The organism is Stenotrophomonas sp. NPDC078853 (genome assembly GCF_044901215.1).
GTDB lineage: Bacteria > Pseudomonadota > Gammaproteobacteria > Xanthomonadales > Xanthomonadaceae > Stenotrophomonas > Stenotrophomonas lacuserhaii.
Genome location: NZ_JBJDOQ010000001.1, coordinates 353434 through 409990, shown reverse-complemented (window position 1 = coordinate 409990; position 56557 = coordinate 353434). Strand labels below are relative to the sequence as shown.

The window sequence follows — 56557 nt, the reverse complement described above, 5'->3', positions numbered from 1 at the left end:
GTGATCAATTGAGATCACTCAGCGCAATGGCAATTCGGAAAAGAACAAGCGTCAATGAGTTGGTGCGACTAGCCGTCGATGGACTGTTGAACGATCAGCTGTTCAAGGAATTCACCGAAAAAGCGATGTGTGAGCTGAAAGAATTTGCTGATAGGGAAGAGCGGCGATTGGTTGAGGCGCGGAGAGAGCTGATGCTCGATTTTAAAGCAGGCGTCAGTGCATTCAACCAACAGTCAGAGCGACACATCGAAAGGTCTACTGATCTCACGAAAACATTTGTCTTAAATCTATCGGCAGTGTTGGGTGGGGATGAAGTTGCGCTCAACCCGAAAACGAATACGAGCCTTAGCGAGACCGACGACATCATCGGTCAGGCTTTGAAAAATCGCTAACCCATTTCATTCATCAACTAAGGAGAAATCTATGAAAAAAACTAAATTAATTATGACTGCCTCATTGATCACCATGCTCTCAGGCTGCGCAACGCTTGACCAGCTTTCAGGTGGAGGTTCAGACATCAACAAGGGCACAGTCGCTAAAGGGGCGGGCATCGGCTGCGTAGCTGGTGGGGCACTAGGCGCGATCTTCGCTGGCAAGGACGGCGCGATGAAAGGTTGCGCTGCGGGTGGACTGATCGGCGGGGGCATGGCTTACAAGCAAGAGATCGCAAGAGCGCAGGAGGCAGCTAATGCGGCTCGCTTGGCAGGCATGCGAGCAACGGTGGACACAAAGACCGAGACCTCAGCAGAAGGCAAGGCTGTTGAAAAGTTTCAGGGCCTGGTGGTCGAATATGACCCTGCATCTGTGATCAATCCTGACCAGAAAACTAAGGCTTTCTTTGACAAGCTCAGCACGATCTTGAAGTCATCCAAGAACGAACTGACCGTTCGAACGGAAGGTGGAGCAGGGTGCTTGGCTGTTGTCGGCGAGTTGAACGGCAGAGGTGCTTTGACAAATCACAAGCTCAACAATCAGTGCGGGAAGGTTCCATCTCACCGAATTTTGATTTCGCCTTTGCCTGATTTGAAATGACGGAGGAAGTTCAATGAGCATGAGCGAATTTGAACGACGACGCCGGCGAGCAGCGTTGGAGCAATCCAATGCTGCTCAAACTCAGTTGGAGCAGAAGAACGAACAGGATGAGACAAAGTTAGTTTCAGATCATCAAAAGGCGGCGCTTCAACACGCAGCCAAGCTCACTGGTCGGTTCGCCAAAACGGTTGCAGCAGCAGCGATTGCCGGCATCGATCAAGCACAGCACAAGGCTGAGGCAATCAAAGCGGGTCGAGCACAAGAGCGAGCCGAGCAGGAAGTGTCGAAGCGGCCTGAGGTCAAAGCACGGGAACCTCACCAGGGAGGGCTAGAGATCAACCAAACGCGGTGTCCCGTCATCCATGCTTCTGAGAGAAGAATTATCAAAGAGACCAAAGCTATGGTCGAAGGCCGTTCCAGGTTGAAGCCAGTGATCTTGGCATCTATCGTTTTAGTCTTGATGCTCTCAGTGGGCGGGGTGTGGTTCCTGATGCATCAGGAGCGTGCGGCGGAACCAGATCCACCTCGCGAATACGACTTAGGGCCAGAGAGATCTGCGCCGCCTTCTGTCATTCGTGAGGATCCAAAGTCGCCTGACTCTGTCCAGGTCACTGAGTCAATTCAGCAAGTGGTAGAGACGTCAGCGCTGCCAGCGGTGGAAGAGCAGAACCGGGTGGAAGACTCACGGCCTAAACCTTTGAACGCACCTCCGTCCAATTCGGTAGTTCCTAAAAAACGATCAGAGCCAAAAGTAAAACCAGATGCACCTGGGAAAAGACAAAGTGACTGGGTGGACAAAGCAAGCGATGACTTAGACCAATTTGCTAAGCAACTTGAGTGAAGAAAAAGTCGCGAGTTGGACTTGCGGTTTTTTTGTTTTGGCTTATTGGTAAGGAACTCAAACAACTAAGGAGATTTGCATGTTGTCACTACTCACGCAGTTCAGTCGAAAGGCCGGGCTTTCATTTGCATCCAAGTGGAATCACTTCCATGGGCGACTTTTCATTGGCACATTCGATGAGCTTGGTCCTCTACACCCGGATGTTATAAAAACGTATTACTACTCTCATCTAGATCGCATCCCATCAATTCCGCGCGATGTCATGAAGCTTCAATGGCGCGAAGACTGCAAACTCGCAGATATCTATCGACGTAATCAAAGGCGCTATGTTGCGCTGGTCAGCACGTTGGCGAGTGGCCTTGTTTGCTTTGGTCTTTTGATGCTGCTCAGTAGCGCTGTTCTGGTGGGAAAGGGCACAAGCGCGGTTAAGAGAGCTCTGAGCAGTGATCAAGAAATCGAAAATCCTTGCGTAGATCCTGAGTCCAAAGCGTGTCGTCAGGCATTGAAAGATGCATATGGAGACCGATTATGATGACTCTCTTTGATCCTATGCAGTTTGCGGGAAAACTTCCCGGTCTTAAAAGATTCGTGGATGTCAAATCTCGCATCATGGAAGAGACTGTCTATGAAGCAAACGAAGTTGTTGGATCGTTCGACAACATGGAGCGATTGCCAGGACGGCTGCTTGAGGATGTCTTACCAGAAGAAGAGCGGGAAGTTCAGTCCTTGGGTGCAGTTAAAACCTGGCATCTTCCGTATGCGAAGTTCGAAACCATCCACGCTGATGGAATAGGCATGCCGTCAAGCGATGATGAGTGGCTCGAAATGGGTGCTGTTAAGAACTGGCGAGTTCCCGACAGCATCCAGGTGTTAGAGCCATTTAAGCCGTGGTTTCCCAAAGTTCCACGTGATTTGGCCTACAAACAAATCGAAACAAGCACAACAAAGAGCGGTGAGCAAATTTATGGATATGTCCTAAGCCAAGACAGTCTGTCGGGCTCAGAAAGTTCTGTTATGCCCATGTTCCTCGGGATGCTAACGGTGATTTCATGCGTTGCCTTGATGGCTTGGTTCGTGCTCCCGGGCATGCTCGGAACTTTGGCAAGCCTTGCGATCCTGGCGTGCGCCTATCCTTACCTCATATCGATCAAGCAAGAGGACGGTGGCAAAAAGGCTCTCGGCGCAGCGGTATTCGCATTGTTCTTGCCGTTCGTGCTAAGTGTCGCAAGGCTTAAAGCTAGTGGAATACCAGGCGGGGCAGCGGTTGCTGGTAACGCTCTTGCAGCTAACGCACTGAGTGACCCAAGCACCGCCCTTATTGGTGCAGGCATAGCACTAGGTGGATTTGTGTCGATCTCAATTTTTATTGCAGCGTTCTACGCAATCATCTGGGGAGGTGCTGGATGGAATGGGAAGATCTTAGCTTTCAAGCGTGCTTTAAAGCTTGAAATCTATCTCGTAGTCTTTCTCGCTGTCTTTCTTTATATGCCTTTCCCCGTCAACATCATCTTCGTCTATGCAGTTGCGTGCCTTTGTCCATTGGTCTACATCAAGCGGCTTGACTTAAATCGCGATGTGATTCTGACCCAAAATGGCAACGACAACAGCATGGGTGACTATGATCTGGCGGATAAGAATCGACGTCGCGACCTTCGTGAGCAACAGGCTAAAGACGCGATGAAGGACAAAACGCCTTTCATTGCATTGGGTAGGCCAACTGGTTACCTACATCTAAAAGACTATCGGCACGCTGCGACGGGTGACGTCATGGGCCTTACAGTGCTCGATAATTCCAAGCATAAGTTGACAACGGGACAGGTGGGGTCGGGCAAAACTTACATTGCTCGCAAAGAAATGGCAGACGTCAAGTGTGCCCGTGTGCGCGTGCCTCTTAATAGACCCACGATCTTGCATGTCACAGAAGACGTGTGTCTTGAATCACAGCAGTTCATCGAAACGCGCATTGGCGGCTTGGTTGCAGACGCAAAGAATGTGCTTGTTGCAGAGATGGGTAGGATCATCGACAAGGCAATTCGTCCAGGCATTGACTTTGCTCTCTGCGAAGACCTAAATCCGTCTGAGTTTGTGCAATCGATTAAAGAAGCGTTAGACAAAAACACGAGCACGAACAAAGATGGGGCCAATGGCATCTGGGATAAGGCCGCTAATATGGTCTATGACCATGCATTGACCATCGTCTATGCGCTTTACAAGAGTGAGCTCTTCACCCGTGAGAACTCTGCCAAGCAGTTGAGCGAGTTGCAGCAGGGTCTCATTCGTCTCGAAGTTGATCGAGCGTTGTATCCACAAGAGCGTGATGCGTTTGACCAAACGATTGCAAGAGTTGAGAAGAACATTGGGCTGTTGGAGGCTCATCTACGGACTGAGCGCGATTGCCACTGGATCGTAGACAATCATCAGCGATTCATTGAAAAATTGAATGCGATTCGAGTTGTAGGGGGTGTGCCAAAGCTCGATGCGTATGTCCGTGGAGCTTTCGTAGCAATCATCAAATCAGGCTACCTGGACGTTGCAACAAACAGCGCTCAGATTACCGGATCCATCGCTTACTTTGAAAACGAGTGGGCACCAATGGCCCCGGAGACGCGCACCAGCATCACCTTCAATTTGGCGGTGATGATCCAAGCTCTTTTCCGTGGTGAGCACTTGAAGAACGAACATGGAGTGCCCTGGACGGCTATTGAAAAAGGTGTTGATCTTCGTGGTGTGTTGTATGGGGATTGGGTAGGTGTTGATCTTCCCACCGACACCCATGGATTTGCCGGTGAAATGGTTGCCGAGTTGGTGAAGCAGCGTGTTTTCCGATACGTAAAGATGCGTCCCAACAATTGGCTCGAAATCGGTCAGTCCTTCATTTACTACTTTCTTGATGAAGCCCACCTGATGGTTGGTCAATCAGATCGCAAGTTGATCTCTACGTCTAGAAGCAAAGGATTTAGCTTCAATCTATACACTCAGAACATTTATAGCTTCTTTAACGCGCTGGGTGAGAGTCAAGCAAAAGAATTCTTGGCGAACTTCTCTAACAACGTTTGTTTCTTCAACGCTGCGAGTCCTGAGACCTACGGTTATTATCGGAATCTGCTGGGCAAGGAACGACTGACAAACTTCAAGACGGCACCTGTTGGCATCAACTATCTGGCTCAATCTAGAAGCTATGCAGCGTCACCGATCCATGACCGGCACCATCCACGCTACAAAGAAATGCAAGAGCTCCGCCTTATGGGCGTCGGAAAAATTCAGAATGCTGGCGCGAGCGGTGAGAAGAGCACCTTCCACAACAACAGCATGGATAGCGATGTTAGCTTCACAAGCTATGAAGAGATCAAGCAAATTCAGGGCTTCCGCTTGCAAAAAACGTCAGGCAAGCAGTTGGAGGATGTGCTGAGTGAAGATGACTTCTCTAAAAATCTATTCCGGGGTCGAGCTCTGATCATCCTCAATCGGGCGGGATCTCTCAAGGCAGACTTCTGTGAGGTGTCTGGCCTGGACTTTGATGAGGTGGATGATTACCTAGAGAAGAGAGGATATGGCAAGGCTGCGTAAAAGAATTGGGGGCTTGCCCCCTTTTCTTTTTCTTGAATTGCCTTACAACTTGTCTATTCACCAATAAAGGAGATGATATGAATTTAAAAGAGCAGTTGGATAAGCGAAATGCGTTCTACGCCAACAATCCCCAGCCCCAGGTCTTCAATATACATCGTAAGGCATATGAAGCTGATTTGATCGAGATGGAGCAGGGTGTTAAAGCCTCGATAGAACAGACGCGACATTTGATCAGAAACGAGAGTGATCCGTCCAAGCTTAAAGGGATGCAAGGCGCTTACGTCAAACCCGATCTTGAAAAGGTAGAGGCCAAAATGGCAGATTCCTTTGAGTCGCGTATCGCAATGCGTCGTCTAAGTCAGGAGCAAAGTCAAACCCAAGGTGAGAGCGCTTATCAACGGCAATTCATTACGAGAGAGCGAATCGACGAGTCCAGGCAACATGAGGAACAGTTCAACGCATTCATTCGTGAAAAGGGATGCGTTCCTGTCGAGGGCGAGATGGAGAACTTCACTGCCAAGCCGACGATCACTAAGTCTGAAAAGCCATGGGAGCAAAAGTCCAAAGCACAGTCCATGTAAAAATAGGCCCTTCGGGGCCTTTTTCTTATACCTCCATCTCTTGACTTTAGTTGCATCTGCCTTTGACTGATTTTACTCAAACAAAGAACGGAGATGCACAAATGATCAATGCTATCGAACGCTTGCCAATCATGCAGCGTGACCTTGTCAGGATCATTGCCTGTTCTAATCCTTGGCAAAAAAAGCTCTTTGAAGTGGCAAACACAGTGTGCTTGGGTAGGTCGGATGGTCCCCATGCCGTTGATGACATCACATGCGTTTTCCTCCATAACCTTTCGATGCTTGATCATCCGAGCGAGTGGATGGGTGATCACCGCTACGAAGCTTCCAGCTACGTCGATCTACTACATAGCCTTTTGATGTTCGGCGCTGATCCGAACGCACAGCTAAGCAATGGGCGCAATCTCTTGGATGTGCTCACCGCCGAAGGCCGATATTGGCGCTGGAAAGACGTAAACGAGAACATCCCAAGCCTTGTGCTTGGTGCTTTCTCCCTTGGCGCTGTCGCATCGGCAGATGCAGCTAAGGCAATGATCCTTCCTGTGTATCCGCACATCCACGCGAATCACGTTGATATGGAGTCAGCTCTAGTCTGCTCCCGTATTGACTTGCTACATCTTGATCGCTGCACCTCTAGTCCATCTGGACAAGCATCTGCGAAACGTCTATGAAAGTGGCGGTCTACAACGCATTCGGCAAAGTCCCGAACTTCATCCCGCCTAGCCAACCCGTTCGCCGGGTTGACCATGGTGTAGCGTTGTTCCTGATCCTGCTTCTAACGGTCTATCCAAGCCTCACCTGGCTCGCCTGGCAGCTGCCTGATAGCCCACTGACCCCGAGCCTGTCCTTTGACCTGGTGGGGGCTCCTGCTGCCATCCTCAACAAGCTCACTTTTGGGACTGTCTATCCAGCTAGAGCACATGAATACGTCAGCCTCATGTGGGAGCCCTGGAAGGTCTGGATTCGTGTTGGCCCATCACTGGCCGTCAGTTTGGCCGTGGCGTCTTGGGTAGGTGCAAAGGCCCTGCAACCCCGATCAAACACGTGGCATGTATCGGGCCCAAGGCTCCTGGAAGGGAGGGATGCGATCAGGGCGGCGCATCGCCGGTCGATGACGCCGAAGCAGATCAGGGAGGATGGATGGCTAGGATGAGCTTGAAGCTCCACCCAGAGTTGCACCTACCCAAGTCCCATTGGTCGAGGCACACGCTTTTACAGGGCTCGGTGGGAAGCGGTAAGACCCAGATCCTGTTGCCGATCATTGAGCAGATCATCCGGGCCGATCACAAGCTGTTTTTGTTCGACACGAAGGGCGACTTCACGAGCTACTTCAAGAAGCCGATCATTGTTTGTCCCTTCGACGAAAGGAGCTATGTATGGGATATCGCAGCGGACTGTCGCTATCCACTTCAAGCAGCAATCTTGGCGGAGATCCTTATCCCAGGTAGTGCAGACCAGAAGAATGGAGACTTCTGGACAACGGCAGCAAGGCAACTACTTGTTGGCGCAATTCGATCTCTACAAGCCGAGAAGCCTCTCCAATGGACCTTTGCTGATCTTGCAGAGCGCAAGAACAGAAACGCTGAGGACATGCTTCCAACAATCCAAGAACATTTCGCCACAGCGGCAAGCTTGGTGGAGAACACTGAGAGCCAGACCACCGCTTCATTGCTTGCCACGCTCGTGGCTCAAACGAAGCTGATCGACGACCTGGCGATGGCCTGGCCCGTGCGCAAAGAGAATCGCCGCTTTGCCATCACGGAGTGGGCTCAGGACGGCTATAGAGGGCGCAAGCAAGTCATAGTCCAAAGCGGCCCGGAAGAAGCTATGACCAAGGCTTACATCAGTGCCTTGGTGAACCTTGCTGTCCCTGAGATCATCTCGCCCAAGCTTCCAGACGCCGAAAAACACCGCTTCATTGGGTTTGTCTTCGACGAGCTGGCGACGGCCGGCAGGCTCAACATTGGTCCGCTGATCGACAAAGGCCGAAGCAAGGGAGTGGTCTTTATTGGAGCCTTCCAGGACATTTCTCAGGTTAAAGCGACTTATGGGGACGACTTCCAAAGAGCTCTGACATCCATGGTCGGCACGCACGTGATCTGCCAGTTGCAGATGGGCGACACGAGAGACAAGGCTGCTCAGCAGCTAGGGAAGCATCGTGTTGCGTATCGAACGCATGATGAGAAGGCCACAGTGCATGAAGAGAGCAGGGCACTGATCAGCCCGGGTGAGCTTACAGACCGCCTTGGCCCGCGCAAAGGCAGGCAGTATGGCCCGCATGGGTTTGGGGTGAGGGCAATTGTCCAGATGGGGGGTGACCCACTCCTTCTCGACTTCCCAGGTGTCGTCATGAAAACCAAACGCCCAGGTCAAATTCCAGCTCGATGGATGACTCAGCCTCACCAGCGCAACACTTTGGCAATTCCCGGACCTACCCATGTCGCCGCAGCTTCCAGTGCCCTGCCAAAGCGTGTCGGGATGACGAAGGCTGAAATCGATGAATTCTTTGGCTGATCGTTGCTCTAACAGGTGCTAAATTGACCTTCTTGACTCCATAGGGTGAAAGGTATGAGTTCAGTAGCTCCTAAGATCTTCATTTCCTACTCGCATGACAGCGAAGACCATAAGCTATGGGTCCGCGCCCTTGCTGATCGGTTAGTTAAAAATGGCGTAGATGTGGTTCTTGATCAATGGGATGTCCGCCTAGGTAGTGATTTGCCGAAGTTCATGGAGGATGGTCTTACCGAAGCTGTAAGGGTTCTTGCAATATGCTCCAGGCAGTATGTTGAGAAAGCAAATGCGTCTAAGAAGGGTGGAGTTAGATACGAGAAGTCAATTCTGACCGCTCAGCTCATGCAGGATATGGACAGCAATCGCGTCATTCCTGTTATTCGTTCGAACGATGGCGAAGCACTCGTTCCGACGTTTCTGTCATCCAGGGTCTATCTGGACTTCAGAGATGACGCGGACTATGAGGCTAAGTATTCTGAGCTGATATATGAGCTCTATGGGCAGCGGATTAAGCCTCGCCCTGCACTCGGCAAAAGCCCATTTGAAGCCCAACCCGAAATCTACCCTGTCGCGTCGTTTGGCCCTGAAAAATACACTTCAATTGCACCTTCGGGAACTGTTGAGTTTGATTACTCAAACAACAACGGACATTACATATTTGGTGAGGGGGAGGCGCTTTTTGAAACCAAGTGGGGAACCTCGGGCGCAAATTCCATTTACGCACTGGACGATAGAAGTAGCATACGGGCACTGGCCCTGGTCGACGATACAAAGGATATTGCGGAAATCATGGATTCGAGGAGATATGATTTTACGTCGAGGCATCGATCTCCTCAACTAGGTGAAATTGTTCTATGGCAAAACACGGCGGGCTATTTCTTAGCTACAAAAGTATTGGAAATTCTGGCGCGGGGCTATAATTCGGAGAGGCATCTTGTTAAGTTGGAATATAAGATCGCAATGGATAGGGGGGTGGCGTTCAAATAGAAGTGCTGTCGCTTTGTGGGACTTGCTTGACTAATGCCCGTCATGCCTTTTACTGATCCCATTAAACTATGGGAGATCGGGCTTGATTGGAATTACAGGAATCACTGCTCAGGGCAGGAACAAAGACGGCAAGGCAGTCGTTGAATACCTGCTCGCTACCGAAGGCTTGATTCGCTACTACAACGGAGAAATGCAGGAGCTTTCCGGCTCTTACTGGGGCGGCAAGCTCGCGCATGAAATCAAGCTCGCTGGCATTGCTGTGGACGGTAAGCATATGCTTTCGCTGTGCGACGGATTTCATCCCTTCACTCATGAGCCGCTTTGCCAGAACGCTGGCGAAAAGCCGGTCCTAAAGCCAAAGTTCGATGCGAAGGGTGCTCCGCTCTTGGACGAAGATGGCAACCAGGTCATGATTGAACAGGGCGGTCACCGTGTTGGTTACGAGCTCACGTTTAGTGCTCCCAAGTCGCTCTCAACTGTCTACGCCTTGGGTGATCAAGAAGAGCGAGAGCAGATCTTGGAGGTTCAAAGGTTGGCCGTTGAAAAGGCATTTGCTTTTATCGAGAGCAAGGTTGAAACACGAAGGGATCACGCCGGCAAGACTGTTATCGAAGTTGAGGGCTTGATTGGCTCCTTTCACCAGCATCTCAGTTCGAGAAATTTGGACCCTCAAGTCCACACGCACGTCCTGATCTATGCCGTTGCGAAGGGGGTCGATGGGAAGTGGGGCACATACGATAGCCACGAGATCTTCGCTCATCGCAAAGCTGCTGATGAAATCTACAAGAACGAGCTCGCTACGGGCTTGAAAGCCCTGGGCTACAACATTGAACAGCACGTTGAGCTCAATGCGCTCGGAGAAAAGACCGGGGTTCGCACATGGGAGATTCCTGGCACTGAGAAATTATCGAAGCTCTGGTCAAGTCGTCGCGAAGACATCTTGAAGCATCAGCAAGAAAACGGCGGGACGATGCAGCAAGCGTCTCTTGCCACACGCAAGCACAAAGATGAGCCTACTTTTCTTGAGCTGGTTGAAGCCTGGAAACAGGATGCTATTGAGTTGAAGAAGCAGCACCCCGAGCTTCTGACAACCGTTGCTGAGATTAAACAGCAGGAGATCACGACTGAATTCGTCCCTGTTACTGACGAAGAGATCTTGGAGCTTCTCCACCAGAACGAAGCAATCTTTGATGAAAAGGAACTTCGCTTTCGGTTGGGCCAAGCCAATTCTGGGATGATCGACTCTATCCAGCTGGACGTCATGGTCTCGGACTTCATCCAGCGCAACAACCTTGTGCGTGTCTGCCCTGCGCGGATTCACGTTGACGATATGGGCTCAACGCTGGCACGCCGGCATACAGAGGAGCGCTTCGCAGCACCCTGGATGGTGTCCATGGAGCAGGAGATCCTGCACAAGACATTGGGCCGTGAAGGCGAGGTTTCCCAACATGTGCCGCTCTCCAAGCTCAACGATGCCATTCAGGCCTTCGAAGCCGCAAAAGGCTTCCAGATCAGTGCAGAGCAGCGGGAAGCTGTGGAGCACCTCACCATCAACACGGGGGGCGTGGGCGTGCTTTCAGGGCTTGCTGGAACTGGCAAGACAACAGTGAGCCAGATCTATGCAGAGGCCTTCAAAGCCGATGGCCGCACAGTGCTTGGAGCTTGTGTTTCGAACGAAGCAGCCGAAAAGCTTCACCAGGAATCGGCACTTCCATGCACCAGTGTTGCCAAACTGATCAGTGATTTGGGCAAGTCCAAGCTCAAACTGACGGATAAGCATGTCGTCGTCTTAGACGAAGCTGGGATGGTGGACAGCCGCCAGACTCGGGACCTGATGGCCTATTGCCAAAAAGCAGGAGCAAAGCTCATCTTGCAGGGTGACCAGGAACAGATCCAACCTGTCGGTGCGGGCTCTGGCATGTCCATTGCAAAAGAGGCCATTGGCGACGCAAAGCTCACCGATATCCGCCGTCAGAAGAACGCACAGGACCGTCATACAGCAGGGCTTTTCTACAACTATGACGCTGATGGCAAGGTGCGGAACGCCGACAAGGTGCAGTCACGCGGTGACATCATTGAGAAGAGCAAAAAGATCTTCCAAGCGCTTGCAGACAACGGCCAGGTAGACGAGTGGGCAACTGCTGAGCAAGCCAAGAAGGCTTGTATCAAAGCCTATTTCAACAGTCTTGCACCTACCCAAGAGCGGCTGATTTTGGCTCACTCGAACGAGGATATGCAGGATCTCAATCGACGGGTCCGTCAGGAATTGAAAGCAAGGGGACGGGTAGGCAGAGAGGACTTCACATTCCGATCTATTGGCAAAAATAAGGTGTTTCGTGATCTCACATTGAGCCGAGGTGATCAGGTCATCTTCAACGTCAAAGATGAAGGCCTGGATGTCATCAACGGAACGAAAGGGATAGTGAAAAGCATCAAGCAAGGCAGTGCGGGCGGGGTGAGCCTTGGCGTTGAGATCGAGCGCAACGGGGTCACGAAGACGATCCGCTTTGACTCGCATGAATACAGTGCTCTTGATCTGTCCTATTGCTCAACAATCCATAAGGCCCAGGGGCAGGGCAAGACTGACATCTTCCATCTCGGACATGCTGGAATGACCGACAACCAGAGCGCTTTGGTGGCCTTTACCCGGCTGACCAAAGGCAGCTACACGCTGTTCGCCGACTCTATGAGCTTAGAACAGATCAAAGGGAAGCTTGGGCAGCAACGGCTCAAAGAGAACGCCATTGAGGTGAAGAAGCCCATGCGGGTGAAGCAGCCCGACCTGAAAGGCGAGTTTGAGCAGCTGGGTCAGCAGCTGGGGCAAAAATTGAAGGTCAATTCCGATTTCGTGGCACGTTTGACCGCTCGTCGGAAAAGACAAGCCCGGGTGGCACTAACACGTTGATTCTGCTCTAGATATGGTGCAGCATGGCCTTGCCGGGGTTGGCCTGGTCAAAGGAATCGACATGAGCCTTCTTACCAAGTTCTCCAACATCTTGAGCCAGCAAAACAAACAAGCTGTGGATCAGGGACTCAATAGCATTCATGGTGACCAGGTCGCCCACCAAGCCGACCGAGCACGAGAGTATCGAGGACAGGCACGCACTGCACAGTTCGAGAACGTGCAGCTTGGGATCAATCTGGGCAACGCAACGAGCGAGCTTGAAGTCACGAAGAAGGCGCTCTTGAAGTCCAAGTGCGAGACTGCTCGGATGCAGGGGTTCGTTGAGAACTACGCAGCGACGATGAGTGTCATGAAGGACGTCATTGAAGACCTTCGTCGCGATGAGTCCCAATTCCGTGGGCTTGATGACAAGGCTTTTGCCGAAATGCTCAACGACGCGGTCGAAAAAGTGCGAACTTCGCCTGACGGAAAACAACTCGGGAAGCATCGTGTCAGTCATTTTGTGGAAGGCTGTGAGTTCACAAATCCTGATGGTGGCTTTATTTTTGAGTATCCTCATTTCATCTAATAGATCCGTGTTTCATTTCAGCCGCCTTCGGGCGGTTTTTTTTGCCCAATGATTGACAAACGAATGATCTGGCTTTTGATGAAAAGACCCATCAGAGGAGATCGTCATGAAAAAAATTCCAAATCCACTTTTGCTCGCAGCCGTTGTGGCGAGCTTCGTTTCAATGCTGATCCTTTGGCCGAGCTATGGAGCTTCGCCCTTCCAACTCTCTACATACATGGCATCAGCTGCCCTTGCACTGGCTCTGTGCTTGACGCGCTTGAAGAAGATCTTGGTGGCAGAGCGAGTAAAGGCCAAGCGATGAGGTCTCGAGGCTTTGCACTCGTCGAGCTCAGCCTTGTAGTGGGGCTAGCTGCGATAGCCGGTGTAGGCGCCTGGATGGCGTTTGGTCCAACATCCGCTGGCACCAGGATCCAACAAGAAGCGGCGAACCTCGCGCATCTGGCTGACACCATCGCTGCTGACTTCGCTGTCGCAGATGGGCGCTATCAGAGTGTTAGTTCAGCAAACGCCGTTGAGCGCAAGTTGGCCCCGTCTGCCTGGGTAGTCGGCAAGGAACTGAACTCTCGTAGTTTAGGCAGCATCGAGCTCTCACCCCTCAATGCAGGGCAGGGCTTCCGAATCACCGCGACTGCAGTCCAGGCGAACCTGTGCCTAGGGCTGGTGCAGAGCTCTGCCAGGGCGTTTTCGGAAGTCCACGTCAATGGCGTGCTGGTCTACTCTCGCCGTTCTCTCAATCACGGTGCGTTGGCCGAGAGCTGTGCTGAGGGTGGCGAAGTAGCATTTGACCGCAGCTAGAACACAAAAGCAGCAATCCTATTTGCGGCCTGTGGTGAAATAGTTGTCAGGACTGTTTGCCCCTCTGCACGTCCGTGAGACATCAATAGATCGCTGTGAGTTAGCAAACCCGTGCCTGAGCTTGGCTAGCCTATCAGCGGCCCCCTCGAAATATGCACTAGCCAGGAAGTAGTCAGCAGCTGCCTCTCTCGCCAGACGTTTGCTATCGAGCGACGCACTGGCACACAATAAATTCTCGGGGTGCTTTTCGGCGTAATCGCTGACAATCAAGCTCTCTTCAAAAGCTTGCTTCGTTTGTAGTCTGAGTCTCGGCAGCTCGCGCTTCATCTGTTCAAGAAACTTGGGTGATGGTCCGCTTTGAACTTCAATCTGATTGGTGTCCGTTACGGTTTCAGCCATGAAAAAAATGGTTAGCGACAGCGGTAGGAACATTAGATACAGCTTCATCATGATCTCCTTTTTTGGTTGAGTAACACTCAGTCAAAGGTGATCTGGTCTGTTGTCAATGCTTCTGCGGGCAAAAAGATGGGGGCTCCCCCACTCAAAAGAGGAGCCCCCGCCTGGGAAGAAGGAGATCGGATCTCCCCAGGTTTGAACAATAATTAGTGGCCGAGGTTGACTGAGATCCCGATGCCGCCTTGGATCGATCCGCCGCCCATACCTTTTGAGAAGCCTGCTGAGAGGTTGACCCTCTCACTCACGCGGGCCTTCCAACCCACCGCCACAGCAGCCTTGTTGCCATAGAATCCAACGCCAGCAGTGGCATGGACTTCACCGATGACGCCAGAAGTCTGTGCACCCATCATTGAAGCGAATGCTGCGGACTGAGCTCCCTGGATCTTGACCTCACGTTCCAGGTTGCCAATGCGTCGAGTGGTGTCTTCCCAACGATCCGACCACTGTTGCTGCATGTCATAGAGCTGACCGCCATTGACCGCGTCTGTTGATCCCTGAGAGATCGAGCCGTTGCCCACCCCGGTTACCCGGTTGCCACCGGCATTGATTCCCTCGGAATTGATGATGGTCTTGGCTACCTTGATCGATCCTTGATCGCTCAGCTCGATTTGATCTGAGAGGCTCACAGAAGTGCTTCCATCTGCCTTGGTCTGAACTTCGATGTTCTTGCCAGCTGCAACCTTCGCAGAACCGTCTTTGCCGTCCTGGCCGGGTTCGCCTTTATCTCCCTGCGCTCCTGCCTCACCTTTCTCACCTTGAGGGCCTTGTGGACCTGGTGTGCTGGATCCACCACCGCCTGGCGCGTTCTCCAAGCCTGTCACCCGGCCATCCAGGTCTGCTAACGCATCGCCGACTGTGTTGTAGCTCGCACCGCTCAGGAATTCGTAGCTCGGGGCGACAATGGTGTTCGTGACCGCGTTGTAATTGGCACCGCCACCCAAATAGCTGGTGGTCGAAGAGAGAGCGTTTTGGGTGTTGGTGACTTGAATGGAAACGCTGTTGAGCTGACCCATGTTGACCGCGTCAGTCTCATCCTGGCCGCTCGCGATGTTCGTCAAGCGAACGGGCTGACCAGCCGCACTGCCAAAGCTCGCGGTCATTGACTCAGTGCACGATGCACCGTAGCCAATGGCAATACAGTCCTGGCCGGCCGTTGCGTAAGCACCCAAAGCCACCGACGAGTCGCCAGCAACGGTTTGATGTCCACCTGCGAAGGCGGAATCACCCGCTGAACTGAGGCTTCCGATGACCGTCGATCCATAGAGCGAAGCCGCGCTATCAGCGCCGATTACAGTGTTGTAGGTGCCAGCTGCCTTGGCCCCGGGACCTGCTGCTACGACCGACTGACCGCTCGCTTGGGTGGCATCCGTGCCATCTGATACGGGAGAGGTCGCTTTGAAATACGGAGAAGCTGACCCACTACTTGGCTTGTTGTCCAGGGCAGTTAGAGCAGCTCCCACGGTCGTGTAGGTGCCAGTAGAGAGGGCGTAGCTAGGGCCGGTGAAAGCACCGTTCGTGAAGCTCGCTCCACCACCCAATGATGCAGCAAGTGGGGCAATCTGACTCACGATCACCGCGTCATTTGCGGCCTGACCAGCTGCAACATTGACGATTCGGCGACGCAAGTTGCTGTCACCGACAGATACGGTATTCGCACCCCCATCTGTTGAGCCATGGCCTAAAGAAACAGCGTTTTGGGAGGATGCTTCGCCACCAATAGCGATTGTGCGAGCACCAGTAGCTTGCCCGCCGATGGCAATCGCTGAGCCAAACATGCTGCCATTGGCCACTGCGCCTGAGCCAATGGCAATGCTGCCGATGGTGCCGGCGTAAGCTCGGTATCCCAGGGCTACCGCTTGCTGACTAGCGACAGAGAAATTGCCGATTGCCGAACCGCCCCAGGCAGATGAGGCCGTATCGCCAAAGGCAACGCCGCCGTCTGTATTGGTAGCCCGATTCCCAACGACAGTGGCCGTTCCGATTGGGTTGGCATCGATGGAGTTGTCTGTGACTCCTCCGGTAGTCAGCCACGCCGAAGCGCCGTTGCCGAGCACGAGACAGCCGACTACACCATTGTCCCGGCATGTGGCGTTCTGAGACCCCTTGATGATCATTTGGTCGCCGACTGTGTCAGCCATGGCCGGATTGGCGAAGGCAGCAAGTGCGAACGACAGCGCAAGTGAGAGTTTGCGGAAGGCATTCATTGCTTCACCCCTCCGCATACGAAGCTGGGTCCAGGCACTGCGCTGATTTTTCCGTCTTTGCTTGGCTTGGAGATCACGACCTCTTGGAAGCTCGCTCCTTTCTTTGATGCAAAGGTCGCGGTGTAGCGCCCGTCTCTGCCTGTGCGTGCTTCCGCTACGGGAGACGTTCCCTGATTTGCTCGAATGACGATATGCGCATCAGAGACCAGTTCATTGGCAACAATCAGTGCGCCTTCGACTGTGCAAATGCCGTTTTGAAAGGTGACTGTTGGCTTGACGGCCGCATTGAATGCTTGAGGATCAACTGTTGTGATCACTGTTGCAAAGGCTGGTGCCGATAAAAGGGCAAGTAGTGGGATAAATAATCTAAACACTGGATCTCCGTTTCGTTGAGTTGCCTTCAACAAAACAGAAAAAATCTAAAGCGCAAGACGTTGATCACAAAAAAACCGCCCGAAGGCGGCTTTCTTTTCTGGCGAGATGATCTCAGTAAGAAATCGTGATTTGACGTTCTGCTGTGTAAGTGCCAACAGCTGCATAGGTTGCGTCCGTGTTGACAGTGATGCGAGTGCTAAACACTTGTTCTGCGCCAGTCCCAACGGAGCTCAATGCCGCGTTGTTTGCGGTAGTGCTAAAAGGTTGCCAGTTCGACGGGCCCGTCAAGCCAAAGCTTGCGCGTGCCTTGATCTCTTTTGAAGTCGCAGCGTCAGTCATCGCGAAGTTGCCAGATGCATCCGCTGTATCCATTTCAACGGTGTAGGGGAGATCTTTGTTGCAGGTGACAGTCAAATCCTGGACCGCAGAGAGCGCGACCAGGACGCTTCCCTCGTCTTTATCGCCGAGCTGCATGAAAACATCCTGCGGGATAGCCATGGTGCAGATCGCTGCTTGAACGGCAGTGACGTTCATTGTCTGTGTGTCAGTCGCAGCAAAAGCCGGATTTGCAGCTGCCATCGCTAATCCAAACGCTAAGCCGGTCGCGACAGTGATTTTACTTTTTAACATCGATTGATCTCCTTCATTGATAAGCGGAATTGCTTAGGATCCAGTCGAAGTTAAGGCGAATTTAAATTTGCGCAAGTCATTCGCACTCAATTTCTTCAAGATCTTTATCGTCCTTATCGATGGGAAGGACACCGCTGCAAGTGACGCTATCTGTTTTGATCGTGATGCTTCTGCCAGGTTTGTAGGTGGGAAGGAATATTCGGCCGTCATCAGCGATTGGAACTTCCAAGTCGTCTGCGACCGCGACCCCTGAACCACGCACGATTTTCCCTTGGAACATCGCTCGCAGTTCTAGCGGTTTGGTGTAAGAGACTGCGAAGGTCACTTTGCTTCCAAACAAGCGCGTTGGCGTCGTTGTCTGGGTCCGTTGATTGATCTGTGCATCGAGAGGCAAAGAGCTTACGTCTAGGCCGACCTTCGACGTCCGGTAAGCAGACAACGGGAAGAGGGTGTAACCCCGCTTATTCGTGACCTGGCTTGATCCGTTGGCGTTGAGCTTCGCGTCTGATGTATCAGCAACTTCGACGAGAGCAAAGGAGCGATTGAGAGTGCGACCGATAAGTGCGCCACCTTCGCCCAGCCAGACTGAGCCTTCATACCGGCCTGACAGGCTCGTTTGACCTTCGCGCATAGTGGACTGTGCTTGTAAGCGTCCTGCGCGGGTGTCGAGCCCGGCATTGGCGTAAGAGCCCGTGTCAGACGTCCCCAATCCATAATTGATCTTTCCAGCTCGGCCATTGAACGCCACGCTTCTGTGGTCATCGCTGAACGACATGCTCGCTCGCTGTCGGTTGCCAAATGGCCGGGTGTAGAACACATAGAAGCCGCTCTCATCGCGGTCTCGATAGAGCTGGACGCTCAACGTGCTCTTGGCACCTGAGTAGCGTCCGGTGAGGCTCAGGCGCTCGTTCTGAGCCCCTGTGGAATAGGTGTTCGAAGACCAGGACAATCCAACCTGGAATGGGCGATGGGTGTATGAGAGGCTCGCCAAGTTGCTTCTGGTGATGACAGATCCGCCGCGCCATTGATCACTGAGCTGCCAGCTGTCCGTTGAGCGTTTCTGGGTCTGAGCGTTGATGGACCAGTTGCGAGTCTGATAGCTGTAACCAGCAGAATATGACAGTGAGCTTTGCCCATCTGATTGGCTTGCCAAGCTGCTTAGATTGAGAGCGCCGGCCGTGCCCAGGACGATGGTTGCATCCAAGCCTAGGTTCGCGTTCCTCCCCATCAGCTGCGCAGACGATCCAAGCGTAAGGAATGAGCTGACGCCTCTGCGGTAGAAGCCCGCGAGCGCAAGATCTCGGTAGTCGTTACCAATGGATCCGAAGCGGCTCAGGCCGCCAGTCACAGCCCATTCTGATGCCCCGGGGCGCAGGGCACGGTTGGTAAAATAGAAGTCACTCTGGATGATCTGTTCGCGTCCAAACTGGTCTCTCAGGACGACAGACGACGAGTTCAAGCCATTGAGCATCGATCCCTGCTGGATCGAGTAAGGGCCTTGATCAAGGTTGAGCTGGCGTTGCCTCTCATTGCTGAGATATATCTCGGCAGTAGTTCTGCTATCGGCAATGCCAGCGATCACAGGAACAGGGTAGAGATCGCCGGTGAGTTCGCGTTCTGTCCCAATTTTGAACCCGAGCAAATTGGACGTAGATGTGATGCCAAGCGAGGGCGTAAAGACATCCCCGATCTCCACCGAGAGCCCCTTCTTAAGGAGGTCCCTAGTCCAGATGGTCAGACCCCGTGTGTTGGAAGAACCACCAGGTTGAACGTTCAATTGCCCCGTGTTGATCAGCACACCACCTGCGAGACCTGTTCGCATGTCATAGCCCCATGACGCTGCCCATGTGCCTCTGTATGAGCGGATGACGGCGAGATCTTGGTTGATCAAGATGCCCTTCGGTGCGGGGTCTGCTTCTACAAGCGCGTCCGCTGATCCCACGACCTGAGGCTTGAAATATTTGCCAGGCACTGTGAGAGCGACGAGCTGCCTCTCACCGTTCACTTCCACCCCGACACCGAGGGCTTTCATGCTCTGGATAGAGGCGAAGTGGCCGACCAAGCCGTAGCTTTTGAGCTTTGCGGATGGGACGAGCAAATCGCCGTCATCCGTTGTTGTTGCTAGAAGTGCCTCATCTACTGTTTTCCCATTGATCGAGATGGCATAGATGCTCTCGGCACCATATGAACTTGAACACCAAAGAAGAGGGGCTAGCGCAAAGGCGCGCCAAGCCATTACTCAATCACGATCTCAGCGGCAACGCCATTGATCAAAGCCTTGACCGATGTCGCCTTGCCTTTAGAAATCACCATCTCCTCCCCAGGGAGCAGATAGCCGACGAGGCCGTCCTTACGATACGTCCCGTAATCGATGTTGGCGATTTGCGCAGTAATCGCGCTTGAATTGCGAAGAACAATGGTTGAGCCGGAAGCCTTCGCGGTGATCGTGGCTCGATCAGATGCACGCCAAAAAATGGGGAAGTTCATGTTTAAAACGGGTTCGACGCCTGTGATCTCCAGCTTTTTGACGTTCTTCTCTTTCACGACGACGCGATAAGCAAGCTCAGCACTTGACGTCTCGCCGTTGATGAAGCGGACCACTTGAGATTTGCCGCCATCGAGATAGAACGAGCTCGGAGCGAAACGGATCGCATCAATAGGTGTGCGGGCCTGCTTTCCATCAACTAAGGTCCATTTAAACGCTTGGAGCTGGTATTCCTTCTTTTCATTCGACGTGTTGACGACAGTCAATGAGCCATTGTTCTTGCTCGGGGTGATGGTTTGAGCCAGGGGCGAGACTTGCATTGCATTTGATGCAAATGGGCATAGCGCTAATGCCGCGCTTAATAATAGACATTTCATCGGATCTCCGGGTTTTTTTGAGTGTCCTTCACAAATAACGGAGGTCTACGCAATGTCAAGGATTGCGCAATAAAAAAAGCCGCAACGATGTGCGGCTGTGTGATCTGAATTATCATTAAGAAAAAGAGTAACGATAGACGTCAGGCGCTGCCATGCATGCTCTGCTTTGGCGCTGAACGGTCCAGCCCCACAAAGCAAATCGTTCCTTTCCCATTGCGATACAAGTTGCCTCCAAGCCCATTGGGCACCAGGTCGAAACCAGAGCTCGTTCAAGAACCAAAGAAGATGGTTCGCCAGCGCTCGCGATGAACTTGGGTAGGATTTGCCCGTGGCGTTTCGCCCATTTGGACTGACCGCACTCAGCTCTCATCTCGACATGCGGGTAGTCTTTAGGAGACGTCCACCGGCCGCCCCAATTTAAGCCAAGAATTTCAGCCAGCTCGCCGAACCGCTCATAGCCTGCGATGACGTGCGGATCGCCCAAATTCCAGCTCGGCTTTCCATTGACATAGATGGCGGCATCCAGGGCTAAGCCATAGTTGTGGCAGCTTGACCAGGCTCCAACACTGGTGACGCCCGATGCAGAGGCGAGTAGGGCGGTTTGACGTTCAGGGCTTCGATATCCTTCAACTGGTCTTAGATCAAAGCCTTCATCTGTCATGACCTCTTGAATGGCTTCGATCTTTTCTCTGAGATCAGGATGGACGCCTTTCCAGACCCGTTCTTGAGCTGGGTGGAAAAAGCGATAGATACGTCCGCGTGGCTTCTTGGTAGGCTTCAGTTTTTCGGCTTGGTTCGAGTTGCTATCGGATACGATTTCTCCGTAGAACAGTGGAGACGAGGATCCGAAGATGATGCCACTTGAACCCTGATCAAAAATTCGAACCTGGGCAGTGCTCGGGCTCATTAGGAATTTAGATGACGTGAGCTGTTCCAGATAGCTTTGTTGGGTAGCAAGAACGGTAGATGGTGCGAGGAGTATGAGTAAGCTTAAAAGCAGTTTGCGCATTGGATCTCCGGTTTTATTTGAGTGTTAATCACAAATAAGCCGAGGCCGCGCGATGTCAAGGATTCAGGCGTAAAAAGGCCGCCATTGGCTGGCGGCTTTAAGAGCTGGTGTAACTTCGAACTTATTTGCTTTTCATGCGTGCATTGAAGGCGAGAGAGATAGCGGCAGTCATATCTTCACTGCTCAAAAGAAGCAGGGATCGAACCACTTCCTGGATGCTGGTCTCAACATCTCCCCGGCTTTCGAGCTCATCGATCTTCTTCCCGAGTTCTACGGGATCGGGATTGAAGTAGCGCATGAACATTTTCAAGTCTTTGTGCCCAGAGATCTTCGCCGCTTCTGCTGGGTTGAGATAGTGGCCAAGTTCGGTGATGCGGGTATGACGAAGATCGTGAATTCGCGCGGTCAAGATGTCGGGGTTGTCTTGGCTAGTTGCGACGTCCGAACGTGCCCGGTCCCAAGCCTGGGTTATCGTGTCTGGCCGAGACCTTTTGCCGCGACGTGATACGAAGACCGGACCTCTTTTTTCTGATGACGACTTATGCCGCTCTTCCAAAAGGCTCAGTGCATCTTTGTTGAGCGGAATTGTCCGTTCAACATATTTGCCATCATTGGCCTTTGTTCCGCGCAGTCGTGCGGTCTTGTTTTTAAAGTTGATGTCTGACCAATCAAGCTTAATGCACTCAGAGCGTCGAGCCGCAGTAAAGCGGGCGAAACGGATGACATCAATGGTTGCCGGATCTGTTCGTCCTTTTTCCAAGCGATCAATGATCGAGTTCCACTCGTCTTCTGTGAGGGTCCTGGATCGTGAATCGTCTTGATTCAGGGATTTGAGTGTGGCAATGGGTGAGCGGATATCGATCTTCCAGGCGTCATAGGCATGCTTAAAGATCGTTTGGATTGTGGTCAAGGCGCGCTTCTTGCTTCCCGGCACAATTTCGCGAACGGACCCGTCTTTCAGGACTTTGACGTAGAGATTGACGAAAGAGGTTGGGTGCTTGCCCAGGAAATCGTCACTCGTGAGGTCCTTGGCGAGCTTGCTGGTAAGGAGCGGCATGCCTGTTTTATGCAGCCCCAAGCCCTTGCCGGTGCCCAAAAACAACATGATGTTCGACCGGTCAGTCTTCACAGAAGAGTGTTTGATCACACCCGAATCGATCTCATCCACATAGCGCCGCAGGAGGTCTCCAAACGTCCAGGCGTCGGCCGTGTTGGCGAAAGGGGTCTGCCGGAGCTCGAGGGAGGCGTGTTCACGGCTCACGTAGGCTTCGGCCATGAGCCTTGCCGTATCGATATGGTGCTCGGTCCCGACCTTGGCCTTGGGATCGACTGGGTAGCGTTTGAGTGGGAATTTGAGGGCCTGGCCGTCCAGGGACCGCCTGATCCGGGCCTCCCACCGCAGTTGGCCATCGGTCCGCAACGTCACGCCAGCCGCAAGGCTCACGGCCTGGGAGGGCTTGATCCCTGAGGGCAGGGCACCGGAAAACGACTTGATTCTGCCCTTCTTGACGACCTTCTTCTCTTTGCTCACGAGTCCAACCCCTGTATCCTTAACGGGCAACTGCTGCAAGGCCCCGTGGCACAATTGGATAGCGCGCGTCTCTCCTAAAGACGAGGTTGCTGGTTCGAACCCAGCCGGGGTCACCAATTTAGGGCACTCGCCACAAGAGTGCCACAGCGTTGCCACCTTTCACGCCTAAAGCCTTGCAGGGCTTAGGTTTGAGGATAACGTGGTTTTCCCTCCTAAGGGGAAGGTCGCCCGTTCGAATCGGGCCGGGGTCACCAGAATCAAAGCATTACGCCGAGTGGCGTGGTCGTAAATGCAATGTTTCGCTACGTCTTGGATCGCCTCTGGCACAGTTGACGCAGAGGCTCACGGTCGCCGGCGGCACGCATTCTGATGTTGTCGCATCTCGCATGCTTTTGCTGCGCATCTCCGCCTCTGCACTTACCCTTTCCGATATCGATTCCGATACCGAAGGGGCGGATTCCGTTGGCCTGATCAACCTCGGCCGTAGTTGCCTGGCTTTCATGAGCAGCCAGAATGCGGCATCCCCGCCTACGTAAGGGGCGCGATGGCCGACGTTGCCGTCATTCCCACCTCCCAACAGCCGACATCAGGTGTGGGAACTGTCGGGGTTGGCGGAATGACGGGAACGGCGCCAGGCCAGATGCGGGCGTATCGCAGTGATACGGTCAGGGCATGAGCATCTTCGGCGGCATCCTGTCCTTCGGCATCGCGCTGGCTGTCTTCAGTTTGTTGTTCGCCGTCTCGATGACTTTCACGGCCCCCATCATTGGAACGGTGAGAGCAGCGATGCTGGCTGTTGCCGCCCTGTTCCGAGGGGTGGGCGAAGAACCCTACATGGACAACGTTTGCCCGGATTGCAGGGGAGTGGAAGGGTGTACGCCGCATTGCCCCGCAAGCGCGGCCGATGATGCCGCTGCGCCTACAAGGACGACTGAGCACACTGGACAAGGCTTCAAGGCCCTTCCGCGGTTTGACCGCAGGAAGTAGCCGACTGCAGGTGACCGACTGACGGGGCGCAGGGTAGCGCCCGGCCGCCCGCGGTTCCAGCGGCATCCGGCGCCAACGAACGTTTTACACAGCAGGAAGAAGCACTGGATACAGTGCGCGATCACTCAGGGGATTGGCCATGCAGCACCGACGTAACCGGCAATGGATCAGCTGCGGCATCACCCTTGCGACGCTGCTGCTGGCACCGCTCGCCGTCGCCGCGCAGGCCATGACGGCAGAAGGACCGGTGGTCGACATGGCGGCCGTGCAGGTCACTGGCGAGCAGCCCGGTCCGGGGCTGTGGAGGGTGAGCAACACGCAGGGCCACGTGCTGTGGCTGCTGGGTACGGTGGCGCCGTTGCCGGCCGGCGTGACCTGGCGTTCGGACCAGGTGCAGCAGGTCATCGCCACCTCCGACCACGTGCTCGGTCCGCCTGGCTGGACACCGGACGTCAAGCTCGGCCTGCTGCGCGGCCTTACCCTGCTGCCGCTTGCGATGAAGACCGCCAGGGATCCACAGGGGCGCACCCTGCAGCAGATCGTGGCGCCGGAAACCTACGCGCGCTGGCTGGGCTTGAAGGCCACCTATCTTGGCCGCGATGGCGGGGTGGAGAAGAAGCGCCCGATGATTGCTTCGGGCGAGCTGTACATGGCCTTCCTCAAGCGCCAGGGCCTGCGCGACAGCGGGCAGGTCAACGAAGCCCTGGAGCGGGCCTACAAGGCCAACAAGCTGGAGCCGGAAGAGGCGCGGGTGAAGCTTCCCATTGCCGATGCGCGGGGCGCCCTGAAGGAATTGCAGGGTACCGAGGTGGACGACCGTGCCTGCTTTGAACGCACCTTGGATACGGTCGAATTCCAGGCCCCGGTCCTGCGCGAGCGTGCCAACGCGTGGGCATCGGGGGATATCGGGGCCCTGCGCCGGCTGGCCGTGATGTCCATGGCGCGCACCTGCCGGGACGTGGTGCAGGATTCGGCATTCGCGCGCAGCCGCGGTTGGAACGACTTGCCGCAGCAGGCGCGCACGCAGTGGGTGGGCCTGGCCGAAAAGGCGCTGACCCAGCATGCGAGCACTTTCTCCACGGTACCGGTCAGCCTGCTGCTGGGCCCGGAGGATTACCTCGGTGCGTTGCGCGCACGCGGCTATGAGATCGAGCCGCCGCCGGAATGAACTGCTGACGCTGACGCTGACGCGCGTAGCGCTCAGCGCAGCGGCATGCGCAGGGTGAAGGTGGTCCCGATAGCCTCGCCGGACTGCACGGTCAGTGCGCCGCCATGCGAAACGGCGATCTGCGAAGCGATGTACAGGCCCAGGCCCAGGCCGGAATCCAGCCGCTGGTCGCCGGTGCGGTGGAAGGGCTCGAACAGGGTCTTCATCGACGCCTCGGCAATCGCCCCTTCGTTGCGCACTTCCAGCACCAGCACGGTGTCGTCGGCGTGCCCGCGCAGTGTGATTGGATCGCCCTTGCGGCCGTGGATGGCCGCGTTGATCAGCAGGTTGCTGACCAGTTGCGAAAGGCGGTCCGCATCACAGGTCACCACCTCGGGCAGTGCCAGTTCAACGATCAACGGACAACCGGGGTAGGGGGCCAGTGCCTGCTCGGCGGTGTTGGCCAGCAGCGCAGACAGGTCACGCCAGGGCCGCACGCGCAGGGCGATGCCCGAGCCCAGTCGGCCGCGTGCGAAATCCAGCGTCACATCGATCAGTTCCGCCATCCGGTCCGCGCTGTCGTCCAGGTGCCGCAGCAGGCTCTGCTGCGCCTCGCTGGTGGCCGACAAGGACAGCAGGTCGGAGGTCACCCGGATCGCCTGCAGCGGGTTGCGCAGGTCATGGGCCAGCACGGCGATGAACTCCTCGCGCTCCTTGCCTTCCTGGCGCAGCGCGCTGTTGAGCACTTCGGAGGCCTGCAGGCGGCTTTCGGGGGACGCGTTCGGATCCCGCTTGTCGCCGTCGTGCTGGTCACCGGTGTCGTGCGCTTCCGCCGCGCCGATCTGCTCGGCCACCACCGCACCCAGCGCACGCATGGCGTGCACGATTTCATCGGTGATCACGCGCGGCTCGGGATCCAGCGTGCACAGCGTGCCGAACACCCGCCCATCGGCCAGTACCACCGGCACCGAGATGTAGCTGCGGAAGCCATGCAGGGCCGGGATTGGACTGTCGCAGCGCTTCTGGTCCTGGCGACAATCGCCGAACCAGATCGCTTCCCCGGTCGCGGTCACGTCGCGGCAGAAGGTGTTGATCAGATCCAGCCGAAGGCCGGCGGAGATGCCGAGCCCAGCGCGGTCCAGTGCGTGCACGGCGCGCCATTGCTGCTCACCGACCTCGCCGATCAGCGCCACACGCATGCCGCTTACCGCACAGGCAAGTTCCAGGCAGGAGTGGAACGAGGGCAGGGGACCTTCCTTGGTGGATCTGTCATGCATAGGGCGGGGCATGTCGTTTCAGGAACACTGGGCCGAATGTCAGCCGCGATGGGTCGATTGTGACATTGCCATTCGGATCCCGTTCCCTGGCGCCGCGACGCATCCTTAACCGTTCATCCGTTTGGCCCGGCTTGCTTGGCGCTCGGGTGTCGACGCTATCTCAGCCCCGTGCCGGAGCGGGTAGTAAAGGCACGTTCCGCCGCCTGGAAACTCAGTCGCGTCTGATGGGCTGGGTGCGTCGAAGGCTGCACGCTGGCACCGCGACATCTGACACCCCGTTGGCATGGAGTTTCGCCATGGAATACATGATCGCGCTGTTGAAAGAAATGGCGCTTGTCCCGGTAACCCTTCTGCCGATCATCAATCCGCTGAGCATCGCCTCGATATTCGTCTCCACCGTTGGCAACAAGCACACCCTGGCGCGCGTGCTGGCGCGCCAGATCGGGATGAATGTGGCGTGGGTGATCATTGCCTCGATGCTGGTCGGCACCTACGTGCTGACCATCTTCGGCATTTCGCTGGCAGTGGTGCGTTTCGGTGGCGGCCTGCTGGTGGCCGCCAGTGCCTGGCGCATGCTAGCCCCGCGCCCGGATACCTCACCGACGGTGCAGGAGACCGAGGCGGCGGGTATTGCCGACAATCAGTTGATGCAGCGCAGTTTCTATCCGCTGACGTTCCCGCTGACCACTGGCCCGGGTGTGATTTCCGCCTGCATCACCTTGGGCGCGCACGGGGAATCGATGAATCCGCTGCATTTTCTTTCCGGCGCGATCGTCGCGGTTGGCGGCGCACTGATGGTGGCAGTGGTGATCTACCTGATCCTGCGCAATTCGATCGTGGTGGTCACCCGCCTGGGGCCCTCAGGCGCGGTGGTGATGCAGCAACTGGTTGCCTTCGTGCTGTTGTGCATCGGCATCCAGCTGGTGTGGTCGGGCTGGCTGGACCTGAGCGCAGCCCATTGAAAGGGAGCGGCTGCTCAACGTGCGGTCAGCAGCTCCACCAGCTGCCGCAGCCGATACGGCTTGGGCAGGAATTCCACGTGCCCCGGCAACGGCGGCAGCTGCGAACGCGCATAGCCGGAAGACAGGATCATCCGTGCGCCTGGCTGGGTACGGGCAACGTGTTCACTGAGCTCGATCCCGGACATCCCGTTGGGCATGCTGACATCGCTGAACACCACATCGTATTGATGCTCGCCAGCCATCATCGCCAGCGCTTCGTGGCCATCGGCGGTGGTGTCGACGTTGATGCCCAGGTCCTGCAGGGCCAGGCCGATCATGTCGCGCAGGTCTTCCTGGTCTTCGACCATGAGTACGCGGATGGAATCAGTCATTGGCGGGAACCTCCAGGGCAGGCAGCAGCAGGCTGACCGTCGTGCCACCACCTTCGGTGCTGGACACATCGACGAAACCGCCGCATTGGGTGATGAAACCGAACACCTGGCTCAGGCCCAGACCGCTGCCCTTGCCGATGTCCTTGGTCGTGAAAAATGGCTCGCTGGCCCGGGCGGCGACATCTGGCGCCATGCCGTGGCCTTCATCCTGCACGCGGATGGCGACGAAATTCCGGTACGTGGGCGTGTCGGCCTGGGGGTCAAGGCGACGCTCTATGTCGCCAATGATACAGATCCGGCCGCCATTGGGCATGGCATCGCAGGCATTGCCGACCAGGTTGGACAGCGCCGCCTCCAGTTGCCCGGGATCCAGCAGCACGTCCGGCAGGTCGCTGCGCAGCTGCAGGCTGAGCGAATGATGGGCCAGGCAGCGCTGCTGGAGCGCGGCCATCGCCGGTTGCAGCCAGTTCGCGGTGGTGACGCGTTCGCGTACCAGTGTCTGGCCAGCACCGAAGGCAAGCAGCTGCCGGGTCAGCAGCGCGCCTCGGTCGGCCGCGGCCTGCGCATTGCCGATCAGGCGTTCGGTGGTTTCATCTGAAGCGCAACGCAGGGCAATCAGGTCCAGCGCATTGTGGATGGTGGTCAGCAGGTTGTTGAACTCGTGCGCCAGCCCGCGGCTGAGCTGGCTCACTTTTTCGAACTGCTGGGTGCTGGCGAGCGCCCGCTGCGCATCACGCAGCAGCACCTGCGCCTGGTAGCTTTCGGTGATATCGCGGGTCACCTTGACGAAGCCGACGAGGTGCTCGGCTTCATACACCGGTTCGATGACCACGCTGGCGCGGAAACGGCTGCCGTCACTGCGCACGCGCCAGCCCTCACCGGCATAGCGGCCTTCGCTGGCGGCGATGGCAAGCGAGCGCTCGGGCTCGCCGGCATCGCGGTCGTCGGGGCAGTGGAAACGGCTGAAATGGGTGCCGATCACTTCCTCGGCGCTGTAGCCCTTGATCCGCTGCGCGCCAGGATTCCAGGTGCACACCACGCCGTCCGGATCCATCAGGTACAGGGCATGGTCAGTGACGCTCTCGATGAGGAGCGTCAACTGTCTGGACGTATCTGTCTGGGCGGTGAGCTTGGAGACGGCGTTTACCACGGGACTGCGCTGAAACCCCTGAGGCCGGTGACGCTAGAAGCGACAGTGTGAAGGAATTGTGTACGCGGTCACGTGCCGAAAGTCGTGCCGGAAACGACGGGCATTCAGTTAACATCGCACTTCTTTGTGCCGAGATCTCCACCCATGACGTCAGCTTCAAGTACGCGCGACCCCTGGATATGGGGCCTGTCGGCCGCCCTGCTGGCGGCAACCGCTGCGCTTGAACTGGTTGTCCCGCTTGGGTATGCGGTCTGGCTGGCGTACTTCCTGGCGATTGGCGTGACGGTGTTCCAGCGCCATGCCGGGCTGCCGCTGGTGGTCGCCGTGGCCGCCTGTGTGTTCCTGGCGGTGGGCTACAACATTGCGCCTGCGAGTACCAATTCAGCTTTTTCATACGTCAACCGCAGCATTGGCGGATTCGCCTTCCTGTTGATCGGATTGATCGTCAACCGCGCAATCCAGGCGCGCCGTGAGGCGGCCGAGGCGCTGTGGCTGCAGGAGAGTGAAAACGTCGTGGCGATGAGCCTGCGCGGCGACCTGGGGCCGGAAAAGATCGCCGAGGCGGCGATGACCACCCTGGCCGAGCAGCTGAAAGCGCAGACCGCGGTGATGTACCGCATCGAGAACCATCAGCTGTTGCTGACCGGCGGCGTTGCGTTGCCGGCCACCGTCCCGCAGTCGCTGGGCCTGAACGAAGGGCAGCTGGGCGAGGTGATCCGGGAAGGCAAGGTGCGCCATCTGCAGGAAGGCGAAGGCAGCGTGCTGCAGATCAGCAGCAGCCTGGGCAGCACCTCGTTGCGCGAACGCGTGCTTGCGCCGATCTTCAGTGATGACCAGATCGTGGGCGTGGTGGAACTGGGCCGCATCCGCGCGGGCCGTGCGCCGCAGCTGGACCGCGAGCTGCTGCAGCGCTGCGCCGACACCATCGGCATCGCGCTGCGCGCGGCCGTGTTGCGCGCGCGGCTGGCCGAACTGCTGGAAGAATCCCAGCGCCAGAGCGAAGAGCTGCAGGCCCAGCAGGAAGAGCTGCGGGTGGCCAACGAAGAACTGGAAGAACAGAGCCGCAGCCTGCTGCATTCGCAGACCAACCTGGAGCAGCAGCAGGCCGAGATGGAGCAGACCAACGTGCAGCTGGAAGAGCGCACGCATGAGCTGGAAGGCCAGAAGCAGGCGCTGCTGGTGGCGCAGGCGCAGCTGGTGCGCAATTCCAATGAGCTGTCGGCCGCTTCGCGCTACAAGTCCGAATTCCTGGCCAACATGTCGCACGAACTGCGCACCCCGCTCAACAGCTCGCTGATCCTGGCCAAGCTGCTGTCGGACAATCGCGATGGCACGCTCAGCGACGAGCAGGTCAAGTACGCGCAGGCCATCCTGTCGTCCAACAACGACCTGCTGGCGCTGATCAATGACATCCTGGACCTGGCCCGCATCGAGGCCGGTCACGTGGAACTGGCCGATGAGATCGTCGTCGTCGAAGGCGCCCTGCAGCGCCTGCGCGAGACCTTCGAGCCGCTGGCGCGGGAGAAGGGCCTGGCGCTGGAGATCGTCGCCGACACCGGCGCGCCCAGCCAGTTCACCGCCGACAGTCAGCGCCTGCAGCAGATCCTGAAGAACCTGCTGGCCAACGCCGTGAAGTTCACCGAACACGGCACGGTCAGCCTGCAGGTGCAGGCCGCCGGCCGCGACCGCGTGCGTTTCGTGGTGCGCGACAGCGGCATCGGCATTGCCGCCGAACAGCTGGACGCCATCTTCGAGGCCTTCCGCCAGGCAGATGGCAGCACCCGCCGCCGCTACGGTGGCACCGGCCTGGGGCTGTCGATTTCGCGTGACCTGGCCACCCGGATGGGCGGTGACATCCGCGTGGAAAGCGAGCCGGGCCGCGGCAGCACCTTCATCGTGGAACTGCCCTTGAGCGGTGCGCCGGAACAGCCCGACGCGCCGGCCACGCTGGGCAGCGCGCACGCGCCTCAGCCGATGGTCGCCTCGGCGGCGCCACCGTCACCGGTTCGGGCAGGGGCCAGTGGCGGCTCGCCGGCGGTGCGCAGCGAAGCGGTTTCGCCGTCGTTGGGCGCCTGGAAGACGGCCGTGGCCCACGGCGCCAGCGCCCAGCGTAGTGAGCGCCTGATCCTGGCAGTGGAAGATGACGCCGCCTTCGCCGAAGCGCTGGTCACGCTGGCACGCGAACTCGATTTCGACTGCGTGGTGGCCACCACCGCCGAGGAAGCCTTGTCGCTGGCGCGCGAGCTGCGCCCCAGTGGCGTGCTGCTGGACATCGGGCTGCCCGACGTGTCCGGCCTGAGCGTGCTCGAACGCCTGAAGCGTGACCCGCTGACCCGCCACATCCCCGTGCACGTGGTATCGGGCATGGAGCGCAGCCAGCTGGCGATGGAACTGGGTGCCATCGGTTACGTGATCAAGCCGGCCACCCGTGAGCGACTGGTCGAGGCGATCCAGCACCTGGAAAAGACCAGCCAGCGCGACGTGCGCCGCCTGCTGATCGTCGAAGATGACACCGAACTGCGCGGCAACCTGGAACTGCTGCTGGGCCGGGAACAGCTGGAAATCACCGCCGTCGGCACCCTCGCCGAAGCCGTGCAGCAGCTCAGCAGCGCGACCTTCGACTGCATGGTGACCGACCTGGCGTTGCCCGATGGCAGCGGTTACGACCTGCTGGAGTTCATGGCCGGCAGCGAGGACGTCAGCTTCCCGCCGGTGATCGTCTACACCGGCCGCGCGCTGGGCCGCGAAGAAGAACAGCGCCTGCGCCGGTATTCCAAGAGCATCATCATCAAGGGCGCACGCTCGCCGGAGCGCCTGCTCGATGAAGTCACCCTGTTCCTGCACAGCGTGGAAGCCAACCTGCCCAGCGACCAGCAGCGCCTGCTGCGCGAAGCGCGTCGCCGCGATTCGGTGCTGGATGGGCGCACCGTGCTGCTGGCCGAAGACGATGTGCGCAATATCTTCGCCCTGTCCAGTGTGCTCGAGCCGCTGGGGGTGAAGCTGGAGATCGCCCGCAACGGTCGCGAAGCCGTTGATCGCCTGGCCAGCATGGAAGTGGACCTGGTGCTGATGGACATCATGATGCCGGAGATGGATGGCCTGACCGCGATGCGCGAGATCCGCAGCCAGCGCCAGCACAAGGACCTGCCGATCATCGCGCTGACCGCCAAGGCCATGCCCGACGACCGCGAGCGCTGCCTGCAGGCCGGTGCCAACGACTACATCGCCAAGCCCATCGACGTCGACAAGCTGGTGTCGCTGTGCCGGGTGTGGTGCTCGCGGCAATGAACGAGCAGGAGCTGTTCGACCTGGAACTGAAGGTGCTGGTGGAGGCGATCTACCAGCGCTACCACTACGATTTCCGCAACTATGCGGTGTCCTCGCTGCGGCGTCGGATGCACCAGGCGATGCAGCGTTACGAATGTGCGCGCCTGTCGGATCTGCAGCACCGGCTGCTGCATGAGCCGGAGCTGTTCACCCAGGCGATGCAGTTCTTCACTGTGCAGGTGTCGGAGATGTTCCGTGACCCGGCCTACTTCCTGGCGCTGCGCGAGCATGCCGTGCCGGTGCTGAAGACCTATCCGTCGATCAAGCTGTGGGTGGCCGGCTGCAGCACCGGCGAGGAAGTGTGGTCGCTGGCGATCCTGCTGCAGGAAGAGGGGCTGCTGGACCGCAGCATCATCTACGCCACCGACATCAATCCGGCCGCGCTGGCCGCGGCTGAATCGGGCACCTATGGCATCGACCGCATCGCCCAGTTCAGCCGCAACTACCTGCAGGCCGGCGGCCAGGGGTCGTTGTCGGACTACTACACCACCGGCTACGACGGTGCGGTGTTCGATCGTCGCCTGCGTCGCAACGTGGTGTTCGCCGACCACAGCCTGGCCACCGATACGGTGTTCTCCGAAGTGCACCTGGTGTCCTGCCGCAACGTGCTGATCTACTTCAACCGGCCGCTGCAGGACCGCGCCGTCGGCCTGTTCCGCGAAGCCCTGGTCCATCGCGGCTTCCTGGGCCTGGGCAGCAAGGAATCGCTGCAGTTCGGCGAGCACGGCAATGCCTTTGAAGCCGCTGCGCGCGAACAGCGCCTGTACCGGAAGGCGGCCTGATGGACGGTCCGGTCCCGCGCGTGTTGGTGATCGGTGCTTCGGCAGGCGGCGTTTCGGCGCTGCAGCGCGTGCTGGGCGCGTTGCCGGCGGCGCTGCCGTGCCCGGCGCTGGTGGTGCTGCACATACCGCGCGACCGACCCAGCCGCATCGCCGAACTGCTCGATCCGGGTTCGGCGCTGCGGGTGCGCGAGGCCGAGGACAAGCAGCCGCTGGAGGTGGGCACGGTGACCTTCGCGCCCCCGGATTACCACATGCTGGTGGAAGACGAAGCCTCCATCGCGCTGTCGCTGGATGAGGCTGTGTTGTTCTCGCGTCCGGCCATCGACCCGTTGTTCGAATCGGCCGCGGCGGTGTTTGGTGCCGATGTCCTGGCGATCCTGCTGACCGGGGCCAGCAGCGATGGCAGCGAAGGCGTGGCTGCCGTGCGCCAGGCCGGTGGCAAGGCCTGGCTGCAATGCCCTGAAGATGCCGAGGCGTCGATGATGCCTGCCTCGGCCCTGCAGCGTGCCGGCGCCGATGCGGTGCTCACGCTGGATGAACTATGCGAATGCCTGAAGGAATTGAAATGAACCTGCTTGCTCCTGCGCCGGTGGAAGACGCGGCGCCGGTCAACATACTGATCGTTGATGACGTGCCGCAGAACCTGGTGGCGATGGAAGCGCTGCTGCGTCGTGATGGCCTGCGCATCCTCTGCGCTGCCTCCGGCAACGAGGCGCTGGAACTGCTGCTGGAACACGAAGTCGCGCTGGCCCTGCTGGATGTGCAGATGCCGGAGATGGATGGCTTCGCACTGGCCGAACTGATGCGAGGCTCGGCGCGCAGCCGCGACGTGCCGATCATCTTCCTGACCGCTTCGCCGCAGGATCCGGTGCGCGCCTTCAAGGGCTATGAAAGCGGTGCGGTGGATTTCCTGCACAAGCCGATCGAGCCCCAGATCATCCTCGGCAAGCTCGGCGTGTTCATCGAGCTCTACCAGCAGAAGCGCCTGTTGAAGTCGCGCAACGAAGCGCTGGAGCGCGCGCTGACGCTCAACGAAACCATGATGGCCGTGCTCACCCACGACCTGCGCACGCCGCTTTCGGCGATCCTGCTGTGCGCGGACAAACTGTCGCTGGACATCCCGGCCGATGCCAGCGCGCAGCAGACCCTGCGACACCTGGAGACCAGCACGCTGCGCATGGCGCGCATGGTCGACCAGCTGCTCGACTTCTCGCGCATCCGCTCCGGCGGGCTGCGCCTGGAGCGCACCCCGTGCAATGCGGCCACCGTGATCGATGCGGTGGTGCAGGAAGTCGAGCAGGGCAACGCGACGGCGGCAATCGAAGTCGTCGCGGTGGGCGATGCGCGCATGCAGGGCGACCCGGACCGGCTGGCCCAGGTGGCCTCCAACCTGATCGGCAATGCGCTGCTGCATGGCGGGCAGGCCCCCATCCAGGTGCATGTGGATGGCGAGGACCCGGCCCAGGTGGTGCTGCGCGTGCGTAACCGCGGGCAGATCGGTGAAAGCCTGCTGCCGCGCCTGTTCGAGCCCTTCAAGGCCAGTTTCCACGCCAGCAAGGGGCTGGGCCTGGGCCTGTTCATCGCCGACCAGTTCGTGCGTGCACACGGTGGCCAGCTGCAGGCCCGCAATGAAGCGCAGGACGTCGTGTTCGAAGCCCGCCTGCCGCGCCGGGCCTGATTCGGCCTTCATTGCGCGGCCGCCATGGCGGCGGCAGACTCTTGCCATGCACGCGCCACGCTTCCATGTCCGCAGTTATGGCGACGCCTCCGGTGGCGATCGCCACGATTACGCGCAGTGGGTGTTGCCGCTGCATGGCGAACTGCAGTTCGAACTGGACGGACACGGTGCGCGGCTGGACGCCCTGCAGGGCGTCTTCGTGGCACCCGGCGAGCACCATGACCAGGTCGGGCAGGGCGACAACCAGCACCTGATCATCGACTGCGATGCGGCCTGGTTCGATGACCACACCCTGGAACATCTGCGCGGACAGCGCTGGTTGTCGCTCCCACAGGCGCTGCGCACCTCGCTGCAGGCGTTGCCGGCCGGGAGCGCCGGCGAGCACCTGCTGCCGCTGCTGCTGCAGTCCTTCGCCCCCCATGGCAGCGGTGCACGTCTGCAGGCCCTGTGCGCGCGCATGCAGGCCGCCCCTGGCGACGCTTGGCCGGTGGAGCGCATGGCCCGGCTGGCAGGGCTCAGCAGTAGTCATCTGCACGCCCGCTTCCTGCGCGAGCTGGGGCTGCCGCCACAATCCTGGCTGAGCGCGCTGCGGCTGCGCTGGGCGCGTCATCTGCTGCGCAGCACCCAGCTGCCGATCAGCAAGGTCGCGCAGCTGGCCGGTTACTCCGAACAGAGCGCGCTGACCCGTGCGCTGCGCCGCGACACCGGACTCACCCCGTTGATGTGGCGACGCCAGACACCGTAGGCCGGGTCAAGACGCGCGCCACCGGAGCGCACTAGACTTCGCGCCTGTCAGCTGCAGGTGTGTGCGATGAATCGTTCGATGGGCGTGGGGATCAGCAACGGCGTGATGGCCGGTGCGCTGTGGGGTGTGGTGTTCCTGGCGCCTGCGGTGCTGCTGGCGTTTGATGCCCTGCAGCTTTCGGCCGGCCGCTACCTCATCTACGGGCTGGTGGCGCTGTTGCTGCTGGCGCCACGCTGGAAGCGGCTGGCACCGCAGCTCGGGATGGCCGAATGGCGCGGGCTGGTGTGGCTGAGCCTGGCTGGCAACCTGGTGTATTTCCTGCTGCTGGCCACGGCGGTGCAGTGGGCCGGCGGTGCCGCTGCTTCGCTGATCGTCGGCCTGATTCCGGTGGTGGTGACCCTGGTCGCGGTGCGCGAAGAGGGCGCGGTGCACCTGCGCCAGCTGGCGCCGGCGCTGCTGCTGTGCCTGCTGGGCGTGGCGCTGGTGGGTTACGAGGCGGTGGTGTCCGAACATGTGCAGACGCCCTGGCGGCAGCGCGTGCTCGGGTTGCTGTGTGCGTTCGGGGCGCTGCTGTCCTGGGCGGCCTATTCGGTGGGCAACAGCCGCTGGCTGGCCCGCCGCCCGGATCTTTCCGCGCACGACTGGTCGCTGCTCACCGGCGTGGTCACCGGTGCGCTGGCGCTGCTGCTGGTGCCCTCGGCGTTCCTGTTCAACGGCGCGGTGCACGCGCCCAGCCAATGGGGGTTGTTCTGGGCAGTCAGCGCCGGCGTGGCGGTGATCGCCTCGCTGCTCGGCAATGCCTGCTGGAACCGCGCCAGCCGCCTGCTGCCGCTGACCCTGACCGGACAGATGATCGTGTTCGAGACCCTGTTCGCGCTGCTGTACGGCTTTGCCTGGCAACGCCGCTGGCCGACCCTGCTGGAAACAATGGCGATCGGTTGCCTGGTGGCAGGCGTGTTGTGGTGCGCGCACGCACACCGCGCACCGCCGGCTATCACCGAACATGCCGGATGAAGGCCGGCCGAGCCTGCATGGTCTCCGATGCAACCTTTTTCGACGACGTTGGCCGCTGATCAGGTGCTGCGGTTTTTGCACTGCAACACTTGACAGCGGCTTGCCCTGCGGTGTTTTCTAGCGTCATGGTCCTTGCCGCCGCCCCCTTCGCTCCGCTCCTTGCCGCTTCTGCGGCAGGCAGCCGTGTGAGTTCGACGGCCGGCACCACCACCATTACCACCATTACCACCACCACCCGCAGGGTGCGGTCCGTCGTCTTCGCGTAACTCACGAAAACCACGGCCCCGCACCGAACCAGGTGGCGGGGAAACCTTCCACTGGCGCGATGCGGGGCCTCCCATCGAGGTCACCATGTCCATTGCCGCTGCTGCACCGTCCGCCGATTCCGCTCCGCCACGTTCCGCCGCGCAACCGCGCGTGGTGGTGCACAAGTTCGGCGGCACCTCCGTCGCCGATGCCGACTGCTACCGCCACGTCGCGCGACTGCTGCAGGCGCGTCCGGAAGCGCTGCAGGTCACCGTGGTGTCGGCCATGAAGGGCGTGACCGATGCGCTGATCGCGCTGGCGCGGTTGGCCGCGGCCGGTGACGCGCAATGGCGCGAACACTGGCATGACCTGCGCGCGCGCCATCGCGGCGCGGCGGCGTCGCTGCTTGGCGAACACGCCGGCGCCAGCGTGGAATGGCTCGATGCCCGTTTCGATGAGCTCGCCGAACTGCTGGCCGCGCTGGCGGTGATCGGTGGCCTGCCCGAGGAAGTGCTCGATCGCGTGCAGGGCCTGGGTGAAGTCTGTTCGGCGCACCTTCTGGGCCAGCATTTCCTGGCCAGCGGCGAGCCGTGCGCGGTGCTGGATGCGCGCGAGGTGCTGGTGGTCGAGCACGGCGAGCTGGGCGTCAACGTCGATTGGGAAACCAGCGCACAGCGCCTGCACGCGTGGCGACAGGCGAACGTGCAGCAGCGCGTCGTGGCCACCGGCTTCATCGCACGCGACCGCCAGGATCGCATCACCACCCTCGGCCGCAACGGCAGTGATTACTCCGGGGCGATCTTCGCGGCGCTGTTCAATGCCGATGAGCTGCAGATCTGGACCGACGTCGATGGTGTGCTGTCGGCTGATCCGCGGCTGGTGCCCGAAGCGGTGCAGCTCGAGGCGCTGAGCTACGACGAGGCCTGCGAACTGGCCTATTTCGGCGCCAAGGTGGTGCATCCGCAGACCATGTCCCCGGCCATCCAGCGCGGCCTGCCGATCCTGATCCGCAATACCTTCCAACCCGAGCATCCCGGTACCCGCATCAGCGCGGAGCGCTCGGTGCGTGGACCGATCAAGGGCCTGACCCTGAGCGCGGAACTGGCCGTGCTGAACCTGGAAGGCACCGGCCTGATCGGCGTGCCGGGCACGGCCGAGCGGGTGTTCTCCGCACTGCGCCAGGCGCATGTGTCGGTGGTGATGATCTCGCAGGGCTCGTCCGAACACTCCATCTGCTGCGTGGTCCGCGGCAACGAGTCCGAACGCGGTCGTGACGCGTTGCTGCAGGCCTTCGCGCATGAGCTGGCGGTCGGCCAGGTGCAGCGCGTGCAGCTGCGTGGCGGGGTCAGCGTGCTGGCGGCGGTAGGCGACGGCATGGCCGGCCAGCCCGGCGTGGCGGCGCGCCTGTTCGAATCGCTGGGCAGGGCGCAGGTCAACATCCTGGCCATCGCGCAGGGTTCGTCCGAGCGCAATATTTCAGTGGCGGTGGACAGCGGCGATGCCACCCGTGCGCTGCGCGCGGCACATGCCGGATTCTGGCTGTCGCCGCAGACCTTCGCGGTCGGGGTGATCGGGCCGGGCAATGTCGGCGCGGCATTGCTGGACCAGCTGCAGGCCGCGCAGCCGCAGCTGCTGGGCAAGGCCAACATCGACCTGCGGCTGCGCGCGGTGGCGTCCCGACGCGGCATGCACCTGGCCCCGCGTGCGTTGCAGGGGCCGTGGCGTGTCGCGCTGGCAGACGCACCCGGCGCCAGCGACCTGGACGCGTTCACCGCGCACCTGTTGTCAGCGCACCTGCCACATGCGGTGGTCATCGACTGCAGCGGCAGTGCCGAGGTCGCCGGGCGCTACGAAGGCTGGCTGGCGGCGGGCATCCATGTGGTGACGCCGAACAAACAGGCCGGCTCCGGGCCGCTGGCGCGTTACCAATCGATCCGCGCTGCGGCGGCGGCCAGCGGGGCGCGCTTCCGTTACGAGGCCACCGTCGGCGCCGGCCTGCCGGTGATCACCACGCTGCGCGACCTGGTCGATACCGGCGATGAAGTGCTGTCCATCGAAGGCATCTTCTCCGGCACCCTTGCGTGGCTGTTCAACCGTTTCGATGGCAGCCAGCCGTTCTCCGCATTGGTAGAGCAGGCACGTGGCATGGGCTATACCGAACCGGACCCGCGCGATGACCTGTCCGGCATCGACGTGGCCCGCAAGCTGGTGATCCTGGCGCGCGAAGCCGGGCGCGAGCTGAGCCTGGAGCAGGTGCAGGTGGAAAGCCTGGTGCCCGAGGCGCTGCGTGCCGGCAGCGTGGACGATTTCATGCAGCGCCTGGGCGATAACGATGAGGCGCTGCTGCAACGCCTGCAGCAGGCGCGCGCACGCGGCGCCGTGCTGCGTTACGTCGCCGCGCTGTCAGCGCAGGGCGCATCGGTCGGGCTGGTGGAAGTGCCGGTGGACCATGCCTTCGCCAACCTCAAACTGACCGACAACGTGGTGCAGTTCCGCACCCGGCGCTACTGCGACAACCCGCTGGTCGTGCAAGGGCCGGGCGCGGGTCCGGAAGTCACCGCAGCCGGCGTGTTCGCCGATCTGCTGCGGGTGGCCGCGGGCGAGGGAGCGCGCCTGTGATCGCACGTGCATTCGCACCGGCCTCGGTGGGCAATGTCGGGGTAGGCTTCGACATCCTTGGCCATGCCATCGCCGGTGTCGGTGACACGGTGACGGTGCGCCGCATCGCCGAGCGCGAGGTGCGCATCGAGGCCATCCACGGGGCCGACGTGCCGTTGCCACGGGAGGCTGCGTTGAACACTGCCGGTGCATCGCTGCTGGCGCTGCAACAAGCGCTGGAGCTGCCGTTCGGCTTCGCCGTGGAGATCGACAAGGGCATTCCGCTGGGATCGGGCATGGGCGGCTCGGCGGCCTCGTGCGTGGCTGCGCTGGTGGCCGCCAACGCACTGTTGGACAACCCGCTGGACCGCCACGCGCTGTATCGCTTCGCGCTGGAAGGCGAGCTGGTAGCCAGCGGCGGCCGCCATGGTGACAACCTCGGCCCGATGCTGCTGGGTGGGCTGGTGCTCAGCACCGCCGACCGGCTGGTGCCGATCCCGGTGCCGGCGCGCTGGCACAGCCTGCTGGTGCACCCGGATGCGGTGCTGGAAACGCGCCGCGCACGCGCCGCGCTGCAGGGCAGCTATGCGTTGGGCGATTTCGTGGCGCAGAGCGCCAACCTGGCGCTGGTGCTGGCCGGCTGCCACCAGGGCGATGCCGCGCTGGTACGTGCCGGCCTGCGTGACGTGCTGGTCGAGCCGCGCCGCGCGCCGTTGATCATCGGCTTTGATGCCGCGCGTGATGCCGCGCTGGCGGCCGGGGCAATGGGTGCCAGCATCTCCGGCGCCGGCCCCAGTGTGTTCGCCTGGTTCGAAGACCAGGCCAGTGCCGAAGCCGCTGCCGCGCCGGTGCAGGCGGCCTTCTCTGCGGCCGGCTTCGACAGCCAGGCATGGGTGTCTTCGCTGGCAGCGCCGGCGGCGGTGCTGCTGTGAACTCTTCTTCCTTACAGGATCGTGCGATGCGCTTTGTCTCTACCCGCGGCCAGTCCCCTGCCGTTTCGCTGAGTGCGGCGATCGCCGCCGGGCTGGCTCCGGATGGCGGCCTGTACGTGCCCGAACGGCTGCCCGCGCCGCGCGATTGGGTCGCAACGCCGAGCCTGGCGCAGACCGCCGCGCAGGTGCTGGCACCGTTCTTCGAAGGCGATCCGCTGGCCGCCGCGCTGCCGGCGATCTGTGCCGAAGCCTTTGATTTCCCGGTCCCGCTGCGCCCGCTGCCGCGCCGGGGCGACCATGTGCTGGAGCTGTTCCATGGGCCCACGGCGGCCTTCAAGGATGTCGGTGCGCGCTTCCTCGCCGCCACCCTGGCACGCCTGCGCAATGGCGAGTCGAAGCCGCTGACGATCGTGGTAGCCACCTCCGGCGATACCGGTGCGGCGGTGGCGGCGGCCTTCCACGGCCAGCCGGGTCTGCGCGTGGTGGTGCTGTATCCCGATGGCCGGGTGTCGCCGCGGCAGGCGCACCAGCTGGGCTGTTTCGGCGACAACATCCAGGCCTTCCGCGTTGCCGGTTCGTTCGATGACTGCCAGGCGCTGGTCAAACGGGCGCTCGGCGATGGCGAACTGCAGGCCATCGTGCCGCTCAGCTCGGCCAACAGCATCAGCCTGGGCCGGTTGCTGCCGCAGATGAGTTACTACGCCCACGCCGCGCTCCAGCATCAGCAGGCGGGCAGGGCAGCGCTGAACCTGGTGATCCCGACCGGCAACCTGGGCAATGCGATGGCCGCGATCCTGGCCCGGGCGATCGGCCTGCCGATCGGGCGCATCGCGCTGGCAACCAATGCCAACGACGTGCTGCCGCGCTACTTCGCCGGCGCTGACTACCAGCCCGCACACAGCGTGGCCACCACTGCCAACGCCATGGATGTCGGCGCGCCGAGCAACTTCGAACGGCTGCACTGGCTGTTCAATGGCGATGACGCGGCGCTGCGCCAGGCCTTCACCGCAGAGGCAGTGGATGACGTGGCGATCCGCGCGACCATCGCCAGCGCGCATGCCGGGAGTGGCGAAGTGTTCTGCCCGCACACCGCCACTGCGGTCACCGTGCTCAACACGCTGCGCGCCAAGGGAGCCAAGGGGGACTGGGCGGTAGTGGCGACCGCGCACCCGGCCAAGTTCGAATCAGTGGTGGAACCGTTGATCGGCGGGGCGCTGGCGGTGCCGCCGGCGCTGGATGCGCTGCTGCGCAGGCCGGCACATGCCGAGCCGCTGGCGGCCGACTACGCGGCATTCCGTGCGGTGCTGCAGGCCGGCGTCCCGATGCCCTGACGAGAGGCCGCCGAGCATGGCTCGGCGCTACCAGGGCGTGGCGCAGGCACGTCGAGCGTGGTGCGGTAGCGCCGACCCATGGTCGGCGAGCGCGCAGCGCGGCCTGCGTCGAGCGTGGTGCGGCAGCGCCGACCCATGGTCGGCGAGCACGCAGCGCGGCCTGTGTCGATCGTGGTGCGGTAGCGCCGACCCATGGTCGGCGAGCGCGCAGCGCGGCCTGTGTCCGGCTGCACGCCAGCTGTCTGTCGCCCGCGTGGAGCGCCTTACCCGCTCGCCAGCGTCCGCAGCGCCGGTTCGTCCAGCAGCTCCACCACATTGAGGTGGGGCAGGGCGATCAACGCCTGCTGGCGCAAGCGGGTGAAGGTGCGGCTGACCGTTTCCATGGTCAGCCCGAGATGGTCGGCGATGTCGCCGCGGCCCATCGGCAGGGTGACCCGCAGCGGATCACCGCCCAGCCGTGCCTCGCGCTCGGCCAGCCGCAGCAGGAAGTCGGCCACCTTTTCGGTGGGTTGCAGGCGGGCCAATGACAGTGCGGCATCCTGCGCATCATCCAGCGCCTGGCAGGCGCGCTGCAGCAGCTTCCGTTCCAGATGCGGATAGCGGCTGCGCAGCTCGCGCATGTGCGCCACCGATACCCGGCAGACCCGGCTGTCGGCGATGGCTTCCACGTCGTGGCGATGGTGGTCGCTGCTGCTCAGGCCCAGGTAATCGCCGGGCAGCACGAAGCCGGTGATCTGGCGGCGGCCGTCAGAGAGCGTGCGCACCAGTCGCAATGCGCCGTGGGTCAAGGTATAGACGTGCTGGCGCGGCTCACCACTACGGGCCAGGGTCGCGCCCATGGCGACCTGTTGGGACACGGTCACCGCTTCCAGTGCCTGCCCTTCTTCGGGCGACAGCGCCGAACACACGGCCAGGTGGCGCACCGAACAGTGGGTGCAGTCCAGCGTGGTACAGCCGGCGGGGGCGGGATCAGGACGCGACATGGCGTGGGGACGAGGCGCGCAGCAGGGAAGCGCTCATGATACGCCATGTGGCCCGGTTGGCCTGGCGCGGGCGCGGCAGGCGGCGCAACCGCTACACTATCCGCCCTTGCCCTTCCCCCGTTTTTCGCAGGAGCCCCACGTGATCAAGCCCCGTACCCCGCCCGGCATCATGGAACTGCTGCCGCGCGAGCAGATTGCGTTCCAGCGCATGCTGGACGTCATCCGCCGCAACTACGAGCGGTTCGGGTTCCTGCCGGTGGAAACCCCGGTGTTCGAGCTGTCCGACGTGCTGCTGACCAAGTCCGGCGGCGAGACCGAGCGCCAGGTGTATTTCGTGCAGTCCACCGGTGCGCTGGCCAATGCCGCGCAGGCCGGTGATAGCTCCCTGCCGGAACTGGCGCTGCGCTTCGACCTGACCGTGCCGCTGGCCCGCTACGTGGCCGAACACGAGCACGACCTGACCTTCCCGTTCCGTCGTTACCAGATGCAGCGCGTGTACCGTGGCGAGCGCGCCCAGCGCGGCCGATTCCGCGAGTTCTACCAGTGCGATATCGATGTGATCGGCAAGGATGCACTGAGCATCCGTTACGACGCCGAAGTACTGGCGGTGATCCATGCGGTGTTCTCGGAACTGCGCATCGGCGATTTCGCGGTGCAGCTGAACAACCGCAAGCTGCTGCGTGGTTTCTTCCAAACCCTCGGCGTGGCCGAAGGCGAGCGCCAGCTGGCGGTACTGCGCGAAGTGGACAAGCTGGACAAGCGCGGCCCTGACTACGTACGCGAAACGCTGGTGGGCGAAGGTTTTGAGATCCCGGCCGAGCAGGTCGAGCGGATCCTTGCCTTCGTCGCGGTCCGCTCCAGCAGCCATGCCGATGCGTTGGCGCAGCTGGACGCGCTGTTGGCTGATCCGGCCGCCAGCGAGACGCTCAAGGTGGGCGTGGCCGAACTGCGCGAAGTGCTGGAGCTGGTCAAGGCGCTGGGCGTGCCGGAAACCGCGTACTGCCTGAATTTCTCCATCGCGCGCGGCCTGGATTACTACACCGGCACCGTGTACGAAACCACGCTGACCGACCACCCGCAGATCGGCTCGATCTGCTCCGGCGGCCGCTACGAAGATCTGGCCAGCCACTACAGCAAGTCCAAGCTGCCGGGCGTGGGCATTTCCATCGGTCTGACCCGCCTGTTCTGGCAGCTGCGCGAAGCCGGCCTGATCGCCGGGATCGAAGACAGCAGCGTGCACGCGCTGGTGGCGCTGATGGACGACGCCAGCCTGGCGCAGTCGCTGGACATCGCCCGCCGCCTGCGCGTCGGTGGTATCAACGCCGAAGTGCAGATGGAGCCGAAGAAGATCGGCAAGCAGTTCCAGTACGCGGCCAAGGCCGGGATCCGCTTCGTGGTGCTGGCGGGCGAGGATGAGCTGGCCCGTGGCGTGGTGGCGGTCAAGGACCTGCTGCGCGAGCAGCAGTTCGAGGTCTCCCGCGAGGATCTGGCCAGCACCCTGCAGGTGGAACTGGAGCAGGCCAAGGTCATGCCGTGAGGCGGTTGGGAGCGGCGGCAACGCTGCTGCTCCTGCTGACCGCATGCCGCACCGATCCTGCGCTGCATGGCCAGCGGATCGGTCCGGGCCAGTACCGGCTGACGGCCGACCGCTGCCATGTGCTCGACCGGGAGCAGCTGCAGCGTGACCTGCGCGGGTTGGCCGCGCAGAAGTGCCCGCGCGGGGCAGGGGAGCTGGAGGCCATCCAGTCCGTCCCGAGCCGCCAGGGCAGCCTGTTCGGCGAGTGCCTGCGCAGCGGCGCCCTGCGCGCCGAGGTAAGGTGCCGGTAAGTTACGACCGCCGTTGCTCGGTACGCCCTTCATCACCCGATACCCCAGACAAACGCCCGCTCAGCGGGCGTTTTTCGTTCGCGCCCCTGAACCAACCCGGTCCGGACAGCAAGCCGGTTTGACCCTGCGCCTCTGTTTGCGCTAATGTAATAGCGCGCTATTACATTGATACGATGAAAATCCGTCCCGCACCCCGAGAAAAAGACGCCCAAGCCGATCTGGCCTGCCTGGCTGCGGCCTTCGCCGCGCTTGCCAGCCCCGAACAGGTCACCGCCTTCCTGCGCGACCTGTGCACGCCGGCCGAGCTGGAGGCGCTGTCGGACCGCTGGAAGGTGGTGCCGCTGCTGCAGCAGGGCGTGCCGTATCGCGAAATCCATGAACTGACCGGCGTCAGCGTTACCACCACCGGGCGCGTGGCGCGTTCGCTGGAGCATGGCCATGGTGGCTACGCCGCCGCCATTGCTGTCACCGCCACGCCTACGCCCCCCGAATCCGAGTAAGAGAGCCTCCCCCATGAGTGCAACCCAGAACGCCCCGGCCCGTGACCGGCTGCGCATCGCCATCCAGAAGAACGGGCGGCTGGCCGAGCCGGCGCGCAGCCTGCTCACTGCCTGCGGGCTGAGCTGGCGGCAGAGCCGCGACAAGCTGTTCTGCTACGGCGAATCACTGCCGGTGGACCTGCTGCTGGTCCGCGACGACGACATCCCGGGGCTTATCGCCGATGGCGTCTGCGACTTCGGCATCGTCGGCCGCAACGAGCTGGACGAGCAGGGCGCTGCCCGCCGCCGGATCGGCCTGCCGGACGCCTACCAGGCGCTGCGTGGCCTGAATTTCGGGCAGTGCCGGTTGATGCTGGCGGTGCCCGAAGAGTGGCAATGGACCGGCGTTGATCAGCTGGCCGGCAAGCGCATCGCTACCAGCTACCCGGCGATCCTGGCCGACTGGCTGGCCGCGCGCGGCGTGGATGCGCAGGTAGTGGAGCTGTCCGGGTCGGTGGAAATCGCGCCGCGTCTGGGCACCGCCGACCTGATCTGCGATCTGGTATCCAGCGGCGCCACCCTGGCCGCCAACCAGCTCAAGCCGGTGGAAACCCTGCTGGAAAGCGAAGCGGTGCTGGCCGGCCCGGTAAAAACCCCCGACGACGCCCGCGCCGGCCTGATGGCGATGCTGCTGCGGCGCCTGGATGGCGTGGTCAAGGTGCGCGACAGCAAGCTGCTGATGTTCCGCGCCGCCCTGGACCGCGTGTCCGAACTGACCCGCCTGCTGCCCGATGCCGACCCGCTGGTGCAGCTGCCCGACGACGGCGGCCACCTGCGTCTGCAGACCATGTGCCACGGCGCTTTGACCTGGCAGCGGCTGGAAGACCTGGAGCGCGCAGGCGCCCAGGGCCTGATGGTATTGAGCGTGGAGCGGTCGCTGGCATGAATCGTCTGAACTGGTCGGAACTCAATGAACTGGCCCGCGCCGAGGCCTTGCAGCGCCCCGTGCAGGCCGTCGCCGCGCAGACCCGCGAAGCGGTGGCCGCGCTGATCGCGCAGGTACGTGCCGACGGCGATGAGGCCCTGCGCGGGATCACCGCACGCTTTGATCGGGTGCAGCTGGATGACATCGAAGTGACCGCCGCCGAGTTCGAGGCGGCCGAGCAGGCCGTGGCCGCCGACCTGCGCGCGGCGATGGAAGACGCCGCTGCGCGCATCCGGCGTTTCCACGAAGCCGGCATGAGCCAGGGCTATACGGTGGAAACCGCGCCGGGCGTGCACTGCGAGCGGATGATCCGGCCGATTGGCCGGGTCGGTCTATACGTGCCGGCGGGCAGCGCGCCGCTGCCCTCCACCGCACTGATGCTGGGCGTGCCAGCGGCGTTGGCTGGCTGCCCGCAGGTGGTGCTGTGCACGCCGCCGCGCGCCGATGGCAGTGCCGACCCCGCTGTCCTGGTGGCCGCGCGCCTCACCGGCGTGCAGCGCGTTTTCAAGCTGGGTGGCGCGCAGGCGATCGCCGCGATGGCCTATGGCACGGCCAGCGTGCCGGCCTGCGACAAGCTGTTCGGCCCGGGCAACGCCTTCGTGACCGAAGCCAAACAACAAGTAGCGCAGGACGGCAGCGTGGCCATCGACATGCCGGCCGGTCCGTCCGAGGTGCTGGTGATCGCCGATGCCGGCGCCAACCCCGCCTTCGTCGCCGCCGATCTGCTGTCCCAGGCCGAACACGGCCCGGATTCGCAGGTGCTGCTGTTGACCGACGATGCCGCGCTGTTGCAGGCGGTGGAAGCCGAAGTGGAGCGCCAGGTGGCGCTGCTGCCGCGCCAAGCCATCGCACGCCAGGCACTGGGCGCGTCGCGCCTGATCCAGGTCGATCGTCTGCAGGACGCGTTCGATATCAGCAACCGCTATGCGCCGGAACACCTGATCCTGGCGCTGCGCGAACCGCGCGCCTGGCTGGGCCAGGTGCAGGCGGCCGGCTCGGTGTTCCTCGGCGATTACACCCCCGAAGCGCTCGGTGACTACTGCAGCGGCACCAACCACGTGCTGCCCACCGCCGGTGCGGCGCGGGCCTGGAGCGGGGTCAGCGTGGCCAGCTTCCAGAACACCATCAGCGTGCAGAGCGCCAGCGCGGAGGGCATTGCCGCCATCGGCGGTTGCGCGCGCATCCTGGCCAGCGCCGAAGGCCTGGACGCGCACGAACGTGCGGTCGCGCTGCGCATGGAGGCGGTGGCATGAGCGCGAGCGTGCAGGACGTGCTGGCGCTGCTGCGACCGGACCTGCAGTCCTTCGCCGGCTACAGCTCGGCGCGCAGCACGGCGCTGCAGGGCGATGTGTGGCTGAACGCGAACGAATCGGCATGGGCCAATCCGGCCGATGCCAGTGGCAGCAGCCGGCGCTACCCGGATCCGCAGCCGCCCGCCCTGCTGCAGGCGCTGGCGGGGCTGTACGACGTCGGCCCGCAGCAACTGCTGGTCGGGCGCGGCAGCGATGAAGCCATCGACCTGCTGGTGCGCGCGTTCTGCCGCCCCGGCGTGGATGCGGTGCTGGCCACGCCGCCGGTGTTCGGCATGTACGCAGTGTGCGCGCGGCTGCAGGGCGCACCGCTGCTGGAGGTCCCGCTGGTGGAGGGCCGCGACGGCCTGCAGGTCGACATCGACGCGGTGATCGCCGCCGCACGCGGCCAGGGCGCGCGGCTGGTGTTCCTGTGTTCGCCCTCCAACCCGGCGGGCAGCGAGATCAGCAGCGCGGACATCATCCGCACCGCGCAGGCGCTGCAGGGCCAGGCCATCGTGGTGGTGGACGAGGCCTACATCGAATACAGCAGCCAGCCCTCGGCCACGACGCTGCTTGCCGCACACCCCAACCTTGCCGTGCTGCGCACGCTGTCCAAGGCGCATGCGCTGGCCGCCGCGCGCGTGGGCAGCCTGATCGCCGCGCCGGAAATCATCGCCGCGCTGCGCCGCTGCCAGGCGCCGTATCCGGTGCCGCAACCGTGTGCCGAACTGGCACTGGCGGCACTGCAGCCAGCCGCGCTGGCGGCCACCCGCGCCCGTATCGACGAAGTCGTGCAGGAGCGGGCGCGGCTGTCCAGCGCACTGGCGGCCGTGTCCGGCGTACGCCAGGTGTATCCCTCGGCCGGCAACTATCTGCTGGTCCGCTTCGACGACGCGCAGGGTGCGTTCGACGCGCTGCTGGCCGCCGGCGTGGTGGTGCGTGACCAGCGCGCTGCACCACGACTCGGCGATGCGCTGCGCATCAGCATCGGCAGCACCGACGAAAACCAACGCGTGCTTGCCGCGCTCTCGGCCTGGAGGGCCGCTGCATGACCCCCATCCTGTTCATCGACCGCGACGGCACCTTGATCGAAGAGCCCGCCGACCACCAGATCGACGCGTATGAAAAACTGCGCTTCGTGCGCGATGTCATTCCCGCGCTGATCAAGCTGCGTGACGCGGGCTGGCAGTTCGTCATCGTCAGCAACCAGGACGGCCTGGGCAGCGAGAGCTACCCGCAGGCGATCTTCGATGCGCCGCATGCGCTGATGATGCACGTGTTCGAAAGCCAGGGCATCGAGTTCCGTGACGTGCTGATCGACGCCAGTTGGCCGCATGAGAACCTGCCCACGCGCAAGCCGGGTATCGGGCTGATGACCGCCTACCTGCAGGACCGCAGCATCGACTGGGCGCGTTCGGCGATGGTGGGCGACCGCCCGACCGACATCCAGTTCGCGCAGAACCTCAACATCCGCGGCTTCCAGCTGCGTACCGAAGAATTCGGCGGCGAGTGGGACTGGCCGGCCATCGCCCACGCGTTGGCCGATGCGCCGCGCACCGCAGTGGTACAGCGCAACACCAAGGAAACACGCATCCGCGTCGAACTCGACCTTGATGCCCAGGCCGAGCCGCGGATCCACACCGGCCTGCCGTTCTTCGATCACATGCTGGAACAGATCGGCAAGCATGGTGGCATCTCCGTGCGCATCCAGGCCGAGGGTGACCTGCACATCGACGAACACCACACCATCGAAGACACCGGGCTGGCGCTGGGCCAGGCGCTGCGGGAAGCGCTGGGTGACAAGCGCGGCATCGGCCGCTACGGCTTCACCCTGCCGATGGACGAGACCCTGGCCAGCGCCGCGCTGGATTTCAGCGGCCGTCCGTACTTCGTGTTCGATGGCGAGTTCAAGCGCGAGCGCGTCGGCGACCTGCCCACCGAACTGGTACCGCATTTCTTCCGCTCGCTGTGCGATGCGGCCGGGTTGAACCTCAACCTGCAGGTGCGCGGTGACAACGACCACCACAAGGTGGAAGCCTGCTTCAAGGCGCTGGCGCGCGCGCTGCGCACCGCCGTGGCGCGGCAGGGCACCGAGCTGCCCAGCACCAAGGGGGCGCTGTGACCGAAGTCGCCTTGATCGATGCCGGCGGTGCCAACCTCGGCTCGGTGCGCTACGCGCTGGAGCGGCTGGGCGCGCAGGTCCGCCTGGTGCGCGATGCCGACGGACTGCGCGAGGCGCGGCGGGTGATCCTGCCCGGCGTCGGTGCGGCGGTGCCGGCCATGCAGCGCCTGCACGCGCAGGGCCTGTTCGAGCCGCTGCGCCAGCTGGAGGTGCCGCTGCTGGGCATCTGCCTGGGCATGCAGCTGCTGTTCGAGCGTTCCGAAGAAGGCGGTGGCGTACAGACGCTGGGGCTGATTCCCGGCACCGTGCGCAAGCTCGTACCGGCCACCGGCATCCGCGTGCCGCACATGGGCTGGAACCGCCTGTTGCCGCTGCGCGGGTCGCCGCTGCTGCGCGATATCCCCGAACGCGCCAGCGCCTATTTCGTGCACAGCTATGCCGCCCCGTTGAACGCGCACACCGTGGCCGCCTGCGACCATGGCGGGCTGTTCAGTGCGGTGGTCGAACATGGCCGCTACTTCGGTGCGCAGTACCACCCCGAACGCTCCGGTGACACCGGCGCCTTGCTGTTGCGCAACTTCCTGCAGGACACCGCCGAATGAGCTTCATCGTCTATCCCGCCCTTGATATCCGCGAAGGCCGCGTGGTGCGCCTGCGCCAGGGCGACTACGCCCAGGAAACCCGCTACGGCGACGATCCGCTGCCGCGCGCGCAGGCCTTCGCCGGGCAGGGCGCACAGTGGATGCACCTGGTCGATCTGGATGCCGCCCGCGCCGGCGGCTATACGCTCGCGCCACTGCTGGCGCAGATCCGCCAGCAGGCCGGCCTGCACGTGCAGACCGGTGGCGGCGTGCGCGGTCGCGCGGACCTCGAGCGCATCCTGCAGGCCGGTGCCAGCCGGGTGGTAATCGGGTCGCTGGCCGTGCGCGAGCCGGATGCGGTGATCGGCTGGCTGGCGGAGTTCGGGCCCGAGCGCATCACCATCGCGCTGGATGCCCGCCAGGACGACGACGGCCAGTGGCAGTTGCCGATCCACGGCTGGACGGAAAACGCCGGCATCACCCTGGACGTGCTGGCCCAGCGCTATGCCGCGGCGGGCATGCGCCACCTGCTGTGCACCGACATCGCCCGCGACGGCATGCTGGCCGGCCCCAATCTGGACCTGTACCGCCACCTGGCCGGGCTGCTGCCGGGCGTGGCGATCCAGGCCTCCGGCGGCATCCGCGACGTGGCCGACGTGGCTGCTTCGCGCGCTGCCGGCTGCAGTGGCGCCGTACTTGGCAAAGCCCTGCTGGAACAGCGGATGGACCTGGCCGAGGCACTGGCATGTTGAGCCGGCGCATCATTCCCTGCCTGGACGTGCGCGATGGCCGCGTGGTCAAGGGCGTGCGCTTCCGCGACCACGTGGACATGGGCGATATCGCCGAACTGGCGCTGCGCTACCGCGACCAGGGGGCCGATGAACTGGTGTTCTATGACATCGGCGCCAGCCCGGATGGCCGCAGCGTGGACGTGGCATGGATCGAACGCATCGCACGGCTGATCGACATCCCGTTCTGCGTGGCCGGTGGCATCAGTGACGTGGAAACCGCGCGCCGCGTGCTGCATGCCGGCGCCGACAAGATCTCGATCAACTCGCCCGCGCTGGGCCGCCCGGAGCTGATCACCGAACTGGCCGAGGCGTTCGGCGTGCAGTGCGTGGTGGTGGGCATCGACTCGGTGCGCGAAGCCGATGGCCAGTGGCGCGTGCGCCGCTTCACCGGCGACCCGTCCAAGACCCAGGCCGTGGCCGTGCGTACGCTGGACTGGGTGCGCGAAGTGCAGCAGCGCGGCGCCGGGGAGATCGTACTGAACTGCATGGACAGTGACGGCGTACGCCGCGGCTACGATGTGGAGCAGCTGCGCCATGCGCGTGCGGCCTGCCACGTGCCGCTGATCGCCTCCGGCGGGGCGGGCACGCCCGATCATTTCGCCCAGGTCTTCGACCAGGCCGATGTCGATGGTGCCCTTGCTGCCAGCGTGTTCCACAGCGGCGCCATCGCCATTCCAGAACTGAAGCGCTATCTGCGCGAGCACCAGATCGAGGTACGTGATGTCTATTGAAGTCTTGCCGGGTCTGCCGGCGCTGGAAAGCCTGGACTGGAGCAAGGGCGATGGCCTGTTGCCGGCGGTACTGCAGGATGCCGACAGCCTGCAGGTGCTGATGCTGGGCTATGTAAGTGCGGAGTCCCTGCAGGTGACGTTGCAGACTGGCCACATGACCTTCTTCAGCCGCAGCAGGCAGCGGCTGTGGACCAAGGGCGAGCAGTCCGGCAACGTGCTGGCGGTGCAGTCGATCGCGGTGGATTGCGATGCCGATACGCTGCTGGTGCGGGCACGCCCGGCCGGGCCGACCTGCCACACCGGCGCAGAGAGCTGTTTCCCGCAGGCACCGAAGGATTTCATCGGCCAGCTCGACCAGCTGGTGACCACGCGCGAGGCGCAGCGCCCGGCCGGCAGCTACACCACCTCGCTGTTCGACGGTGGCATCCGCCGTATCGCGCAGAAGGTCGGCGAGGAAGGCGTGGAGACCGCGCTGGCGGCGGTGGTGCAGGGCGACGACGAACTGCTGGGCGAAGCCTCGGACCTGGTGTTCCACCTGCTGGTGCTGCTGCGCGCGCGCGGCCTGGGCCTGCAGGACGTGCGCACGCTGCTGGAATCACGCCACCGCTGAGCCGGGCGGTGACGTGGCTTATCTGGCGGGCAGGTAGCGTGGGCGCTGTTCGTACCATTCGCGGGCACCGGCCAGGTGCCACTGCCGCTGTTTGCCGTCCAGCTCCACAGCGGCACCCAGCACGCCCCAGCGCAGGTAGAGCTCGCCGCGTTTGCCGGCCTTGCCCAGGTCCAGCCGGCCGCGTAGCGAAAGCCGCGCGTTTTCTGCCTGCAGGTCATCCACCACCCACTGGCCATGGCGAAGCCGCAGTTGGCCGCTGGCCTGCACCTGCCCGGAATCGACCAGCCCCAGCACCCAGCGTGGGTAGCTGCTGCGCTCGCCGAAGGCATCCAGCAGCGGGCCGGCATCACGCAGGGTGATATCGGCCACCGCATCGGCGCCCAGCGGGGCCGCAGCTGCCAAGTGCCCGCTGCGCACCGCCACCTCGCTCCACCAGCCGGCGTCTTTCGAGTCGGCCACGCGCACGTCCTGCAGGCGCACCGTGGTGCCGCCCAGGTCGAACTGTTTCTGGCTGAAATCGGCGCGCCGAACGCGGGCTTTGAGCAGCGCATTGCCGCGCATCGCCACTCCCGCTACCTGCATGCGCGCATTCTGGCCGCTCAGGTCGGCCCGGCCGGTACCGATGCGGCCGGTGGCGTCCAGTTCCACGTCCCCGCTGATCAGCCCGGTGCCGCCCAGCAGCTTGACCTGTTCGTTGCCCAGGTAGCGGTTGTAGCGGGTCAGGTCCGGCACCTGCGCGTTGTTGAAACGCAGCCGCGCACGCACGCCTTCCTTCAGTTCCTGCAGGCGGGCATCGCCGCTGAGTTCCAATACCAACGCGCGCCCGTCGAACAGCACCTGCGACGGCGCATCGGATGGGGCGGCGCGGAACTGGTCAATGTCCACCTGCATGTGCACCTGCGGCGTGCGGCCCTCGACAATCCGGCCCTGCGCCCGCGCATCGCCCTGCATCCGTACGCCGGCCACCTCCGCGATGGCGGCCACGTTGGGAATCTCCGCGGTGCTGCCCGCTACCAGCTGGCCATCGACCAGCTTCACGTCGGCCCGCAACAGGCCGCCGCCATCCAGCCGGAACCATGGCTTGCGCACGATCAAATCAGAGATCCAGTTCAGCGAATCAAACGTCCACGCCGCCTTCAACTGCCCGGACGTGCGCGGCAGCAGCCCGGACATTGCGTGGAAGGGGATTTCGCGTCCGGCGATGTGCAGGTCTGCATCCAGTTCACTGCCGCTGGCCTCATCGCGGGGCAGCCGCGCCTGCAGCCTGATGTCATCGGCAACGTCCAACTGCAGCGCCAGCAGTCCACGGTCCTTGGCATGTTCGCCGGCGTGCACCGGCAGGCGCCACACCATATGTCCGCCGGGCCGCAACGTGCCATGGTCCATCGCCAGCTGGCCCTGCAGGCGGGCCGTGGAGGGCACCGTGCCTACCGTGGCACGGGCACCGGCGGTGTCGATGCGTACGGCCTGGCTGCGCCCGTCGATGGCCAGCTCAGCGGTCAGGATGCCGAGCTTGCGCAGCCCCGGCGCATCGTCGCGGTAGTGGCGCGGGAAGCTGGCCCGCGCTTCGATGTGCGCCTGGTCCAGCAGGGTGGTGCCATCCCAGCTGATCCGCGCATCGTCGAAAGTGGCGTTCGAATCGAACAGTTCGGACGGGCCGCCCTTCATCTGCTTCAGGAAGCCCACCGTGGCGCTGGCCTTGCCGGAGATCAGCAGCTTGCCGAACTGGCCGCTGCGGATGCTGTCGCTGTGGATCGCATCCATCCGCACCGTCCAGCCACGATTGCCGCGCGGCGGCGGCGGGATCGCTTTTTCCACGCGTTCAACCACCGCGCGTACGCCGACCGCATCCACGCGCGGGATGTGGATCTCACGGCGTACCAGCGCCGGCAGCGAGATGAATGCACTGGCCCGTTCGGCGCTGAAGACGTAGACGGTGCGGTTGGCCTGGCCGCGCACGTGCACGTTCCACAGCACCGCATGGCCCGGTATCAGGGTCAGCGCCGGCCCGTTGCGCAGCTGGAATTTCTCCGGCTTGCGGTTGGTCAGCATGTCGAACAACGGCGTGTTGAGAAACACATTGCCGGCGATCAGGTACAGCAGGTAAAGCGCCAGCAGTATGGCCAACAGGATGCGCACCGGGCGCGGCCAGCGCCGCAATCGCTGCAGGCGCTCGGGAATCAGGGACATGGCGGGGCGCAGTTGGAAAGAATGCCGCCACTATCGGCAGTGGCGGCGCGCCATGGCGTGAAGGCGTGGCGGGTGCAGGGCTCAGCGACGGCGGCAATACGCCCGCACCGGCCCGTGATCGACGCTCCGGCGTGGCGCGGCGGCGGGTCAACCATGTAAAGGGTAAAGGGGTGGGTGGTACCTTCGCTGCACCGTGTTTTCCGTGATGCCCGATGACCAAGCTGTCCTACCGTCTGTCGATCCTTCTTGCCGCTACGTCGCTGCTGGGTACAGCCCACGCGCAGCCCGCCGCGACCGATCCGCTGTTCACCGCCGCCCCGGAATCGCTGCAGCCGCAGCAGGTGCGCTCGCTGCAGCAGCGCCTGTCGGACTGGCCGCAGCTGGCGTACTACCGCGAACAGAACGCCAGATTGCCGGCGCCGCGCAAGCGCGAAGCGCGCGTGGTGTTCTACGGTGACTCCATCACCGAGGGCTGGGGCCCGACCAGCAGTGAAAGCTTCTTCCCGGGCAAGGGCTACCTCAACCGCGGCATCTCCGGGCAGACCACCGCGCAGATGCTGCTGCGTTTCCGCCAAGACGTCATCGCGCTGGATCCTGCGGTGGTGGTGATCCTGGCCGGCACCAATGACATCGCCGGCAACACCGGCCCGGCCAGCCAGGCGATGATCGAAGACAACCTGCATTCGATGGTTGAACTGGCGCAGGCGCACGGCATCAAGGTGGTGCTGTCTTCGCTGCTGCCGGTCAGTGCCTACCCGTGGCGTCCCGGCCTGCAGCCGGCGGCCAGCGTGCGCGCGCTGAATGCCGCACTGAAGGGCTATGCGGAGCAGCAGCGGCTGGTGTATCTGGATTACCACGCAGCGCTGGGCAATGCGGACGGCGGACTGGACAAAGCGCTGGCCGAGGATGGCGTGCATCCCACGCCGGCGGGCTATGCAAAGATGGCCCCCTTGGCCGAAGCCGCAGTGGCGGCGGCATTGGCGCACTGAGCGATTCCATTACAGGGGGCTGGCATGGTGGGGATGCAGGCGTGGGGCGCGGTGGAAAGCGGGGTGGTGGGCGGTGCGCTGGCCAGCGTGCTGGTGGCCTGGTGGACGCGGCGGTTGCCCCGCCATTACAAAGGCTGGTCACGCGGCGCGTTGTCGCGTCGCCATCGCACGGAAATACGCATCGCCAATACGCTGTTCTTCGCCGGATTGCTGTTCGGGGTGGCGCTGTATCCGCTGGGCGGCTTTGCGCAGGATGATCCGCGGCCGTTGTTGCTGGCCTTCGGCTTGGCCTCGCTGCTGCCGTTGCTGGCGCTGATGGTGGTGCCCTGGCTCAGCGGGCGCAGCGTGCGGGCGGCATTCGTCGCCTTCAGCCATGGCCAGGGCACGCCGGTCTGGGCCACGTACCCACTGCTGGCCGCCGGTCTGGTGGGGCTGGGCTTTGCCATCGTCGGGTTCCTGCGCTGAGTGCCTTGAGGCGCACGGAAGGGCCCGCTACCGTGAGCGGATGACAATCACCCTGCGCAAGGAACGGCCCGCCGATGCCGGCCCGGCCACGCCCATCGCGTGGGGAGACATGCCATGACCGGGCGCGGCGTGGTTTCGCTGCTGGTCTGGCTGAGTTGCGTCCCAGGCATGCTCGTGCACAGCACGTTGGGGACGGCGCTGTTGGGCATGCAACTGGCCGAGCTGGCGTGGCCGCCGTCGTGGCAAAGCATCGGGTTGCTGTGTGCCGTCCTGGCCAGCCTGGCTGCCTGGCCGATGCTGGGTGTGTTGAACCTGCGCTGGCTGGAGAATCGTCCGCTGCACTGGCGATGGCCGCTGATCGGCACGCTGTTGGCCACCTGCTGGATGCTGCCGCACGGCTGGATTTTCGCGCTGTTCGTCGCCCCCGGGGTACTGTTCGCGTCTTACCTGTGCGTATGGCACCTGCTCGGTTGGCGGCGGGCCCAGCGGTCGCCGGCCGCTTCTTCCCACGCTGACCCTGAGCGTCCTGTGGACGCATAGCCACGGTGCCGGGAAGCCCGCTTGGGCAAGGCGGTGCGTTGCGGGCGGTATGCCGCCTGCGCTGCGGGCCCGGCGAACCTCACGACGCCAGCGCGACGGCCTGCTCCGATACCGCCAGCAGGATCGAACAGCGCAGGCCGTCGTCGGCAAAGCCGTAATCCACTTTCGCACCGATCTGGTACGGCAGGGCGCGTTCGATCAGCTCGCGGCCGGCGCCGCCGCCGCGGATGCTCGAGGGGTCGGCGGGCAGGTCGCGCACGCCATGCTCCTGCCAGTCCACGCGCAGCCGCGGGCTGGCAGCATCGGATGCCTCCGCGTCCACCAGGTTCCAGCGCACGTGCAGGCGGCCGCCCTGCTGGCGCAGGGCCCCGTACTTCACCGCGTTGGTGGCCAGCTCATGCAGGGCCATCGCCAGCGGCTGCACCGTGCCCGAACGCAGTGCCACTTCGGGCGGTCCTTCCAGCACGATCTGGGTGCCGTGCAGGGCCGGGTCCACGTGGGCGGAAAGTTCGGCACGCAGCAGTGCGTCGAACTGCACACGATCCAGTTCACCCAGCCGCGACAGCAG

52 protein-coding genes and 1 tRNA gene (2 of these 53 running past the window's edge) are annotated in these 56557 nt (G+C 61.8%); 39 read left to right on the top strand and 14 right to left on the bottom strand.

Going from position 1 to position 56557, the window contains the following annotated elements:
• The 12 genes from ACI2JH_RS01835 to ACI2JH_RS01780 form a co-directional block, all read left to right on the top strand.
• On the top strand, positions 1–392 hold the 3' portion of the coding sequence (locus ACI2JH_RS01835) for a hypothetical protein (protein WP_404735262.1). It extends 34 nt beyond the left edge of the window; the window shows 392 of its 426 coding nt (coding positions 35–426); the start codon falls outside the window, past its left edge; it ends in the stop codon at positions 390–392.
• A 31-nt stretch (positions 393–423) separates the two neighbouring features.
• A complete protein-coding gene (locus ACI2JH_RS01830; protein ID WP_404735261.1) occupies positions 424–1032 on the top strand; it encodes a hypothetical protein in 609 nt (202 codons plus the stop codon).
• Positions 1033–1051: 19 nt separating this feature from the next.
• On the top strand, positions 1052–1873 hold the full coding sequence (locus tag ACI2JH_RS01825) for a hypothetical protein (protein ID WP_404735260.1): 822 nt from the start codon (positions 1052–1054) through the stop codon (positions 1871–1873).
• Between the two features lie 79 nt (positions 1874–1952).
• Entirely contained in the window at positions 1953–2405 is a 453-nt protein-coding gene (locus ACI2JH_RS01820; RefSeq protein WP_404735259.1) for a hypothetical protein, read from the top strand.
• The gene (locus ACI2JH_RS01815; RefSeq protein ID WP_404735258.1) at positions 2405–5440 is read left to right on the top strand and encodes a TraM recognition domain-containing protein; all 3036 of its coding nucleotides are present in this window, start codon (positions 2405–2407) and stop codon (positions 5438–5440) included. The genes ACI2JH_RS01820 and ACI2JH_RS01815 overlap by 1 nt, the downstream gene beginning before the upstream one ends.
• A 77-nt stretch (positions 5441–5517) precedes the next feature.
• On the top strand, positions 5518–6021 hold the full coding sequence (locus ACI2JH_RS01810; protein WP_404735257.1) for a hypothetical protein: 504 nt from the start codon (positions 5518–5520) through the stop codon (positions 6019–6021).
• A gap of 101 nt (positions 6022–6122) precedes the next feature.
• Positions 6123–6692 carry a hypothetical protein gene (locus tag ACI2JH_RS01805; protein ID WP_404735256.1) on the top strand — a complete coding sequence of 190 codons (570 nt, stop codon included), beginning with the start codon at positions 6123–6125 and terminating at the stop codon, positions 6690–6692.
• 478 nt (positions 6693–7170) lie between these two features.
• On the top strand, positions 7171–8535 hold the full coding sequence (locus ACI2JH_RS01800; protein WP_404735255.1) for a type IV secretion system DNA-binding domain-containing protein: 1365 nt from the start codon (positions 7171–7173) through the stop codon (positions 8533–8535).
• A gap of 54 nt (positions 8536–8589) precedes the next feature.
• Positions 8590–9519, top strand: a complete 930-nt coding sequence (locus ACI2JH_RS01795; protein WP_404735254.1) for a toll/interleukin-1 receptor domain-containing protein — start codon at positions 8590–8592, stop codon at positions 9517–9519.
• A gap of 82 nt (positions 9520–9601) precedes the next feature.
• On the top strand, positions 9602–12424 hold the full coding sequence (mobF, locus tag ACI2JH_RS01790) for a MobF family relaxase (RefSeq protein ID WP_404735253.1): 2823 nt from the start codon (positions 9602–9604) through the stop codon (positions 12422–12424).
• Between the two features lie 61 nt (positions 12425–12485).
• Positions 12486–12992, top strand: a complete 507-nt coding sequence (locus ACI2JH_RS01785) for a hypothetical protein (protein WP_156455817.1) — start codon at positions 12486–12488, stop codon at positions 12990–12992.
• 48 nt (positions 12993–13040) lie between these two features.
• Positions 13041–13790, top strand: a complete 750-nt coding sequence (locus tag ACI2JH_RS01780; protein WP_404735252.1) for a type II secretion system protein — start codon at positions 13041–13043, stop codon at positions 13788–13790.
• An 18-nt stretch (positions 13791–13808) separates the two neighbouring features.
• Here ACI2JH_RS01780 and ACI2JH_RS01775 read toward each other — a convergent pair whose 3' ends face one another.
• The 8 genes from ACI2JH_RS01775 to ACI2JH_RS01740 form a co-directional block, all read right to left on the bottom strand.
• A complete protein-coding gene (locus tag ACI2JH_RS01775) occupies positions 13809–14237 on the bottom strand; it encodes a hypothetical protein (protein ID WP_197649828.1) in 429 nt (142 codons plus the stop codon).
• A gap of 155 nt (positions 14238–14392) precedes the next feature.
• Positions 14393–16450 (bottom strand): YadA-like family protein, encoded by a 2058-nt coding sequence (locus ACI2JH_RS01770; protein WP_404735251.1) that lies wholly within the window; start codon positions 16448–16450, stop codon positions 14393–14395.
• Positions 16447–16857: a hypothetical protein gene (locus ACI2JH_RS01765; RefSeq protein WP_180845998.1), complete on the bottom strand. Its 411-nt coding sequence runs from the start codon at positions 16855–16857 to the stop codon at positions 16447–16449. Before ACI2JH_RS01765 ends, ACI2JH_RS01770 begins: the two co-directional genes overlap by 4 nt.
• 79 nt (positions 16858–16936) lie before the next feature.
• The gene (locus ACI2JH_RS01760; RefSeq protein ID WP_156455814.1) at positions 16937–17455 is read right to left on the bottom strand and encodes a hypothetical protein; all 519 of its coding nucleotides are present in this window, start codon (positions 17453–17455) and stop codon (positions 16937–16939) included.
• Positions 17456–17531: 76 nt separating this feature from the next.
• Positions 17532–19691, bottom strand: a complete 2160-nt coding sequence (locus ACI2JH_RS01755) for a fimbria/pilus outer membrane usher protein (protein WP_404735250.1) — start codon at positions 19689–19691, stop codon at positions 17532–17534.
• A complete protein-coding gene (locus ACI2JH_RS01750; protein WP_404735249.1) occupies positions 19691–20260 on the bottom strand; it encodes a hypothetical protein in 570 nt (189 codons plus the stop codon). Before ACI2JH_RS01750 ends, ACI2JH_RS01755 begins: the two co-directional genes overlap by 1 nt.
• Before the next feature lie 172 nt (positions 20261–20432).
• Positions 20433–21326: a M15 family metallopeptidase gene (locus tag ACI2JH_RS01745; protein WP_404735248.1), complete on the bottom strand. Its 894-nt coding sequence runs from the start codon at positions 21324–21326 to the stop codon at positions 20433–20435.
• 121 nt (positions 21327–21447) lie between these two features.
• On the bottom strand, positions 21448–22857 hold the full coding sequence (locus ACI2JH_RS01740; RefSeq protein WP_284129440.1) for a site-specific integrase: 1410 nt from the start codon (positions 22855–22857) through the stop codon (positions 21448–21450).
• Between the two features lie 39 nt (positions 22858–22896).
• Between ACI2JH_RS01740 and ACI2JH_RS01735 the strand changes: the two genes are divergently transcribed.
• The 3 genes from ACI2JH_RS01735 (at position 22897) to ACI2JH_RS01725 (ending at position 25012) form a co-directional block, all read left to right on the top strand.
• Positions 22897–22973: transfer RNA gene (locus ACI2JH_RS01735), tRNA-Arg, on the top strand.
• Between the two features lie 556 nt (positions 22974–23529).
• Positions 23530–23844 carry a hypothetical protein gene (locus tag ACI2JH_RS01730; protein WP_404735247.1) on the top strand — a complete coding sequence of 105 codons (315 nt, stop codon included), beginning with the start codon at positions 23530–23532 and terminating at the stop codon, positions 23842–23844.
• A gap of 139 nt (positions 23845–23983) precedes the next feature.
• On the top strand, positions 23984–25012 hold the full coding sequence (locus ACI2JH_RS01725; RefSeq protein WP_182655663.1) for a TraB/GumN family protein: 1029 nt from the start codon (positions 23984–23986) through the stop codon (positions 25010–25012).
• Positions 25013–25044: 32 nt separating this feature from the next.
• Here the strand turns inward: ACI2JH_RS01725 and ACI2JH_RS01720 are convergent, their stop codons facing one another.
• Positions 25045–26268: an ATP-binding protein gene (locus tag ACI2JH_RS01720; protein WP_404735308.1), complete on the bottom strand. Its 1224-nt coding sequence runs from the start codon at positions 26266–26268 to the stop codon at positions 25045–25047.
• A 296-nt stretch (positions 26269–26564) separates the two neighbouring features.
• On the opposite strand from ACI2JH_RS01720, the gene ACI2JH_RS01715 reads away from it, so the two are divergent.
• Positions 26565–27230, top strand: coding sequence for a MarC family protein (locus ACI2JH_RS01715; RefSeq protein ID WP_157825176.1), 666 nt, complete (start codon positions 26565–26567; stop codon positions 27228–27230).
• A gap of 14 nt (positions 27231–27244) precedes the next feature.
• Here ACI2JH_RS01715 and ACI2JH_RS01710 read toward each other — a convergent pair whose 3' ends face one another.
• The gene (locus tag ACI2JH_RS01710) at positions 27245–27601 is read right to left on the bottom strand and encodes a response regulator (protein ID WP_101099076.1); all 357 of its coding nucleotides are present in this window, start codon (positions 27599–27601) and stop codon (positions 27245–27247) included.
• Complete coding sequence (locus ACI2JH_RS01705; RefSeq protein ID WP_101099077.1) at positions 27594–28751, bottom strand: nitrogen regulation protein NR(II); 1158 nt, start codon at positions 28749–28751, stop codon at positions 27594–27596. The genes ACI2JH_RS01710 and ACI2JH_RS01705 overlap by 8 nt, the downstream gene beginning before the upstream one ends.
• 144 nt (positions 28752–28895) lie before the next feature.
• Here ACI2JH_RS01705 and ACI2JH_RS01700 point away from each other — a divergent pair, with 144 nt between their 5' ends.
• The 9 genes from ACI2JH_RS01700 to thrC all read left to right on the top strand — a co-directional run bounded on the left by ACI2JH_RS01700 (position 28896) and on the right by thrC (position 41404).
• Entirely contained in the window at positions 28896–32039 is a 3144-nt protein-coding gene (locus ACI2JH_RS01700; RefSeq protein WP_404735246.1) for a response regulator, read from the top strand.
• Complete coding sequence (locus ACI2JH_RS01695; protein ID WP_101099079.1) at positions 32036–32860, top strand: protein-glutamate O-methyltransferase CheR; 825 nt, start codon at positions 32036–32038, stop codon at positions 32858–32860. Before ACI2JH_RS01700 ends, ACI2JH_RS01695 begins: the two co-directional genes overlap by 4 nt.
• The gene (locus ACI2JH_RS01690; RefSeq protein ID WP_101099080.1) at positions 32860–33429 is read left to right on the top strand and encodes a chemotaxis protein CheB; all 570 of its coding nucleotides are present in this window, start codon (positions 32860–32862) and stop codon (positions 33427–33429) included. The genes ACI2JH_RS01695 and ACI2JH_RS01690 overlap by 1 nt, the downstream gene beginning before the upstream one ends.
• Complete coding sequence (locus ACI2JH_RS01685) at positions 33426–34538, top strand: hybrid sensor histidine kinase/response regulator (protein ID WP_101099081.1); 1113 nt, start codon at positions 33426–33428, stop codon at positions 34536–34538. The genes ACI2JH_RS01690 and ACI2JH_RS01685 overlap by 4 nt, the downstream gene beginning before the upstream one ends.
• A gap of 46 nt (positions 34539–34584) precedes the next feature.
• Positions 34585–35283 (top strand): helix-turn-helix domain-containing protein, encoded by a 699-nt coding sequence (locus ACI2JH_RS01680; RefSeq protein WP_404735245.1) that lies wholly within the window; start codon positions 34585–34587, stop codon positions 35281–35283.
• 66 nt (positions 35284–35349) lie between these two features.
• Positions 35350–36297 (top strand): DMT family transporter, encoded by a 948-nt coding sequence (locus ACI2JH_RS01675; RefSeq protein WP_404735244.1) that lies wholly within the window; start codon positions 35350–35352, stop codon positions 36295–36297.
• A gap of 351 nt (positions 36298–36648) precedes the next feature.
• Positions 36649–39162 (top strand): bifunctional aspartate kinase/homoserine dehydrogenase I, encoded by a 2514-nt coding sequence (gene thrA / locus ACI2JH_RS01670; protein ID WP_404735243.1) that lies wholly within the window; start codon positions 36649–36651, stop codon positions 39160–39162.
• On the top strand, positions 39159–40073 hold the full coding sequence (locus tag ACI2JH_RS01665) for a homoserine kinase (protein WP_101099085.1): 915 nt from the start codon (positions 39159–39161) through the stop codon (positions 40071–40073). The genes thrA and ACI2JH_RS01665 overlap by 4 nt, the downstream gene beginning before the upstream one ends.
• Positions 40074–40099: 26 nt before the next feature.
• Complete coding sequence (thrC, locus tag ACI2JH_RS01660; RefSeq protein WP_404735242.1) at positions 40100–41404, top strand: threonine synthase; 1305 nt, start codon at positions 40100–40102, stop codon at positions 41402–41404.
• 263 nt (positions 41405–41667) lie between these two features.
• Here the strand turns inward: thrC and ACI2JH_RS01655 are convergent, their stop codons facing one another.
• Complete coding sequence (locus ACI2JH_RS01655) at positions 41668–42387, bottom strand: Crp/Fnr family transcriptional regulator (protein WP_404735241.1); 720 nt, start codon at positions 42385–42387, stop codon at positions 41668–41670.
• Between the two features lie 139 nt (positions 42388–42526).
• Here ACI2JH_RS01655 and hisS point away from each other — a divergent pair, with 139 nt between their 5' ends.
• From hisS to hisIE, 11 genes are all read left to right on the top strand, one after another.
• The gene (gene hisS / locus ACI2JH_RS01650; RefSeq protein ID WP_404735240.1) at positions 42527–43924 is read left to right on the top strand and encodes a histidine--tRNA ligase; all 1398 of its coding nucleotides are present in this window, start codon (positions 42527–42529) and stop codon (positions 43922–43924) included.
• Positions 43921–44214, top strand: a complete 294-nt coding sequence (locus ACI2JH_RS01645; RefSeq protein WP_404735239.1) for a hypothetical protein — start codon at positions 43921–43923, stop codon at positions 44212–44214. The genes hisS and ACI2JH_RS01645 overlap by 4 nt, the downstream gene beginning before the upstream one ends.
• Before the next feature lie 173 nt (positions 44215–44387).
• Positions 44388–44714, top strand: coding sequence for a YerC/YecD family TrpR-related protein (locus tag ACI2JH_RS01640; RefSeq protein ID WP_404735238.1), 327 nt, complete (start codon positions 44388–44390; stop codon positions 44712–44714).
• 13 nt (positions 44715–44727) lie between these two features.
• Positions 44728–45639 carry an ATP phosphoribosyltransferase gene (gene hisG / locus ACI2JH_RS01635; RefSeq protein WP_404735237.1) on the top strand — a complete coding sequence of 304 codons (912 nt, stop codon included), beginning with the start codon at positions 44728–44730 and terminating at the stop codon, positions 45637–45639.
• Positions 45636–46931, top strand: a complete 1296-nt coding sequence (gene hisD / locus ACI2JH_RS01630; RefSeq protein WP_319274909.1) for a histidinol dehydrogenase — start codon at positions 45636–45638, stop codon at positions 46929–46931. Before hisG ends, hisD begins: the two co-directional genes overlap by 4 nt.
• Entirely contained in the window at positions 46928–48022 is a 1095-nt protein-coding gene (hisC, locus tag ACI2JH_RS01625) for a histidinol-phosphate transaminase (protein ID WP_404735236.1), read from the top strand. The genes hisD and hisC overlap by 4 nt, the downstream gene beginning before the upstream one ends.
• The gene (gene hisB, locus ACI2JH_RS01620) at positions 48019–49092 is read left to right on the top strand and encodes a bifunctional histidinol-phosphatase/imidazoleglycerol-phosphate dehydratase HisB (RefSeq protein ID WP_101099093.1); all 1074 of its coding nucleotides are present in this window, start codon (positions 48019–48021) and stop codon (positions 49090–49092) included. The genes hisC and hisB overlap by 4 nt, the downstream gene beginning before the upstream one ends.
• Positions 49089–49694, top strand: coding sequence for an imidazole glycerol phosphate synthase subunit HisH (hisH, locus tag ACI2JH_RS01615; RefSeq protein ID WP_101099094.1), 606 nt, complete (start codon positions 49089–49091; stop codon positions 49692–49694). Before hisB ends, hisH begins: the two co-directional genes overlap by 4 nt.
• Entirely contained in the window at positions 49691–50425 is a 735-nt protein-coding gene (gene hisA, locus ACI2JH_RS01610; RefSeq protein WP_101099095.1) for a 1-(5-phosphoribosyl)-5-[(5-phosphoribosylamino)methylideneamino]imidazole-4-carboxamide isomerase, read from the top strand. The genes hisH and hisA overlap by 4 nt, the downstream gene beginning before the upstream one ends.
• The gene (gene hisF, locus ACI2JH_RS01605) at positions 50419–51195 is read left to right on the top strand and encodes an imidazole glycerol phosphate synthase subunit HisF (RefSeq protein WP_101099096.1); all 777 of its coding nucleotides are present in this window, start codon (positions 50419–50421) and stop codon (positions 51193–51195) included. Before hisA ends, hisF begins: the two co-directional genes overlap by 7 nt.
• Entirely contained in the window at positions 51185–51805 is a 621-nt protein-coding gene (gene hisIE, locus ACI2JH_RS01600; RefSeq protein WP_404735235.1) for a bifunctional phosphoribosyl-AMP cyclohydrolase/phosphoribosyl-ATP diphosphatase HisIE, read from the top strand. Before hisF ends, hisIE begins: the two co-directional genes overlap by 11 nt.
• A gap of 18 nt (positions 51806–51823) precedes the next feature.
• On the opposite strand, the gene ACI2JH_RS01595 is transcribed toward hisIE, so the two are convergent.
• Positions 51824–53986: a hypothetical protein gene (locus ACI2JH_RS01595; RefSeq protein WP_404735307.1), complete on the bottom strand. Its 2163-nt coding sequence runs from the start codon at positions 53984–53986 to the stop codon at positions 51824–51826.
• A gap of 221 nt (positions 53987–54207) precedes the next feature.
• On the opposite strand from ACI2JH_RS01595, the gene ACI2JH_RS01590 reads away from it, so the two are divergent.
• The 3 genes from ACI2JH_RS01590 (at position 54208) to ACI2JH_RS01580 (ending at position 55989) form a co-directional block, all read left to right on the top strand.
• On the top strand, positions 54208–54984 hold the full coding sequence (locus ACI2JH_RS01590) for an SGNH/GDSL hydrolase family protein (protein ID WP_404735234.1): 777 nt from the start codon (positions 54208–54210) through the stop codon (positions 54982–54984).
• Positions 54985–55008: 24 nt separating this feature from the next.
• Complete coding sequence (locus tag ACI2JH_RS01585) at positions 55009–55449, top strand: hypothetical protein (protein ID WP_182655682.1); 441 nt, start codon at positions 55009–55011, stop codon at positions 55447–55449.
• A gap of 129 nt (positions 55450–55578) precedes the next feature.
• Complete coding sequence (locus ACI2JH_RS01580) at positions 55579–55989, top strand: hypothetical protein (RefSeq protein ID WP_404735233.1); 411 nt, start codon at positions 55579–55581, stop codon at positions 55987–55989.
• 79 nt (positions 55990–56068) lie between these two features.
• On the opposite strand, the gene ACI2JH_RS01575 is transcribed toward ACI2JH_RS01580, so the two are convergent.
• Positions 56069–56557, bottom strand: the end of a protein-coding gene (locus ACI2JH_RS01575) for a sensor histidine kinase (protein WP_404735232.1). 1410 nt of this gene lie beyond the right edge of the window; 489 of the gene's 1899 nt are visible here — the last part of the coding sequence; its start codon lies beyond the right edge, outside the window — the gene reads right to left on this strand; it ends in the stop codon at positions 56069–56071.

Bases quoted from the DNA above. Each gene is read 5' to 3' on its own strand.
- hisD (WP_319274909.1), top strand. From the start codon at position 45,636: ATGAATCGTCTGAACTGGTCGGAACTCAATGAACTGGCCCGCGCCGAG.
- ACI2JH_RS01715 (WP_157825176.1), top strand. From the start codon at position 26,565: ATGGAATACATGATCGCGCTGTTGAAAGAAATGGCGCTTGTCCCGGTA.
- ACI2JH_RS01725 (WP_182655663.1), top strand. From the start codon at position 23,984: ATGCAGCACCGACGTAACCGGCAATGGATCAGCTGCGGCATCACCCTT.
- ACI2JH_RS01760 (WP_156455814.1), bottom strand. From the start codon at position 17,455: ATGTTAAAAAGTAAAATCACTGTCGCGACCGGCTTAGCGTTTGGATTA.
- ACI2JH_RS01770 (WP_404735251.1), bottom strand. From the start codon at position 16,450: ATGAATGCCTTCCGCAAACTCTCACTTGCGCTGTCGTTCGCACTTGCT.
- ACI2JH_RS01750 (WP_404735249.1), bottom strand. From the start codon at position 20,260: ATGCAAGTCTCGCCCCTGGCTCAAACCATCACCCCGAGCAAGAACAAT.
- ACI2JH_RS01800 (WP_404735255.1), top strand. From the start codon at position 7,171: ATGAGCTTGAAGCTCCACCCAGAGTTGCACCTACCCAAGTCCCATTGG.
- ACI2JH_RS01830 (WP_404735261.1), top strand. From the start codon at position 424: ATGAAAAAAACTAAATTAATTATGACTGCCTCATTGATCACCATGCTC.
- ACI2JH_RS01795 (WP_404735254.1), top strand. From the start codon at position 8,590: ATGAGTTCAGTAGCTCCTAAGATCTTCATTTCCTACTCGCATGACAGC.
- ACI2JH_RS01695 (WP_101099079.1), top strand. From the start codon at position 32,036: ATGAACGAGCAGGAGCTGTTCGACCTGGAACTGAAGGTGCTGGTGGAG.
- ACI2JH_RS01585 (WP_182655682.1), top strand. From the start codon at position 55,009: ATGGTGGGGATGCAGGCGTGGGGCGCGGTGGAAAGCGGGGTGGTGGGC.
- hisB (WP_101099093.1), top strand. From the start codon at position 48,019: ATGACCCCCATCCTGTTCATCGACCGCGACGGCACCTTGATCGAAGAG.
- ACI2JH_RS01785 (WP_156455817.1), top strand. From the start codon at position 12,486: ATGAGCCTTCTTACCAAGTTCTCCAACATCTTGAGCCAGCAAAACAAA.
- ACI2JH_RS01685 (WP_101099081.1), top strand. From the start codon at position 33,426: ATGAACCTGCTTGCTCCTGCGCCGGTGGAAGACGCGGCGCCGGTCAAC.
- ACI2JH_RS01640 (WP_404735238.1), top strand. From the start codon at position 44,388: ATGAAAATCCGTCCCGCACCCCGAGAAAAAGACGCCCAAGCCGATCTG.
- ACI2JH_RS01710 (WP_101099076.1), bottom strand. From the start codon at position 27,601: ATGACTGATTCCATCCGCGTACTCATGGTCGAAGACCAGGAAGACCTG.
- hisIE (WP_404735235.1), top strand. From the start codon at position 51,185: ATGTCTATTGAAGTCTTGCCGGGTCTGCCGGCGCTGGAAAGCCTGGAC.
- ACI2JH_RS01730 (WP_404735247.1), top strand. From the start codon at position 23,530: ATGAGCATCTTCGGCGGCATCCTGTCCTTCGGCATCGCGCTGGCTGTC.
- ACI2JH_RS01755 (WP_404735250.1), bottom strand. From the start codon at position 19,691: ATGGCTTGGCGCGCCTTTGCGCTAGCCCCTCTTCTTTGGTGTTCAAGT.
- ACI2JH_RS01700 (WP_404735246.1), top strand. From the start codon at position 28,896: ATGACGTCAGCTTCAAGTACGCGCGACCCCTGGATATGGGGCCTGTCG.
- ACI2JH_RS01675 (WP_404735244.1), top strand. From the start codon at position 35,350: ATGAATCGTTCGATGGGCGTGGGGATCAGCAACGGCGTGATGGCCGGT.
- ACI2JH_RS01745 (WP_404735248.1), bottom strand. From the start codon at position 21,326: ATGCGCAAACTGCTTTTAAGCTTACTCATACTCCTCGCACCATCTACC.
- ACI2JH_RS01655 (WP_404735241.1), bottom strand. From the start codon at position 42,387: ATGTCGCGTCCTGATCCCGCCCCCGCCGGCTGTACCACGCTGGACTGC.
- ACI2JH_RS01680 (WP_404735245.1), top strand. From the start codon at position 34,585: ATGCACGCGCCACGCTTCCATGTCCGCAGTTATGGCGACGCCTCCGGT.
- ACI2JH_RS01720 (WP_404735308.1), bottom strand. From the start codon at position 26,268: ATGCATGACAGATCCACCAAGGAAGGTCCCCTGCCCTCGTTCCACTCC.
- ACI2JH_RS01820 (WP_404735259.1), top strand. From the start codon at position 1,953: ATGTTGTCACTACTCACGCAGTTCAGTCGAAAGGCCGGGCTTTCATTT.
- thrA (WP_404735243.1), top strand. From the start codon at position 36,649: ATGTCCATTGCCGCTGCTGCACCGTCCGCCGATTCCGCTCCGCCACGT.
- ACI2JH_RS01590 (WP_404735234.1), top strand. From the start codon at position 54,208: ATGACCAAGCTGTCCTACCGTCTGTCGATCCTTCTTGCCGCTACGTCG.
- hisC (WP_404735236.1), top strand. From the start codon at position 46,928: ATGAGCGCGAGCGTGCAGGACGTGCTGGCGCTGCTGCGACCGGACCTG.
- ACI2JH_RS01810 (WP_404735257.1), top strand. From the start codon at position 5,518: ATGAATTTAAAAGAGCAGTTGGATAAGCGAAATGCGTTCTACGCCAAC.
- hisF (WP_101099096.1), top strand. From the start codon at position 50,419: ATGTTGAGCCGGCGCATCATTCCCTGCCTGGACGTGCGCGATGGCCGC.
- ACI2JH_RS01690 (WP_101099080.1), top strand. From the start codon at position 32,860: ATGGACGGTCCGGTCCCGCGCGTGTTGGTGATCGGTGCTTCGGCAGGC.
- hisA (WP_101099095.1), top strand. From the start codon at position 49,691: ATGAGCTTCATCGTCTATCCCGCCCTTGATATCCGCGAAGGCCGCGTG.
- thrC (WP_404735242.1), top strand. From the start codon at position 40,100: ATGCGCTTTGTCTCTACCCGCGGCCAGTCCCCTGCCGTTTCGCTGAGT.
- ACI2JH_RS01805 (WP_404735256.1), top strand. From the start codon at position 6,123: ATGATCAATGCTATCGAACGCTTGCCAATCATGCAGCGTGACCTTGTC.
- hisG (WP_404735237.1), top strand. From the start codon at position 44,728: ATGAGTGCAACCCAGAACGCCCCGGCCCGTGACCGGCTGCGCATCGCC.
- ACI2JH_RS01780 (WP_404735252.1), top strand. From the start codon at position 13,041: ATGATTGACAAACGAATGATCTGGCTTTTGATGAAAAGACCCATCAGA.
- ACI2JH_RS01825 (WP_404735260.1), top strand. From the start codon at position 1,052: ATGAGCGAATTTGAACGACGACGCCGGCGAGCAGCGTTGGAGCAATCC.
- ACI2JH_RS01775 (WP_197649828.1), bottom strand. From the start codon at position 14,237: ATGAAGCTGTATCTAATGTTCCTACCGCTGTCGCTAACCATTTTTTTC.
- ACI2JH_RS01815 (WP_404735258.1), top strand. From the start codon at position 2,405: ATGACTCTCTTTGATCCTATGCAGTTTGCGGGAAAACTTCCCGGTCTT.